The organism is Photorhabdus laumondii subsp. laumondii (assembly GCF_003343245.1).
GTDB classification, from domain to species: domain Bacteria; phylum Pseudomonadota; class Gammaproteobacteria; order Enterobacterales; family Enterobacteriaceae; genus Photorhabdus; species Photorhabdus laumondii.
The window spans coordinates 5,132,066-5,189,736 of the sequence record NZ_CP024901.1; the positions used below are offsets into that span (position 1 = coordinate 5,132,066).

Consider the following 57,671-nt stretch of genomic DNA (forward strand, 5'->3'; position numbering starts at 1 on the left):
CTAAAGCCGCGGGCAAAGGCGCATAAACCATAAAATAGGAACGGGCGAAGCCAAATACAATGCTAGCATCAGCATAATCAGTCAGGCAGGTATCGATAAAAATCCCACCAGATTCGTTATGATGGATCGGCAATAAGAAAGGATAAACCTGACCGCCAATGCGAATCTTACCGACTAACCAAGCGGCTTTGTTGCGATAAAACAGTTCATTAGCTATCTGAAAAGTTGCCTGTAATAATTCTCCGACTGGAAATGTCTGTTGTAGATAGTCAGTAATATAATAAATATCTCTTTCCAGATTTTCCCAAGGTAAACGCAGCGGCAGATCATTAAGAATTGTCCGTAACATTAACGCAAGATTATCATTAGGGAAAAAGTCACGCGATAACGGCCGAGGAATATCCCGAAATCTGCGCGCAGGCTGCGAGGTAAAAATAAATAATTTATCCGGTGTCAAATTACGATGCTCAAACAGACGGCAATAAACAGAATTAAAAAAACTCTCGGCAATTTCAAACCGGGGATAATCCGGTAATAAACCGGTATAAACAACCTTTACCTTGGCAATGTACTCTTCATCATATCCGAAAGCACTATGTATACATTTAAGCTGCTCAACCACCAGCCCAACATGATGATCATAAAGATTAATACGCTTTTTCATCGCTTGCTGAACAGCGTGCCAGTCGGCCTGTTCAAAACGTTGTTGTGCACCCGAAGTCACTTCCAGAAAGCGACCATATTGTGCATCGAATCCTTGTAAAATGGTTTGTGCTATCAAATGTGCTGAATCTATCCCCATCGCAACTCCTCAATATATTCAGCCTGCAATAAGCAGGCTGAATAGAAACAATCAGAACTGCTGCTCTTCTGTGGAACCTGTCAATGCGGTTACTGACGATGTTCCCCCTTGAATAATCGTTGTGACTTTATCGAAATAACCTGTGCCAACTTCCTGCTGATGAGAAGAGAAGGTATAACCACGGTTAATGGATTCAAACTCTCTTTCCTGGACCTTCTCCACATAATGTTTCATGCCTTCACCCTGCGCGTAAGCATGTGCCAAGTCGAACATGTTGAACCACATACTGTGGATACCCGCCAGAGTAATAAATTGGAATTTATAACCCATTGCTGACAGTTCATCCTGGAAACGCGCAATAGTCTTATCATCCAGATTTTTTTTCCAATTGAACGATGGAGAACAGTTGTAAGCTAACAATTTACCGGGATATTTAGCATGAATCGCCTCAGCAAAACGACGGGCCATTTCAATATCAGGTGTTGATGTTTCACACCATATCAAGTCAGCATACGGCGCATAAGCCAAACCACGACTAATTGCTTGATCGATACCCGCTCTGGTACGGAAGAACCCCTCAAAAGTCCGTTCTCCGGTAATAAACTCACTGTCATATGCGTCACTGTCAGAGGTTAACAGATCGGCTGCATCAGCATCTGTACGAGCAATCAACAGCGTCGGTACGCCAGAAACATCCGCCGCCAAACGCGCAGCGACCAATTTTTGAATCGCCTCTTGTGTCGGAACCAGAACTTTACCGCCCATATGACCACATTTTTTCACCGCAGCCAGTTGATCTTCAAAGTGAACAGCCGCAGCACCCGCTTCAATCATAGCTTTCATCAATTCAAAAGCATTCAGAACACCACCAAATCCGGCTTCCGCATCCGCCACAATTGGCAGAAAATAATCGATATATTCCTGATGATCAGTACCAATACCATTTGCCCACTGAATCTGATCTGCACGACGGAAACTGTTATTAATACGTTTTACCACCGCCGGGACGGAATCCACCGGATACAGGGACTGATCAGGATACATACTGGATGCAGTGTTAGCATCAGCCGCAACCTGCCAACCAGAAAGATAAACCGCCTCAATACCCGCTTTTGCCTGCTGTAATGCCTGCCCACCCGTCAATGCACCTAATGAGTTGACATAGCCTTTCTTTGCCATGCCATGCAGTAGTTCCCACAGTTTTTTAGCACCAAGCTGTGCCAATGTATGTTCTGGATTAACCGAACCACGCAATTTAACCACATCTTCCGCACTGTACGGGCGAATAATCCCATTCCAACGGTCACTTTTCCATTCTTGTTCCAGTTGAGCGATTTGTTGAGTTCTGGAGATTGTCATAACTTCTACTTCCTATCTTTGTTAAATTAATCGGATATGGTGTTTTGTTATTATTCGTTGCTCAAACTTCTCTCAGTAGCCCTAATGGGATGAGCTCTAATCAAGCAATTGATATCCCGGCAACGTCAGGAAATCTATCAGCTCGTCCTGAGTTGTAATGCGCTCCATCAACTTGGCCGCATCGCTAAATCGCCCTTGACTGAAACGTGTTTCTCCCACTTCCTGCTTAATAACCTCCATTTCCTCTGCCAACATCTGCTTGAACAAACTTTTTGTCACTTTTTTACCGTTAGATAATGATTTTTCGTGATGAATCCATTGCCAAATAGATGTCCGGGAAATTTCGGCTGTCGCAGCATCTTCCATCAAACCATAAATAGGAACGCACCCATTTCCTGAAATCCACGCTTCAATGTATTGAACCGCTACACGAATATTGGCCCGCATACCTTCTTCAGTACGATCGCCTGGGCAAGGTTCCAGTAATTGAGCTGCGGTAATCGGTGCATCTTCTTCACGGAAAATATCTAACTGGTTTTGCCGCTCTGCCAAGACCCTATCGAAAACGTCCATTACCGTGTCGGCAAGACCTGGGTGGGCAATCCATGTACCATCATGACCATTGCGTGCTTCCAGCTCTTTATCCGCCCGGACTTTATCTAGTACCCAATTGTTGCGCTCAATATCTTTGCTGGGGATAAAAGCTGCCATTCCCCCCATCGCAAATGCTCCGCGCTTATGGCAGGTTTTGATCAGCAAACGGGAATAAGCATTGAGGAAAGGTTGATCCATCGTGACAGACTGACGATCAGGCAGAACCCGATCACTATGATTTTTCAGTGTTTTAATGTAGCTGAAAATATAATCCCAGCGGCCACAATTAAGGCCAACGATATGGTGCCGAAGATGGTAAAGAATCTCATCCATCTGAAATACAGCAGGCAGAGTTTCAATCAATACCGTTGCTTTGATTGTGCCTCTCGGCAGATCAAAACGATCTTCTGCAAAGCTGAATACATCACTCCACCACTGAGCTTCGTGATAAGACTGAATTTTTGGTAAGTAGAAATAGGGGCCGCTCCCCTTTGCCAGCAATTGTTTATGGTTGTGGTAAAAATAGAGCGCAAAATCAAACAATCCACCGGCGATTGGCTCATTCTGATAGAGAACATGTTTTTCCGGTAAATGAATCCCTCTTACCCGTGCGATCAGAACAGCCGGGTCTGGTTGCAATTGGTACTGTTTACCCTGCTCATTAACGTAAGAAATTGTGCCATTAACCGCATCACGCAGGTTGATTTGCCCCTCAATCACCTTATCCCAAGCTGGTGCTAAGGAATCTTCGAAATCCGCCATGAAAACTTTTACGTTAGCATTCAAAGCGTTGATAACCATTTTCCGTTCTACTGGTCCAGTGATTTCTACTCTGCGATCACGGAGATCCGCTGGAATATTTTGAATTTCCCATTCACTTTCACGAATGGAACCGGTTTCCGAAATAAAATCAGGCAATTCACCATCATCAATTTTCTTCTGCCAAATATCCCGCTCGACTAACAATTTTTTCCGTGCATCAGTAAACCGAACAACCAGATCTTTCAGAAAATCTACCGCTTCAGGTATCAAAACCTCCTGCTCTGCTGCTCCAAATCGTTTAATAAACGATAATTCAGTCGCTAAAGTTTGCTGCGTCATTCATCTATCCTCATTTTAAAGCACACCTGAATAAGAGTAATAGATATTTAAAATAAATCAAAAACGATTTCCATTTTTTTATAAATTTATTTTTATTCAATAAAAAACAACAAGTTATACACAATATTACCTATTTTAAATTAGAGAAATTGATTCCATAAATCATAAGATAATTTGGTTAAGTTTTTGTTATATAAGATAAACTACAAAAAGTGCGATATTTTGACAGGTGTTAATAACAGGAGAGTAGAAAAAATCAGAAGGGTTAAATGGCTGAATTTCAGCCATTTATAAAGATATTAATCCAGTGTTGGATTCATGTAGGTGAGATCATATGGTGTGATTTGGTACACATAATAATTCAGCCAGTTGGAAAACAATAAATGCCCGTGACTGCGCCATGATGCCAGTGGTTTTCTTTCTGGATTATTATCTGGAAAATAATTTATTGGGATCTTTGGAGCCAAACCTGCTGCTAAATCGCGTAAATATTCACTAGCCAACGTTCCAGCATCATATTCCGGATGACCAGTGACAAATACCATACGTTTATCTTTACTCGCCAGTAAATACACTCCCGCATCTTCAGAACTGGAAAGAATATCCAGATCAGTATGTTCACGAACAACCTGTTCAGGAAAATCTGCATAACGAGAATGGGGAGCAAAAAAAGATTCATCAAAGCCACGAGTTAATAATGCTAGAGGGTTCAGAGTAGAGTGATAATAAACACCTGATAGTTTTACTTCTCTGGTAAACTTCGGCAAACCATACAAAATATTCAACGCGGCTTGTACAGCCCAACAAATAAATAGAGTAGAAGTGACATGTTCCTTTGCCCAACTAATTATTCTTTCAATCTGTTTCCAATATGCCACATCTTCGAATTCAACTAATCCCAATGGCGCACCAGTGACAATTAAGCCATCAAAGTTTTGGTGTTTTATCTGCTCGAAATCACAATAAAAGTTATTCAAATGTTCAGCAGGCGTATTCCTGCACTTTCGGTTATCTATTCTCAATAGCTGGATATCTACCTGTAAAGGCGTATTGGATAGTAATCTTAAAAATTGATTTTCAGTCTCAATCTTCTTTGGCATCAGGTTAAGCAGCAATACCTTTAGTGGACGTATATTTTGAATATTTGCACGAGTAGATGTCATCACAAACACATTCTCGTTTTGTAAAAAATTCACTGCGGGTAATTCATCCGGTATACAAATTGGCATGCTATAACCTCGATTTTTTTATCCATTTACACGTTTAGACTTCTAGATAGCTAAATCTAACTAAGTATTAACAAAATGTCGAGGATTTACAAGTAAGCTGAAATTATTTCATTTTTGGTCTCACACAATGTTCAACATGATAATAGTTAATAAATTTTCAGTGTTTATAACAGAAAATACTTTAAATTATATTTTTATATAAAAAAATAATAAGTAAAATTACAAATGGAATAAAACATATTAAAAATCAATGATATTTTCAGTAGAAATGAGAAAGACCAAAACAAAAAGGCAACATTATAAGAAGTCAAATTACAAGCTATCGATATTAAAAACAATACACTCTAAGAAAGCAACAAGACTAATTGATAAAATATTCTTATTATTAATATTGAGTTATAAGATTTATCTTCAATACTAGAATATGCACTTTTCTTATAATAATAAGCTAATTTGAATCAAATGCTAATATTAAGTATGGAAAGAGAAAAAATAGGCAATTACACAATTTAAATTACAGTCTAAATTTAACTTACAGACTCAAAACAGATATTCGAACTCATTAAGATCTGTTAATAACTGGCTCGATAATATTTATGAATATATACCCGTTATCTTTCAAGTTGCCTCTTTGTTGGCTGCGCTCGTTTACCCCGGTCATATCGTTATCTATGCTCCCGGGGATTCGCTCCCTTGCCGTCACGATGCAACTTGAAATCCATAGGGTATAGAGAGAAATTTTTGTCATGCTCGGCTAAGCTTAGGATAACATGACTCATTTTCTTTCCCATCAGTTCAAAAAGTTATTTAAATTATTTTTTATGCCTGCTATTACTATAATATATTTTAATTATTCAAGACTGATAAACAAACTATCTATTTCTTAAAGGGAATAAGTAAATAAATAATACCTTAAAACGCAAAAACCCCCAGCTTTCGCTGAGGGTTTCTACGGTATTTAAAGCCTGGCAGTGTCCTACTCTCACATGGGGAGACCCCACACTACCATCGGCGCTACGGCGTTTCACTGCTGAGTTCGGCATGGGGTCAGGTGGGACCACCGCGCTATCGCCGCCAGGCATATTCGGTTTTCTTCCGGCCGTTGTCGCTCTTCCGCCACAACCACCCGAATCAATCTCTGAACAAGCTGAAAATTCTTCTCTCTTCTGTCTTCCGACACCAAAACACCTTCGGTGTTGTAAGGTTAAGCCTCTCGGTTCATTAGTACTGGTCAGCTCAATGCATCGCTGCACTTACACACCCAGCCTATCCACGTCTTCGTCTTAAACGTTCCTTCCGTGACCTCAGTCAGGGGAAGACTCATCTCAAGGCAAGTTTCCCGCTTAGATGCTTTCAGCGGTTATCTCTCCCGCACTTAGCTACCGGGCTATGCCATTGGCATGACAACCCGTACACCAGCGGTGCGTCCACTCCGGTCCTCTCGTACTAGGAGCAGCCCCTTTCAATCTTCCTGCGCCCACGGCAGATAGGGACCGAACTGTCTCACGACGTTCTAAACCCAGCTCGCGTACCACTTTAAATGGCGAACAGCCATACCCTTGGGACCTACTTCAGCCCCAGGATGTGATGAGCCGACATCGAGGTGCCAAACACCGCCGTCGATATGAACTCTTGGGCGGTATCAGCCTGTTATCCCCGGAGTACCTTTTATCCGTTGAGCGATGGCCCTTCCATTCAGAACCACCGGATCACTAAGACCTACTTTCGTACCTGCTCGAACCGTCACTCTCGCAGTTAAGCTGGCTTATGCCTTTGCACTAACCTCACGATGTCCGACCGTGATTAGCCAACCTTCGTGCTCCTCCGTTACCCTTTGGGAGGAGACCGCCCCAGTCAAACTACCCGCCAGACACTGTCCCCGGCCCGGTTTACGGGCCCAGGTGAGAACATCGAACATTCAAGGGTGGTATTTCAAGGATGGCTCCATGCAGACTGGCGTCCGCACTTCTCAGCCTCCCACCTATCCTACACATCAAGGCTCCATGTTCAGTGTCAAGCTATAGTAAAGGTTCACGGGGTCTTTCCGTCTTGCCGCGGGGACACTGCATCTTCACAGCGAGTTCAATTTCACTGAGTCTCGGGTGGAGACAGCCTGGCCATCATTACGCCATTCGTGCAGGTCGGAACTTACCCGACAAGGAATTTCGCTACCTTAGGACCGTTATAGTTACGGCCGCCGTTTACTGGGGCTTCTGTCAAGAGCCTCGCCTTGCGGCTAACCCCATCAATTAACCTTCCAGCACCGGGCAGGCGTCACACCGTATACGTCCACTTACGTGTTTGCACAGTGCTGTGTTTTTAATAAACAGTTGCAGCCAGCTGGTCTCTGCGACTGGCTTCAGCTCCGGAGGCAAACTCCTTCACCTACCGCCAGCGTGCCTTCTCCCGAAGTTACGGCACCATTTTGCCTAGTTCCTTCACCCGAGTTCTCTCAAGCGCCTGAGTATTCTCTACCTGACCACCTGTGTCGGTTTGGGGTACGATTCAATATGACCTGAGGCTTAGAGGCTTTTCCTGGAAGCCGGGCATCAACCACTTCACCGCCGTAACGGCTCGTCATCACGCCTCAGTGTTCACAGAAGAGCGGATTTACCTGCTCCTCCCACCTACACGCTTAAACCGGGACAACCGTCGCCCGGATGGCCTAGCCTTCTCCGTCCCCCCTTCGCAGTCACATTCAGTACAGGAATATTAACCTGTTTCCCATCAGCTACGCCTCTCGGCCTCACCTTAGGGGTCGACTCACCCTGCCCCGATTAACGTTGGACAGGAACCCTTGGTCTTCCGGCGAGCGGGTTTTTCACCCGCTTTATCGTTACTTATGTCAGCATTCGCACTTCTGATACCTCCAGCAGGCCTCACAGCTCCACCTTCTCCGGCTTACAGAACGCTCCCCTACCCAATAACACTTGCGTGTCACTGCCGCAGCTTCGGTGCATGGTTTAGCCCCGTTACATCTTCCGCGCAGGCCGACTCGACCAGTGAGCTATTACGCTTTCTTTCAATGATGGCTGCTTCTAAGCCAACATCCTGGCTGTCTGGGCCTTCCCACATCGTTTCCCACTTAACCATGACTTCGGGACCTTAGCTGGCGGTCTGGGTTGTTTCCCTCTTCACGACGGACGTTAGCACCCGCCGTGTGTCTCCCGTGATACCATTCTTCGGTATTCGCAGTTTGCATCGGGTTGGTAAGCCGGGATGGCCCCCTAGCCGAAACAGTGCTCTACCCCCGAAGATGAATTCACGAGGCGCTACCTAAATAGCTTTCGGGGAGAACCAGCTATCTCCCGGTTTGATTGGCCTTTCACCCCCAGCCACAGGTCATCCGCTAATTTTTCAACATTAGTCGGTTCGGTCCTCCAGTTAGTGTTACCCAACCTTCAACCTGCCCATGGCTAGCTCACCGGGTTTCGGGTCTATACCCTGCAACTCTTTCGCCCAGTTAAGACTCGGTTTCCCTGCGGCTCCCCTATCCGGTTAACCTTGCTACAGAATATAAGTCGCTGACCCATTATACAAAAGGTACGCAGTCACCCCACCCCAAAACGCTCCACTGCTTGATTTGTGTGTTGGGCGTCGCTGCCGCTCCGCCAACCGTCATCAGTGCTGCTGTTACGCATTTTGTGCACCACGCAAAGCGAAACGCTTTGGTGGTGGGGCTCCCACTGCTTGTACGTACACGGTTTCAGGTTCTCTTTCACTCCCCTCGCCGGGGTTCTTTTCGCCTTTCCCTCACGGTACTGGTTCACTATCGGTCAGTCAGGAGTATTTAGCCTTGGAGGATGGTCCCCCCATCTTCAGACAGGATTTCTCGTGTCCCGCCTTACTCTTCGAACTCACAACCACACTACCTTCGAGTACGGGGCTGTCACCCTCTCTCGCCGGCCTTTCCAGACCGTTCCTCTGATGCTGTGGCTGATGTTAGTTCTGGGCTCCTCCCCGTTCGCTCGCCGCTACTGGGGGAATCTCGGTTGATTTCTTTTCCTCGGGGTACTGAGATGTTTCAGTTCCCCCGGTTCGCCTCATTAACCTATGAATTCAGTTAATGATAGTGCAACGCATTGCACTGGGTTTCCCCATTCGGACATCGCCAGCTATATCGCTTCATATCAGCTTACCGACGCTTTTCGCAGATTAGCACGTCCTTCATCGCCTCTGACTGCCTAGGCATCCACCGTGTACGCTTAGTCGCTTAACCTCACAACCCGAAACTGTCTCGGACTGTTCAGCTTGAGAGACACCTCAACAATACCTCGGCGATATTATTGAGTATTTCAATTTTTCAGCTTGTTCCAGATTGTTAAAGAGCAAAATAATTCGCAGCATACTGTCGCCAATATACTCTGAATTAGGTTGAATATGGTGGAGCTAAGCGGGATCGAACCGCTGACCTCCTGCGTGCAAGGCAGGCGCTCTCCCAGCTGAGCTATAGCCCCATACAGAAATAGACCGTCATCGCCTGTTCAGTCAACTCGCTTTGCCGCCGGGGATTTCAACGCGAGTAACGCAGTGTGCGCGAGCACATGAGTCACGCAGCGTCTGGAAGACCCAGGGATAAGTAGAGTTGGTAGGCCTGAGTGGACTTGAACCACCGACCTCACCCTTATCAGGGGTGCGCTCTAACCACCTGAGCTACAAGCCTATCGCGATAACGTTTTCTCTTCTTTCATCAGACAATCTGTGTGAGCACTGCACTCAACCTATCTCAGGTAAGGAGGTGATCCAACCGCAGGTTCCCCTACGGTTACCTTGTTACGACTTCACCCCAGTCATGAGCCACAAAGTGGTCAGCGCCCCCCTTTCGGTTAAGCTACCGACTTCTTTTGCAACCCACTCCCATGGTGTGACGGGCGGTGTGTACAAGGCCCGGGAACGTATTCACCGTAGCATGCTGATCTACGATTACTAGCGATTCCGACTTCATGGAGTCGAGTTGCAGACTCCAATCCGGACTACGACAGACTTTGTGTGTTCCGCTTGCTCTCGCGAGGTCGCTTCACTTTGTATCCGCCATTGTAGCACGTGTGTAGCCCTACTCGTAAGGGCCATGATGACTTGACGTCATCCCCACCTTCCTCCGGTTTATCACCGGCAGTCTCCTTTGAGTTCCCACCTTCACGTGCTGGCAACAAAGGATAAGGGTTGCGCTCGTTGCGGGACTTAACCCAACATTTCACAACACGAGCTGACGACAGCCATGCAGCACCTGTCTCTCAGTTCCCTAAGGCACTTCGCTGTCTCCAGCAAATTCTGAGGATGTCAAGAGTAGGTAAGGTTCTTCGCGTTGCATCGAATTAAACCACATGCTCCACCGCTTGTGCGGGCCCCCGTCAATTCATTTGAGTTTTAACCTTGCGGCCGTACTCCCCAGGCGGTCGATTTAACGCGTTAGCTTCGGAAGCCACAGCTCAAGGCCACAACCTCCAAATCGACATCGTTTACAGCGTGGACTACCAGGGTATCTAATCCTGTTTGCTCCCCACGCTTTCGCACCTGAGCGTCAGTCTTCGTCCAGGGGGCCGCCTTCGCCACCGGTATTCCTCCACATCTCTACGCATTTCACCGCTACACATGGAATTCTACCCCCCTCTACGAGACTCCAGTCAACCAGTCTTAGATGCCATTCCCAGGTTGAGCCCGGGGATTTCACATCTAACTTAATTGACCGCCTGCGTGCGCTTTACGCCCAGTCATTCCGATTAACGCTTGCACCCTCCGTATTACCGCGGCTGCTGGCACGGAGTTAGCCGGTGCTTCTTCTGCGGGTAACGTCAAAATCTAACCCTCTTCAGGCTAAACCCTTCCTCCCCGCTGAAAGTACTTTACAACCCGAAGGCCTTCTTCATACACGCGGCATGGCTGCATCAGGCTTGCGCCCATTGTGCAATATTCCCCACTGCTGCCTCCCGTAGGAGTCTGGGCCGTGTCTCAGTCCCAGTGTGGCTGGTCATCCTCTCAGACCAGCTAGAGATCGTCGCCTAGGTAGGCCATTACCCTACCTACCAGCTAATCCCATCTGGGTTCATCCGACGGCGTGAGGCCCTTTCAGGTCCCCCACTTTGGTCTCGCGACATTATGCGGTATTAGCCACCGTTTCCAGTGGTTATCCCCCGCCCTCGGGCAGATCCCCAGACATTACTCACCCGTCCGCCGCTCGTCAGCAAAAGCGCAAGCGCTTTCCTGTTACCGCTCGACTTGCATGTGTTAGGCCTGCCGCCAGCGTTCAATCTGAGCCATGATCAAACTCTTCAATTTAAATCAAAGTTTGATGCTCAAAGAATTCTGACTAATTATTTCGTAATGAATTAACTGTTGTTCACTCTTCAAGACTTTAAAACGTATTTTTTTGCGATACGGTCTTGTGAGTGCCCACACAGATTGTCTGATTAATTGTTAAAGAGCAGGCTGACATAAAAAATAACATTCTCGTTCAGCCGGGCTGCGTATATTACGCTTTTCACCCGCAGAGTCAAGCACTGATTATCGCTTTCTCCGCCCGACCTCACAATGTTTATCAGCGTTGTGTCGGTCAGTGGTGGCGCATTATAGGGCGTTCTTTGACGCTGGCAAGCATTTATTAAAAAAAAAACTGCCGTTCGCAGTTTTTTTCAACAAAACACTGATAAAAAGAACAAATCAGTTATTTTTCACTCACTATTTTAAGGAAGTCATCGGTAAAATAATCAACTTGCTGCCAATCGGTATATTCAACCTCTTTAGTTGTATCAGTTTCCCCACCGGTCATTTTCATAATCATTTTAACCATTATCCGATCCAACCAATGATAACGAGGATAAAGTAATGCACCAGCAAAAACACCACACAAATCTGGCTTCCACGGGGTATTAAACAGAAAGTTACGAACATACACATTTGTTTCTGGTGTACGTTTCTCTGGCTTCCTTGCTGTCAAATTCACGCCAAAAAATGCGGTTGGCATTTTATTAAGTTGCTGTTGATGACAGATTGCAAACTTTTTCAGTGCCGAATTGAAATGACCATATCTGATCGAAGCTCCAATCATAATCTTGTCATAAGATTCCAAATTGATCGTTTTTACTGTTGCTAAATCTCTGAGCTCACATAACTCCCCTGATCTGCGTAGATTTTCAGCAATGCGGGTGATAATTTTCTTAGTCTGTCCATCCCGACTGGAATAAAGTAATAAACAATGCATAGCTATATCCCTCTCCCAGTAGACTATTCACGCCAGAAGGTTGGTGTAAATAAAACTAATAAAGTGAATACTTCCAAGCGACCAAACAACATTGTTATAACTAATATCCATTTGGCTGCTGGATTCATTGCAGTGAAGTTATCCGCAACAACACCCAATCCTGGCCCTAGATTATTTAGTGTAGCGGCTATTGCCGAAAACGCAGAAAGTTCATCTACACCAGTTGCGATAAGTAATAATAAACTAATGATAAATACCAAAGCATAAGCAGAGAAGAATCCCCAAACAGCTTCAATAATCCTTTCAGGTAATGCCCTTCGCCCTAACTTGAGGGTATAAACCGCATTTGGATGAACCAATCTCTTCAATTCACGGGACCCTTGCAGGAATAGCAGTAAGATACGAATCACCTTCAGTCCTCCTCCCGTCGAGCCTGCACAGCCCCCAATAAAAGCGGAACACAACAGCAGTATTGGCAAAAATGATGGCCAACGAGCAAAACTATCTGTGCTAAACCCTGCCGTTGTCGCCATTGAAACAACCTGGAAAAAAGCTTGGTTTAGTGTCTCTATCCCCGACTTATAAACAGCGTGATGCCATAAGATCAGAGTGCAAATAATAACAAGCACCAATTGAATGGAGATAAACATACGGAATTCAGGGTCCCGCCAATATACTGTCAGGCTACGTCCCGTTAATACCGCGAAGTGCAAACCAAAGTTACAACCAGAAATCAGCAGAAAAATCGCAATAATGGTATTTATCGCGGGGCTATTGAAATAACCAATACTGGCGTCATGTGTAGAAAATCCACCAATTGCGATAGTTGAAAAACTGTGAGAAATGGCATCAAAAACTGACATACCCGCAGCCCATAACGCTAAAGCGCAGGCGATTGTTAGTAACACATAAATCAACCATAAAGTTTTTGCCGTTTCAGCAATTCGCGGGCGCATTTTATTGTCTTTCAAGGGACCAGGCATTTCAGCCCGATAGAGCTGCATTCCCCCAACCCCAAGTAGAGGCAGTATTGCAACAGCCAGCACTATAATCCCCATACCACCTAACCATTGCAGCATCTGCCGGTAGAAAAGAATCGCTTTAGGCAAGGAATCAAGCCCAATTAGTGTCGTAGCACCCGTTGTTGTTAAACCGGAGAAAGATTCAAAAAATGCATCTGTAATAGAAAGATTTGGCTGTTCAGAAAAAATGAAAGGCAAAGCCCCAACACTGCCAAGGACTGTCCAAAACAAAGCAACGATAAGAAACCCTTCCCGAGGCTTTAGCTCGTGTTTTTGCTCCCGATTTGGTATCCAAAGCATTAAACCGATAATTAAGGCAAAAATAAATGTCTGACTAAATGCACGCCCAGCACCATCACGATAGATAAGTGCTACCAATCCTGGAATTATCATGGTGACAGAGAAAAGAATGACAAGCAGCCCGACAATACGGGTTATGGCACGAAAATGCATTTAGCTGGTTCCTTAGAAATCCAGTTACAGAGAATATTTACAGATCAGGTGTTAAATACAGTACACCGCGACTTAGATCACGTAATTTATCACCGACTTCCCCCACTAAGGTAGCTGGAAGTGAAATTCGCAAAGTAACATTCTCTGCATACTCACTGGAAATAATTTGCCCTGATGATTTCTGTAATAACTGTTCAATCATAGAGATATGGGCATATTCACACTGCAAGGAACAGAGTTTCTGTGGAACCTTATATTTTGTCTCCAGCAATTTCAGCGCCTGTTGGGCACCACTTCCATATGCCCTTACCAACCCACCGGTCCCTAATTTTATTCCACCAAAATAGCGGACAACAACCACAGTTATTTCACCGATATTATTTCCCATAAGTTGGGACAGTATCGGCTTACCTGCGGTTCCTGAAGGTTCCCCATCATCTGAAAAACCCAACTGTTGTGAATCATCCGGTGCACCAGCAACAAATGCCCAGCAGTGATGGCGGGCATCAGGGTACTGAGCTTTGATTTGCTGGATAAACGCTTTAGCCTCATCCACCCCGTCAGTATGCTCCAGCAAGGTAATAAAGCGACTTTTTTTAATCTCTTCAGTAAAACTCACTGAAGCTGCGGGTATCAAATAAGGCTTCATTATGGCAATTGAAGATCCCGAGTCATGTTTTCCACTTTATTTTCATGGATCACAATATTGTCTTCAATACGAATACCACCGAAAAGTTTAAGCGTCCCAATTTTATTCCAGTCAAAATGTTTGCTGAACTCACTTTCACGCCAAGGTGCAAGCAGCGATTCGATGAAATAAAGACCTGGCTCGATAGTCAGCACCATGCGAGGTTCTAGAATACGGGTACAACGCAGATAAGGATACATATCCGGAGCGGCTAAATGTGTACCTGTATCATCCTGCATAAACCCTGCCACATCATGGACCTGTAATCCAAGAGGGTGACCAATGCCATGTGGAAAGAATGGCGTTGTCAGCCCTTCTTCAACCATGACTTCTTCACTGACATCTTTCACGATACCATATTTTTTCAACAACTTAGCAATCCGATGATGCATCTGAATATGATATTCGGTATAGCGAGTTCCCACTTTAATTGTACTAATTAACGCTTTTTGTTCAGCATCCATATCTTTAATTAAAGAAGCAAATTCATTATTACTTTTTGCTGAATAAGTGCGGGTGATATCTGCTGCATAGCCATTATATTCAGCACCAGCATCAATCAGGAAACTACGAATATCCGAAGGTGCATTGTGCTGCAATGCAGTGTAATGCAAAACAGCCGCATTCTCATTCATAGCAATAATATTGTTATAAGGCACATCTGTATCACGATGACCTGTTGCCATAAGATAAGAGATATTAATATCAAATTCACTCATCCCAGCCTGAAATGCTTCATAAGCTGCCAAATGTCCGACAATAGCCGTTTTTTGTGCTTCACGCATACAGACTAGTTCATAATCTGTTTTGTATGAACGATGGAAATGCAAATAATCAAGAACAGACTTTGGATTAATATTGCGTTCAGAGAAACCAATCTCTTTTGCTCTTTGCGGTGAACAACCGATGTAAGCAACATTCTGTTTTACATAAGTGCTTAACGCTGAATTAATATCTCCTGCATTTGCCAGATGAATCATTTCAACTTCTTTAGTCCAGTAGCTAGTCGGCAGCGGTTCTACGCTGTGCCAATAATCTACCGGCGAGTAAAACCATAATTTAGGTTTATTAATACCATCTACCCACAACCAGCAATTAGGCACTTTAGTTACTGGTACCCAAGCTTTGAAGCAAGCATTAACTTTGAAAGGGTAATCTCTATCATCAAGAAAAATATGCTGTAACTCACCAGAGTGAATAAGCAAAGCATCAAATTGATTACGGGCCAATGCTTCACAGGTACGTTGCTGCAATGTAGAGATATGTTCGTGGTACAGAGATGCCAACTTTTCCATTTCAATTGACCTTTTTTATTTTATGACTAAACCATTAGCTTATCACAGCCGTTGATATTTGCAGGTATCACGCAAAAACTCACTCAATTTATCCGTTCCCGCTAACACCTTATTTATCAAGATATAAAAACAATCATTGTCAGTGAGATACAAATCTCACTTGTGATCACCCTTGCAAAAAACTAATCACTCATTTGCATTTGCTTAACATAATAACCACAATCAAACCCATCTGGTCATACCAGATGGTATGCGCTCATTTAGGAGAACGACATGCTCTATCAAAGTGAAACAATTCAAGTAAGCTGGCTGAAAGATGGCATTGCTGAACTGGTTTTCAATGCCCCAGCCGCGATTAATAAACTAGATACCAAAACCGTTGCATCTCTCGACAAGGCTATTGCCAGCCTAGAGCAACAAACTGGATTGAAAGGCGTTTTATTACGTTCTGAAAAAACCGCATTTATTGTTGGTGCAGATATTACTGAATTCCTCTCTTTATTCGATTCACCTGTAGAAAAACTGCAAGAATGGCTTAACTTTTCAAATAGCATTTTTAACCGGATAGAAGATTTACCTGTACCAACCATTTCAGCAATAAACGGTTATGCTCTTGGTGGTGGTTGTGAATGCGTTCTATCTACAGATTTCCGTGTGGCCTCCCCGGATATACGCATTGGGTTACCAGAAACCAAACTTGGTATTATGCCTGGTTTCGGTGGCTCAGTTCGCCTTCCACGCCTGATCGGGACTGATAATGCATTGGATATCATTGCCGCAGGTAAAGACATTGGTGCAGAAGAAGCATTGAAAAACGGTTTGATTGATGCTGTTGTTCCCAAAGAAAAACTGGTTGATTCCGCAGTATCAATGCTGGAACAAGCAATTGCAGGGAACCTCGACTGGAAAGCCGCACGCCAGCCAAAATTAGAGCCTTTGAAACTCAATGAAACTGAACGAGGCATGAGTTTTAGTGTGGCAAAAGGTATGGTGATGAAAGTCGCCGGCCCTCATTATCCAGCTCCTATCACCGCAGTTAAATCTATAGAAAAAGCCGCTACATTTGGTCGCGATGAAGCATTGAAACAAGAAACCGCCAGCTTCATTCCTTTAGCACAGACAAATGTTGCCCGTGCCTTAGTGGGTATTTTTCTTAATGACCAGTACGTAAAAGGACTGGCAAAAAAACATCTGAAAGAAGTCACAATACCTGAATATGCCGCAGTTCTAGGTGCTGGAATTATGGGTGGTGGTATAGCCTATCAATCCGCCCGCAAAGGGATTCCTGTCATGATGAAAGACATCAGCCAGCAATCCCTTGAATTAGGTATGAATGAAGCCGCGAAACTTCTAAACAAGCAATTTGAACGTGGCCGTCTAGATGCTATAAAAATGGCGAGAACCCTCTCTTCTATTCAACCTACCTTAAATTATGCCGGTATCGAACAGGCCCAAATCGTGGTTGAAGCTGTAGTAGAGAATCCTAAGATCAAAGCGGCTGTACTATCAGAAACTGAAACTCTGGTTAATGAAGATTGTGTCCTAGCTTCCAACACATCAACAATTCCAATTTCAGAATTAGCTAAGTCCCTAAAACGCCCGGAAAACTTCTGTGGTATGCATTTCTTCAACCCGGTACACCGCATGCCGTTGGTTGAAGTCATTCGCGGTGAAAAAACGTCTGAAAAGACAATTTCAACCGTAGTCGCCTATGCCAGCAAAATGGGTAAAACCCCGATCGTCGTTAACGACTGTCCAGGGTTCTTTGTAAACCGAGTACTGCTTCCTTATCTCCTTGGCTTCGGTCTACTATTGCGTGATGGTGGTGATTTCCGCCAAATAGACAAAATCATGGAGAAAGAATTTGGTTGGCCAATGGGCCCTGCTTACCTTATCGATGTTATTGGTCTTGATACTGCACATCATTCTCAATCCGTCATGGCCCAAGGGTTCCCAGATCGTATGCATCGTGATTATAAAGATGCCATTCATGTTTTATATGACAATCAACGTTATGGGCAGAAAAACGGCCTTGGCTTCTATAAATATACGCAAGATAAGAAAGGTAAACCTAAGAAAGAGCAAGACGAGCAAACAGACCAACTGCTGGCAACTATCTGCCAACAGAAGAGTAATTTCTCCGGTGAAGAGATCATTGCTCGTACTATGATCCCGATGATCAACGAAGTTGTCCGTTGTCTGGAAGAAGGTGTCATTGCCAGCCCAGCAGAAGCAGATATGGCTCTGGTTTATGGCCTTGGCTTCCCTCCATTCCACGGTGGTGTTTTCCGTTATCTGGAAACAATGGGAACTGCGGCTTACGTAAAAATGGCTGAAAATTATGCTCACCTAGGTGCGCTTTATCAGGTACCGCCTGGTCTGAAAGCCAAAGCTGAACGTAATGAAAGTTACTACTCTACAGCAGCAACGATTGCTGTCAGCACCGGAAAAACAGCGTGAGGTCTGGAAACATGGAAAATGTAGTCATTATTGATGGCATCCGCACCCCAATGGGGCGCTCAAAAGGTGGTGCATTCCGTCAGGTCCGGGCTGAAGATCTCTCCGCTCACCTGATGAAAAAGCTATTTAAACGTAATCCGGCAATACAGCAACACGAAATCGATGATATCTATTGGGGCTGTGTCCAACAAACTCTAGAACAAGGTTTCAACATTGCCCGTAATGCAGCTTTACTGGCTGATATTCCTCACTCTGTACCAGCCGTGACGGTTAACCGGCTGTGCGGTTCATCAATGCAAGCGCTGCATGATGGCGCTCGTATGATCATGACCGGAGAAGCCAATGTCACACTGATTGGTGGTGTAGAGCACATGGGTCATGTTCCAATGACACATGGCGTGGATTTCCATCCTAAAATGAGTCTGAGTGTTGCCAAAGCCGCAGGAGTCATGGGCTTAACCGCTGAAATGTTGGCAAAGATTCACCATATCAGCCGTGAAATGCAAGATGAATTTGCGCTTCGTTCGCACCAACGTGCAACACAAGCAACGCAATCAGGTGCATTCGCCAATGAGATATCACCAATTTATGGTCACGATGCCGATGGCATATTGAAACGGTTTGATTACGATGAGGTAATCCGTTCAGATGCTAATCTGAAAGATCTAGCCGCCCTGCGCCCCGTATTCGATCCGGTAACAGGCTCAGTCACAGCAGGCAGCTCTTCTGCTTTATCCGATGGTGCGTCTGCAATGTTGATAACCAGTGAAAGTTATGCCAAGAATCTGGGGCTGAAACCTCGTGCCCGTATCCGTTCTATGGCAGCGGTTGGTTGCGATCCTTCCATTATGGGATATGGCCCGGTCCCTGCTACACAAATGGCGCTCAAAAAAGCAGGTTTAGTACTAGGTGATATTGGCGTGATTGAATTAAACGAAGCATTTGCCGCTCAATCACTTGCCTGCCTGAAGGGCCTAAATTTGTTGGACAGTATGGATGACAAAGTTAACCTGAATGGTGGTGCAATTGCTCTCGGTCACCCACTAGGCTGCTCAGGTGCTCGCATCACAACAACATTGTTGAACCTAATGGAACGCCGCGATGTTCAGTTTGGCCTGGCAACCATGTGTATCGGTTTAGGCCAAGGTATCGCCACCATTATAGAAAGAATGGATTAAGAACTTATCTGTAAGAATTATTATAACTGAGTCGTTGTTGCCGTAATTCCCGCCTGTCAGGGGCGGGTTTTTTTATTATTATTTTAAATGAATTCGAAAGCATCACCATACATGTTGTCAGTAGAAGCATCACGCTCACCACAAAAGCGCTCGCGAGCAATTTTTGCCATTTCAAATCGCCCCGCAATGTAGATATCATAATTGGCCAAACTACCAAAATCCTCTAGTACCGCTTTAAGCACTGTTCCTGTACGTCCACACCAACCATTCTCTGACTGTTCAACAACCGGAACAACCGTCAAATTAGGGTAGCGCTCTGTAAGTAACTGTAATTCAGCAAGATCATATAAATGTTGTGGTTCTCTGCCCCCCCAATACATAGAGATCTGGCGTTCAGGTTGTTCTTCCAACGCTGTCAGTAATATAGAACGGGTATAAGAAAACCCCGTACCGCCTGCAATTAATAACAGCGGATTAATGCTGCTTTGACGAAACCAGGCTTTACCATGAGGGATATCAATATCGATCACTTTCTGATCCAGAATTCTATCCATCACAGCCATTGCATATAAATTCAGTTCAGAAGCACCAATATGTAATTCAATAAACGCCTTTTCTGAAGGCGTTGATGCCATTGAAAATGGACGTTTATCTCTCTCACCCATTACCACCATCAGATACTGACCGGCGCGGAATGAGAACGGAGAATCGGGAAGTAACCGTACCCGATAAACCGTATCAGTAATAGCCTCTACAGAGGTTACTTTACAGCTCAGTGTTGTCATGCGTTCCCTCTTATGGTCCTAAAATATCTAATTCATCCCAGATTTTGTCGACGCGGGTACGCACTTCTTCACTCATCACAATAGGACGTCCCCATTCCCTCTGCGTCTCTCCCAGCCATTTGTTCGTTGCATCCATTCCCATTTTCGAACCCAATCCTGAAACGGGTGATGCAAAATCGAGATAATCTATCGGAGTATTCTCCATTAATACGGTATCTCTTACCGGGTCCATTCGCGTAGTGATTGCCCAAATGACATCGTTCCAGTCTCTGGCATTGATATCATCATCACAAACGATAACAAACTTCGTATACATAAATTGCCGTAGATATGACCAAACCCCCATCATGACCCGCTTGGCATGACCCGGATATTGTTTCTTCATCGTCACGACGGCAAGGCGATAGGAACAACCTTCAGGAGGCAGATAAAAATCGACAATTTCAGGAAACTGTTTTTGTAAAATCGGTACCAGCACCTCATTCAATGCAACCCCCAACACAGCAGGTTCATCCGGCGGGCGGCCAGTATAAGTCGAGTGATAAATAGCATCATGGCGCTGAGTAATATGTGTCACAGTGAACACCGGGAACATATCGATTTCATTATAATAGCCCGTATGGTCACCATATGGCCCTTCTGGAGCTAACTCGCCAGGCTCAATATACCCCTCCAATACGATCTCAGCACTTGCTGGTACCTCCAAGTTATTTGAAAGACATTTCACAACTTCTGTTTTATATCCTCTTAATAACCCGGCAAATGCATATTCCGATAATGTATCAGGAATTGGCGTCACAGCCCCCAATATTGTCGCTGGATCAGCCCCCAAGGCAACAGCCACTGGGAAACGTTCTCCTGGATGTGCCTGACACCATTCCTGAAAATCAAGCGCACCGCCACGATGAGATAGCCAGCGCATAATGAGCTTATTTTTACCTAATACTTGCTGGCGATAAATACCAAGATTCTGCCGCTCTTTATTCGGGCCACGAGTTACTGTCAGTCCCCAAGTAATCAATGGCGCAGCATCCTCTGGCCAACAGTGCATGATAGGAATACGGGTTAAATCTACATCGTCACCAACCGAAACATGTTCCTGACAAGGCGCAGTATTAAGCCGTTTAGTTGGCATATTAAGGACTTGCTTAAATTTCGGTAGCTTATCCAGTAAATCACGAAAACCTTTCGGAGGATCGGGTTCTTTCAAAAAAGCTAGCAGCTTACCTACATCATGCAAAGCTTTAACATCTTTCTGCCCCATCCCCATAGCAACACGTTCAGCAGTACCAAACAAATTACACAATACAGGCATCGAATAACCTTTGGGATTTTCAAACAACAAGGCAGGCCCACCAGCGCGAAGGGTACGATCTGCAATCTCAGTCATCTCCAAATAAGGATCAACTTCAAAACTGATGCGTTTCAACTCACCTTTATGCTCCAATAAGGTTAGAAAATCTCTTAAGTCACGGTATTTCATACTATTCATTTATGCCGGTTTTTAAGGGGGAAAACATTATAAGCCATCCCACTCAGCTTTTTTGTGTTTTTTTCAGAAGACTACAAAGTAAACCAATAAGTTACTAAAAAGCAATGGGGTTAATTCAACCTTGCGACCTTAAAGTCAAATACAACGAAATGGAAGCTAATGAGTTAATATTTGAGCATTAAATTACCCAGCAAGATGTTTAGTTGGAACATATTGCATTGGAACATATTGCATTGGAACATCTCGATACCTTTACTCTTACCACAGAAATAATGCTATCACTATCTCCTCTGGGTTCACTGCACAAGATGCAGCCAATTGATCACCACGGATTTCCCATATGCCTGCTCAATGACTATCAAATTTTGCAATTACTCAACAGAAATACTGATATTTTTCTTTTATTAATATTTTCTGCACAAATAACAGCCAAATTTATATTAATTATCTTATCTGTTACTTACCAAAATATTACCCATCGCTTTTTTACTGAAAAACATAAGACCCACTCATAACAATAAATATGCATCATTAAACAATTATCACTAAGATAATGCCTGTAATGCCCTTTTCTATTTTGCTATGCTTAATAGTCATTGGATTAAGGTTAAATAAAGATGGAAAACTGGTACCTCATTTACTGTAAACGTGGGCAAATTTCACGAGCAATAGAAAATCTTGAACGACAGGATGTTGCTTGCCTGACTCCTACCGCGAGAATTGAAAAAATAACCCGTGGTAAACGTACTGTGAATATAGAACCACTTTTTCCTCATTATCTGTTTGTTCAGTTTGACCCTGAAATTATTCATACTACCACTATCCATTCAACACGCGGTGTTAGCCATTTTGTCCGTTTTGGTGTACACCCTGCCATCGTACCGGAAACGCTGATTAAAGAGATCGTATCAGCCACTGAGCAAGAATATGTATCACCAGATACACCTGTGGCTGGTGATACCGTATTAATCACCGCAGGAATTTTTGAAGGATTGCAAGCTATCTACAATGAGCCAGATGGAGAAACCCGTTCTATTCTGTTACTTAATATTCTGAATAAACAATTACCTAAGGCACTTGATAATAAGCAGTTTGTAAAAATTTAACCAAACAAAAAACGGGCAGAATTTGCATTCGCCCGTTTTTAATCAAATATTAACGTTTCTGTTCATATAACTGTTGAGCAACCTGTTTCGCAAAATAGGTCAGTACACCATCGGCTCCTGCACGCTTGAAGCATAACAGAGACTCCACAATTACCTGTTCCTGTAACCAACCATTCTGAATAGCAGCCATGTGCATGGCATATTCGCCAGAGACTTGATAAGCAAAGGTTGGTACACCAAATGTATCTTTTACCCTGCGAATAACATCCAGGTAGGGCATACCTGGTTTTACCATTACAGTGTCAGCGCCTTCCTGCAAATCCTGTGCAATCTCCTGCAATGCTTCATCACTATTCGCAGGGTCCATCTGATAGGTTTTTTTATTGCCCCCTTTCAGATTACGATTTGAACCGATTGCATCACGGAATGGGCCGTAATACCCAGAAGCATACTTAGCGGAGTAAGCCATAATTTGAGTATTTACATGTCCTTCCGTTTCAAATAGTTCACGGATTGCACCAATACGCCCATCCATCATGTCGCTCGGTGCCACAATCTCAGCACCAGCTTCTGCATGTGACAATGCCTGTTTGACCAAGATCTCTTTGGTTATATCATTCATCACATAACCATCTTGATCGATGATCCCATCCTGACCATGTGTAGTGAATGGATCTAATGCCACATCAGTCAGCAATCCTAGCTCAGGAATGGCATCTTTCAACGCACGAACCGTACGCTGAACCAACCCATCAGGGTTATAAGCTTCTTCCGCATCCAGAGATTTTTTATCTGCTTCAATAACGGGGAACAGAGACAATACAGGAATCCCCAGCCGGGCAATCTCTTCAGCTTCTTTCAGCAACAGATCCATCGTCAGACGATACACTCCTGGCATAGAGGGCACTTCTTGACGACGATTAATGCCCTCCATCACAAATACAGGATAGATTAAATCATTAACAGTTAATTGGTTTTCAGCAACCAGACGGCGGGAAAAATCATGGCAGCGCAACCGGCGCATACGTCGACCAGGGAAAGTTCCTGGAAATGCATAGCTCATATAGCTCTCCTAACGCAAACCCAGCGCACTCGCGCTGGGTTAATTAATATGCTATCGCTTCGTGCTAATTATCTTAGCACTACAGAACAGCATGTTAAGATTACTATTATCACTTTTCCGTATTCACTTCTGGCGCTTCCTGCTCATCTTCCTCTGAACGATCCCCCAATTTCCGCTGCCCGGTATAAAAACGGGAGAGCAAAATCCCCAGTTCAAACAGCAAATACATAGGAATCGCCAGCAAGGTTTGCGAGAAAACATCCGGCGGCGTTAACAACATGCCAACAACAAAGGCCCCGACCAAAATATACGGACGCTTTTTCTTCAAAGATTCGGGTGTAACTACCCCACTCCAACATAATAAAATAATGGCAACGGGTACTTCAAAAGAGACACCAAAGGCCATAAACAGTGCCATGACAAAGCTTAAGTAGTTACTGATATCCGTTGCAATCAGCACTCCTTCAGGTGCCGTTTTAGCAAAGAATCCAAAAGCTATCGGAAATACAACAAAATAAGCAAACGCCATCCCCAAATAAAATAGCAGGCTACTGGAAACAAGCAGAGGGATCATCAAGCGGCGTTCATGCTTATATAACGCAGGTGCAATAAATGCCCACACTTGATAGAGAACCATAGGTGCAGATACGAATATTGACACCATAATGGTCAGTTTTATTGGCGTAAAAAAGGGGGAAGCAACATCTGTCGCTATCATACTGGCACCTTGAGGCAACTGCTTAATCAAAGGTGCAGAAATCATCTGATAGATGTCGTTAGAAAAATAAACCAACGCTAAAAAAACCACTAATACAGTAAGTAAACTGTTTAGAATTCGCTTACGCAGTTCAATAAGGTGACTGATAAGTGGTTGAGTATCATCAACAGCCATGTTTTAGTGTTCACCATTAACTTAATCGGAAGTTTTTTTCTTCGTTGCAGAAGCCGCTTGATCATCCACTAGAGCAGAAGGTCCAGATGAAGCCACAACCTGAGACGCTGCCGGCTTTTGTGCCACCTCATTTATTTCTGATGCTTTCATGCTCCCTGCATCAGGTTCATTTTGGTATGCTTTTTTCAAAGACTCAGCAGCTTCTTTTAGTTCATCCATCGAAGCTTTTAGTTCCGGGGATAAATTCTGCAACCCCGCTTCTTCTTGAACTTTTTTCAGGCTTTCCTGGAGCTCCTGCAATTTCAGCTCTTGGACCAACTCATTTTGGACGTTAGCAGCTAAAGAGCGCAGTGCCCTGATCCAACCAGCAACCGTTTTTACAGCCACCGGTAGCCGCTCTGGCCCCAAAACCACCAAGCCAATGACCATAACCAGCAGCAACTCACCAAAACCAATGTCAAACACGGTTTATACCTGCTCTTTGTTTTTGCTCTCAGATGTTTCAGATTGAGCTACAGATTGTTTTTCAGTAATGTTTTTAGTCTCAAAATCGGCATCACTACTGGTTTTTTGAGCCTGTTGAGGCTGATTATCATCCCCTATCGCCTTTTTAAAACCTTTAATAGATGCCCCAAGATCAGAACCTAAAGTACGGAGTTTATTCGTGCCGAACAACAGCACCACAATGACCGCAATGATGAGTAACTGCCAAATGCTTATACCGCCCATTCTGATTTACCTCTATTTAACAGGAATTATTTTTTTAGGGTATATACCCGTCATCTTTCAAGTTGCTTCTTTGTTGGCTGCACTCACTCACCCCGGTCACATCGTTATCTATGCTCCCGGGGATTCGCTCCCTTGCCGCCGCGATCCATCTTGAAATCCATAGGGTATATATACACGACGAACTATAACCGACCTTCAAAGAAAATGTACCCTAAGACAAATTTTACTAAATTTTACACAGCCGACACCAGCCAAACAACCATGAAACGGTACCCGCGCCTATAAACAACCAGGGAATATTTGCTAAGCCAGATAGCAAAAACAAGCTGCCACAGAGAAACAATGTCGCACCAACACCAAGTAAATACTGTGACTGCCGCTGTTTTATCTGTTGCCCTCTCAAATGACCTGATAACTTCTCAATACTCACCTGCAAATGTTTATGCTGCTGAAGACTGTCATACACTAATTCAGGTAGCTCTGGCAACTTTTCTGCCCAATAAGGCACCTTTTCTTTCAACGCCCGGATAACAGCGGGCAATCCAACCTGGCTATGCAACCACTCCTCCAGAAACGGTTTTGCTGTTTTCCACAAATCAAGCTGTGGATAAAGTTGCCGTCCTAAGCCTTCTACATACAAAAGTGTCTTTTGTAGAAGAACTAACTGAGGCTGCACTGCCATATTAAAACGGCGTGCAGTATTAAATAGATTCAGAAGTACATGACCAAATGAAATTTCAGCAAGTGGTTTCTCAAATATTGGCTCACAAACCGTACGGATTGCAAATTCAAAATCTTCAACATTGGTATCACTAGGCACCCAGCCTGAATCCACATGAAGCTCAGCAACTTTCCGGTAATCACGATTAAAGAAAGCAATAAAATTCTCAGCCAGATAACGTTTATCATCTTTATTAAGAGAACCAACAATACCGTAATCAATACCAATATAAAACGGATCTTCAGGATGTTCATAGCTGACAAAAATATTTCCCGGATGCATATCCGCATGGAAGAAGCTATCGCGAAAAACCTGTGTAAAAAAGACCTGCACGCCCCGTTCAGCCAGCAATCTCATATTGGTATTCTGCGCTTCCAATGCTTCAATATCAGAAACAGGGATACCATAAACCCGCTCCATTACTAGAACATTTTCACGGCAATAATCAGAATAAATTTCCGGTACATAAAGCGTTGAGCTATTTTCGAAATTACGGCGTAGTTGAATTGCATTAGCCGCTTCACGCAGCAAATTCAGTTCATCAATTAATGTCTTTTCGTATTCCCGCACGACTTCACGAGGACGTAAACGGCGTCCATCGGGTAATAACATTGGTACCCAATTAGCCAGACGGTACATTAACCGGATATCCGCTTTGATAATCGGCAAAATATCAGGGCGGATGACTTTGATAACAATTTCCTGTCCATTCTCTTTTAACCGAGCAGTATGGACCTGAGCAATTGAAGCAGAGGCCAGAGCAATAGGTTCAAAATCATCAAACCAAGTTTCCAATGCCCCCCCTAAAGCGGTTTCAATATATTGACGCGCCAGAGCACCATCAAAAGAGGCAACCCGGTCTTGCAACAATGCCAGTTGATCCGCTATTGCTGGAGGAAACAGATCACGCCGCGTTGAAAGCATCTGTCCAAATTTAATCCAAACAGGCCCTAATTCCTGTAAGGCAAGCCGTAGTCTCTCCCCAAGTGATTTATCTTTATGTCTATTTGGGATCCAGAACAATAAATAACGACCAAAACGAAGAGGCCAGGTTAAGCGAATCCGAGGAATTAGCTCATCTAATCCGTAAGAAAGAAAAACCCGTATGATCAAATAAAGGCGCCTTAATTCACCTGGAGTCATATTTTCCCTCTAATACTGCCAATCGTTGTTCTATTTGCTCGATATCTTTGGCCAACATGCTAACTTCTTCACTGAAATAAGCCACTTCAAGCTGATTTGGGGCCAGTTTCCATTCTTCCGTTAACGCTTCCGCCAGATAATTTTTCTGGCATTCCATTGAACTGGAAACACACTGAAATCCTTTTTTAAGGACTTGACTAATACTTTCGGCAGCGATATCCCCGAAATAAGGAGAAAGATAATGGGCCAAATCCCACTCAACCATATCTAACAAAGCAGACCATTGCTGAACAACCTGCATATCCCCTTCAATAACCATTTCACCGCTATTGAGCAATTTGGAAATTTGTTGGCGATCCCGTAATTTAAGCAAAGCAGAAAAGTGAGTTTTAACCGTACAATCGGCAGATCCGCTCCATTGGCTTAATACGTCCACCTGTTTTTCACTGAATACCAACGTGAGTGGTGTATTCATTTCTTTTAATTCGATCGACAAAACTTTGTCCACCAGCCGCATACGGGCTGGCCTTAACACAGGTTCACGGTACAACAGGTAATTCAACGATGTTTCCATCACTGCGGTTAAAACCGGCGTAAGTGTGGAATTAATAACTGTACTCAGTGATGGTCTTTCCATCTCAAAATTTAAAACCTCTGTGTAGTGCAACAATGCCGCCAGTCATATTGGTATAAGTCACCTGTTCAAAGCCAGCCTCTTCCATCATCGTTTTAAGCGTATCCTGATCAGGATGCATACGGATGGATTCCGCCAAATAACGATAACTGCCAGCATCCTGCACAAAAACCTGACCAATTTTTGGCAGCACATGGAAAGAATAAGCATCATACGCTTTGCTTAATGGCGCGAACAAAGGTTTAGAAAATTCAAGTACCAATAAACGCCCACCCGGCTTCAACACCCGAAACATAGAACGCAGGGCTTTTTCTTTTTCAGTAACATTACGCAAACCAAAAGAGATAGTGATGCAATTAAAATAGTTATCAGGGAAAGGCAACGCTTCCGCATTAGCCTGCACATAGCTGACATTACCAACAATACCAACATCACGTAATTTCTCACGCCCAACCTTCAGCATAGATTCATTGATATCAGCAAGAACAACTTCGCCTTTTTCACCAACTATACGAGAAAATTTGGCGGTCAAATCTCCGGTACCACCAGCTAAATCAAGTATCCTCTGACCTCGGCGCACCCCACTAGCATCAATAGCCACACGTTTCCATATACGATGGATACCAAACGACATTAAATCATTCATTAAATCGTATTTCGCTGCAACAGAATGAAACACTTCGGCCACCATGCCTGCTTTTTCATCCTTTGCTACAGTACGGAAACCAAAATGTGTGGTTTGTTTCGTTTGGTCTACCATGTTATTTGCCCATTTTTTATTCAAAGCATTATAAAAGTGTATCAGCCTTTCAGATAAAACCCTATCCTAGTATTAATCATTAGCACAGAATGGTTGGCTGGCCTTATCAACCAATTCGGGATCAATCGGACGTTTCACCTCAACACCTAAATTACGAAAACTCTCTGCCTGACTTATCAGGTTGCCACGCCCCTCAGTCAGCTTTTTCATTGCCAGTCGATAACTAAGTTGAGCTTTATCCAGACTTTGCCCCAAACCTTGCATGTCATCGACAAACAAGCGCATTTTATCGTACATGCGAGCAGCTTTATCGGCGATTAAGCGCGTATTTTGACTTTGATACTCATAGCGCCACAAGTTATTAATAGTACGCACAGCAACCAACAATGTTGATGGACTAACTAGCATAATATTGTGTTTAAGTGCTTCATCAAGCAGCTCAGGTGCCTTGTTCAGCGCAACCAAATAAGCGGGTTCAACCGGAATAAACATCAATACATAGTCCAACGATTTCAGCCCAGGCAACTGTTGGTAATCTTTGCGGCTCAAACCACGAATATGGCCTTTAATTGAATCGATATGTTCTTGAAGGGCTAACTCCTGCTGATGCCGATCGCCACTGTTAAAATAACGCTCATAAGCGACCAGCGACATTTTGGCATCAATGACCACATCCTTCCCTTGTGGCAAATGAACAATAACATCGGGTTGGAAACGGCGGTTACCCTCTACCTTGATACTTACCTGAGTACAAAACTCATGCCCTTCTCGTAAACCAGAGGCTTCCAGAATACGGGATAACACAACTTCTCCCCAATCTCCCTGAATTTTATTATTACCTTTAAGGGCATTTGTCAGATTAATCGCTTCCTGCGCCATCTGGGCATTCAGTTGCTGTAAGTTACGGATTTCATGTGCAAGAGTATGACGTTCACGGGCTTCCTGACCAAAACTCTCCTGTACCTGCCGATGAAGACCATCAAGCTGTTCACGAAATGGCGCTAAAAGCGTATTGAGACTCTGCTGATTTTGTTCACCAGTACGGCGACCCGTTTGTTCAAAAATACGATTAGCCAAATTCTCAAATTGCGTATTCAAACGTAGTTCACTGTTGATCAGCAACCGCTGTTTCTCTTCAGCCGCAAGGCGACTCTCTTCCAAGCGTGTCGTCACTTCACGCAGTTCGGATTCTTGTACGCTATTGACTTCTCTCTGAGCCCGCAACTCTTGGTTTAACTGTTCGCATTCAACCCGCCAATAAGCGGATTGTTCAATTTTCTCATTAGCAACGGCAAGCTGGCTGTCCAATTTCCGTAATTCCAGCTCTTGCTGTTGAATACGTTGATGAACGGAGAACCAAACGAGAATACCACCGCCCAATAGGCCACCAAGAGCACCTATCAACGCATATAACAACTGGATACCCACCGGTATTTCCTCTATCTCATGCTTTGACCAGATAAACTAAATTGCTACTGTATAGATGTCCAGAATGATTTATACAGATGGCTCAGTCTGCGAAGCCGCTCCCAATTAGCTCACCCATTTCACTAACCATTGCAAACCAAACGCGCCTGGAGCTAATACGCCAAAAGACCAGATAAGTGCGGAACAGATATTCGCTATCTGAAAATAACGCAATGGCATAGTACAAATACCCGCGACTAATGGCACAATTGCACGGAATGGCCCAAAGAATCGACCAAAGAAAATACTCCAAATACCCCAACGCTCAAAGAAATGGTGCACTCGTGTCAGTAGTTGTGGTTTACGGGAAATCGGCCAAATTTTACCAACATCACCTTTAAAATAAGCACCTACAATATAAGATACCCAATCGCCCAAAAAAGCCCCTGCTGCGGCCGCCAACCAAATCGGCCAGAAATTAAGACCACTTTCACCTATTAATGCCCCCAATCCAAGCAATATGATTGTTGCCGGTAATAACAAGGAGAAAAAAGCCAGAGATTCACCAAAAGCAAGCAAGAAAACAATCGGCATGATCCAGGTATCATGAGCTTTAACAAAAGCGATTACCAGATCAACTATTTCATGAAGACTCAAATTCATATTCCTATATTGATCAATATCCCCTATGGATTTCAAGATGCATCGCGACGGCAAGGGCGCGAATCCTCGGGAGCATAGTTAACTATGTCACCGGGGGTGAGCGAGTGCAGCCAACAAAGAGGCAACTGAAAGATAACGGGTATACACATTCAATTTAACCACCGCTGTATTAACCAGAATTAAACCAACTTTTTATTCAAGGAAATAATCTTGTAATTTCTTACGAGCAGTAAAATCAAGACCAAGATCTTTCTCCAGCCATATATCTACACTGCCATAATGCTGGTTAATACTGTTTAATGCCGTCATTAAAAACTCTTCTCTCACGGAATAAACATAAGCGAATTTATCAACCACATCGTCACTCATAGTTTTCGCATGCTCATTTAACAAATATTCACGATAAGGAGCCAGAGTGCAATTAGTCACTAAATAATCTTCCATTACCGTATCCAAATCAGCCCCCAATGCAAATAATACCAGCGCAGAACCTACACCGGTTCTGTCTTTACCTACCGCACAATGCTGGACTATCCCACCTTTTTCCGGTTGTTGCAGTAAGTTAACTAATGTCTTATAGGCTGAATTTTTTAGCGGCAATAATTCATAAAGACGAAACATAAATGCCTGAGGATTAAATTGCTCCAACATCTCTGACGCCAATTTTTCCAGATTTGCATTCACTTCATCAGATAAGGGATTGGCCGGAGCATGATGATAATTAGCACCATTCCATACCAAATCGGGTTTATCCTCTATTTCACTGGTATCACGATAATCTATGATTTGAAAGAGATTTTTATTTGCCAGGAAAGATTGGTCTTTTTCTGTTAAGCGATCCAGAGAACCAGAACGGAAAAGTAAACCTGATTTGATTTTTCCACCACTCGCGACTTTTTTACCGCCTAAATCACGAAAATTAATCCCTCCATTGAGAGGAAGCACTGATGGATGTAATAAAGATGTTGTGATCATGATGACTCTTAATCAATTGTGAGGTGTTAAGACATTAACAGATTTCTATTTAAAATAAGAGTGAGCCGGAATACTCCGGCCCAAAAAGTATGATTTACAGCAAACGGCGAGCAGCTTCTACGACAATCCCCAATGCATTACTTTCTGTTTTCTCAAGTAATTTAACATTAGGAATCTCCTGCTGAGTACGGTTAACAATAACACCGGCAACCATACCCGCACGTAGACCTTGGCTTGCACACATCGTTAATAAAGTTGCCGATTCCATTTCATAATTCATGACCCCCATTGCCTGCCATTCAGCCATTGAGCCCTTGAAACGGCTCACAACACGGCCAGAATAGGTATCGTAACGCTCCTGACCGGGATAAAAAGTATCGGAAGAGGCCGTTACCCCCACATGTACTGTTACACCTAAATCTTTTGCTGCTTCGTACAGAGCCGTCGTACACTCAAAATCGGCAACCGCCGGAAATTCCATCGGAGCAAAATGCAGGCTGGCACCATCCAAACGAACAGCTGCGGTAGTCACCAACACATCACCAACATTGATATTTTCCTGAATTGCGCCTGTTGTGCCGATACGTAAAAAAGTACGTACCCCCAATTGCGCTAATTCTTCAACCGCGATAGAGGTTGACGGGCCACCAATACCCGTAGAGCATACAATGACTGCTGTACCATCAATTTCTGCCCGCCATGACGTAAATTCACGTAAAGAAGCGAGATGAACTGGGTTATCCATCAATCTTGCGATTTTTTCCACACGTTTCGGATCACCCGGAACAATAGCTAAAGTTGCGCCTTGCAGATCGTTTTTGGTCAGACCTAAGTGAAATACATCAGACATATCAGACTCCTCAGCAAGAAGAATTTATAATGAAATTAGTTGAGATCTACTGTATTGGGCATTTATACCCGTTATCCTTCAAGTTGCCTCTTTGTTGGCTGCACTCTCTCACCCCGGTCACATCGTTATCTATGCTCCCGGGGATTCGCGCCCTTGCCGTCGCGAAGCATCTTGAAATCCATAGGGTATAGACATCTTTTAGTGATAAATGTCACTTCAAAGTAATATAAAAAAGAAAAACATACATTATTTTGAGATATAAATCACAAAATAACCATGAAACAGGTAAAAAAACAGGGCGTTTTCTTCCGTCCATAAACTAACTTGAATGAGTTCATATTATGGAAAAACAATCCATTGTTTAGCTATATTTATGTTTCATAACGTATCGAGAAAAATATATCACAGATTATCTCATCGAAATATTTTCTCCTTGAGAGTTAATAGAGGTTAATATCCATCCAATCACAAAGAAAAAATTATCATTTCATAACCCGGTCATAAAACAAAATATTTCCAATAAACTATCAACTTAATCAAATATAAATCACCGTCGTTATTAAAATACTCTCCTAACATTTATAAATCAACAACGCAATAAACTGGACTATTTTTAAAATAACTTTTTCTTATGATGAACATATTAAAAAATTAACTGTATTTTACTTCTATAGCTAATAAATAATTTTTCTTGCTTATTTACCAACATATTACAATTATATTTTCAACAAAAATAAAACAATTACCAAATATAAATATCACAGTTGTCTTTTTATAGGATGCATATTGTTTAGATATTAGACTCTTTCCACCATATAAGGGCACTATTACTATGACTACTATGACTACTATGACGACACAAAAAACAGTTTTAATTACAGGTTTCGAACCTTTCGGTAAAGAAACGATTAATCCATCCTGGGAAGCTGCTAAGCAATTACAGGGGCGAGAATTATGCGGAGCCCGCGTTGAAGCGCGTCAGCTTCCATGTGTGTTCGACGTCTCTCTGGCTTGTCTGTATGCTGCTATTGATGATGTACAACCTGATCTGGTCATTGCCGTGGGACAGGCAGGCGGCAGACCAAATATTACTGTGGAACGCGTGGCAATTAATATCAATGATGCTAGCATCCCTGATAATCAAGGTAATCAGCCTATCAATACCCCCATCGTCGCAACAGGCCCTGCCGCCTACTTCGCCACGTTACCGATCAATGCGATAGTCAAGGGTTTGCGTGATGCAGGAGTGCCAGCCTCCATTTCACAAACCGCAGGCACTTTCGTCTGTAACCACGTCATGTATGGCCTGTTGCATCATTTGGCATGCATCTATCCTGAAATACGCGGTGGAGTTCTCCATATCCCTTATCTGCCTGAGCAAGCAGCTCGGTATTCAGGAACGCCAAGTATGGCCCTAGAAACAGTTATAACAGCGCTGGAAATTGCTATCGATGAAGCATTAAAAAACAGTGAAGATATCGCCAATAATGGAGACACAGCTCATTAATTTGACATTCTGCTTGCGGGACTGAAAGCTTTCCTCTGAGAAAATGACAGGCACAGACAGTATGCTCTACTGATAGTATCAATCAAACAGTAAAGATAATTCTCTCTGTGCCTGCACAATATCCGTATATAAATATCAAATGTCTGATACTTTATTAAATTATTAATCAGCACATTATTTACATAGGTTATTTTATAATTTCAACTGTTATTACATTGAAATTTAGTTTATTCAACAAAACTGCTTATACCGTATGGGAATATAAGTCATCTTTAGTTATGAAATTAGATATACTTTCCAAGTCTATTGATAGAACTATTTCACCTAGTATCCCACGGTTAATATCATATTCATCTATTTTTGTTACTTTTATTTCTGAAAGATGACCATTCATATTTTTAAAATATTCATCCTCATTATTTTTAGTTCTGATTACCCTCCGCTTTGAATACAGATCATATTTATAAACCTCTGTATTGATTCCTTCTGGAAAATACATTTGACCAACAAAAGCAAAGTGCTCTTTGTCATCCACATTTGTGCTTAATTTTCTGATTGCAATATGAATATGAGTCGCTCTACCCGCATAAAACCCAGGATAAATAGTCGTAAAATTAACTATCCCATTTTTATCCGATGGTTGAGCTCCTCTTAGAAAATTTTTATCATCAGTTCTATTGATAGAAGCTACTCCAGCAACGTTAGGGACTACATCGGGGCTAATATAACTCCAACCAGAATATTTCCCCCGACTATTACAATGCCAAATATCAACAAATAAATTATCAACGGGTTTACATGTTTTTTCATCTATGACAGTAATCTTCAATAAAAAAGGTATTCCTAATTCTGAATCAGTAATATCCCTTCTTACAATTTTGTCATTTCGGAAATATGGCCCTGATATCTGCTCTGGCGCAAGCGTACATACGCCTATTCCATGTTGTGGGGATAACTTTTCTTCTGCACGAGCTAAATTCATCGGAGCAAGTGCAGCTGTCGCCGTAATAACAGCACTACTTTTTAAAAAATTTCTTCGAGAGCTACTTTTCTTACCTTGCAACTTATTAACATCCATATAATCCTCTCTTTAATTATTAAGTTTCTATTACAATGCTTCCATCTTGTTACTACCCGGGTTATTTTGTTAATAAAATGTATTTTTTCAAATACCAATATGGCATATATAAGTTACTAAAAGTTTGGTAATAGAAAAGATCCCAGCCAAACCGCACCGTTACATGCTATTGCAAAAAGAAAGATTATTTTATGAAAAATGCCCATCACCAGTTAAAGATGACAGGCAAATTGTTGGATGAGTTATTTCACTGATTCACGGAGGCGTTTCGCCGCTTGTACCATGTTTGCCAGTGACTGGCGAGTTTCAGTCCAACCACGGGTTTTCAGACCACAATCCGGGTTAACCCACAAACGTTCGACCGGAATACGATCAGCCGCTTTACGTAACAGTGCTTCAATCCATTCAACACTCGGTACGTTAGGTGAATGAATGTCATAAACACCCGGCCCAATCTCATTCGGATAAGAGAAGTTTTCAAATGAATCCAGCAGCTCCATATCTGAACGGGAAGTTTCAATGGTAATCACGTCCGCATCTAATGCTGCAATGGAAGGCATGATGTCATTGAACTCGCAATAACACATATGAGTGTGAATCTGTGTGTCATCTTTGGCAATTGCAGCATTCAATTTAAATGCTTCTACCGCCCAATCAAGATAGGATTGCCACTCTTCCCGGCGCAGTGGTAAACCTTCCCGCAATGCTGGCTCATCAATCTGGATGATACCAATACCCGCTTCTTGCAAATCGTCCACTTCATCACGCAGTGCCAATGCAATCTGTTTAGCAATCGTCTCACGGCTGACATCTTCCCTTGGGAATGACCAACAGAGAATTGTCACCGGCCCAGTTAACATCCCTTTGACAGGTTTCTCCGTCAACGATTGAGCATATTTAGCCCATTCTACCGTGATAGCTTCAGGACGGCTGACGTCACCAATAATCACTGGTGGCTTAACGCAACGGGAACCATAGCTCTGAACCCAACCATTCTGCGTAAAGACAAAACCGTCGAGGTGTTCACCGAAGTACTCCACCATGTCGTTACGTTCAGCTTCGCCATGAACCAATACATCTAATCCTAAACGTTCTTGTTCGTTAATTGCCTGCTTAATATGTTCACAGATATTGGTACGATAACTGGTGCCATCTACCCGACCTTTTTTGAAATCCAAACGCAAGCCACGAATTTCCGTCGTTTGCGGGAATGATCCAATGGTTGTTGTCGGCCACAATGGCAAGTTATAGCGCTGACGCTGTATTTCCGCACGCTGTAGGTATGGCTGATTACGCTCACTGTCCTGTGGATTAATTGCCGCAAGGCGCTCAGTAACAGCCTGATTATTCACCCGTTTAGATTCACGACGAGCACGGATTGGCGCACTGTAAGCATCCAATTCTGCTTGTTTACTGCCATCTGGCTGATTCAATGCCGCAGTCAGCAAAGCTAACTCCTCACATTTCTGCAATGCGAACGCAAACCAGCTTTTCACCTCTGCATCAAGCGCAGTCTCATCACTCAGATCAATAGGGCTATGCAGAAGAGAACAGGAAGAACCGATCCACAGTGTGCGGCTACCTACCAATGGCTTAATTAGCTGATGCTTAGCGGTTAAATCAGCACGCCATACATTACGACCATTAATCACACCAAGGGAAAGCACCCACTCTTTCGGCAATGATTCATGCAGTTGCGCGATATCATCCTGACCAGCAACCAGATCCACATGTAGCCCTTGTACCGGCAAGGATTTAATCGTTTCTAGATTGTGACCAATGCTATCGAAATAGGTAGTCAGCAATAATTTAACCTGTCCTTGAAGTGCCTGATAAGCAATCGGATAAGCTGTCAACCACTCTGCTGGCAGTTCCAGTACCAGCGCAGGTTCATCAATCTGAACCCATTCGATACCACGTTTAGCTAACTCAGCTAATACTTGCTGATAAACAGGAAGAATATCTTGCAATAAAGAGAGGCGATCAAATACCTGACCTTTCACTTTACCCAACCACAGATAAGTTATCGGCCCCAGTAAAACGGGTTTCACTTGATGGCCCAGAGATAAGGCTTCATCCACTTCTTCTAGTAACTGAGTCCAACTCAGCTTAAATTCCTGCCCTTGCTGAAATTCCGGCACGATATAATGGTAGTTAGTATTAAACCATTTAGTCATTTCGGCGGCGGCAGCAGGTTCACCCGTTGGCGCACGACCGCGAGCAATACGGAACAGTGTATCTAGATCAATCGTGCCATCTGGATTCTGGTGACGCGGTGGCACATTACCGAGTAGTAAACTGGTGGTTAGAACATGATCATACCAAGCGAAATCACCAACCGGCACTAAATCAACACCAGCCTGCTTCTGTTGTTCCCAGTGACGGGCACGTAACTCACGGCCAGTTTCCAATAATTCTTGCTGAGAAATTTTCCCTGCCCAATAATTTTCCTGAGCCTTTTTGAGTTCTCTTTTCAAACCGATACGTGGAAAGCCAAGTGTGTGATTAATAGTCGTCATTTCATTATCCCGTCATTTTTAGCCGTCTAGATGTTTACACATCCATAATCAACAGGTAAGGTATAAACCACAAGCGCAATTTATTCATTATCATCCTGAAGGTTTCTCATGATCGAAATAAAACATCTAAAAACATTACAATCATTGAGTCATTGTGGTTCATTAGCGGCAGCAGCCAATCATCTGCATCAAACACAATCCGCGTTGTCTCATCAGTTCAGCGATCTTGAACATCGCCTTGGCTTCCGGTTGTTCATTCGTAAAAGTCAACCGCTTCGTTTCACGCCACAGGGTGAAGTTTTATTACGACTAGCAGAACAAGTGCTCCCTCTGGTTCAAAATGCACTGCGCGAATGTAAAGAGCCGGGCCAAACAAATCTGCGTATCGCTATTGAATGTCATAGTTGTATTCAATGGCTGACACCTGCACTCAAGCATTTCCGAGAAACCTGGCCACAAGTCAATGTGGATTTCAAATCCGGCGTCACTTTTGATCCACAACCTGCATTACTGCAACGAGAATTGGATGTCGTTTTGACATCAGATATTCTCCCTGAGAGTCATTTACACTACACACCGCTATTTGATTATGAGGTCAAACTGGTTGTTGCTCCGGATCATCCTCTGGCCAATAAACTGCACATACAGCCAAAAGATTTAATTGATGAGACATTGATGATCTATCCCGTTCAACGTCAGAGATTCGATATCTGGCGGCGTTTCTTGCAGCCGGCGGGGGTTGTCCCTACGTTGAAAAATGTGGATAACACCCTGTTACTGATCCAAATGGTCGCTGCCCGCATGGGAATTGCGGCTCTGCCACATTGGGTTGTTGAGACATTTGAAAGGCAAGAGTTAGTGGTCACTAAGACACTGGGAGAAGGTTTATGGAGCAGGCTGTACGCTGCCGTCCGTCAAGGCGAACAGCACCAGCCTGAGACTGACGCATTTATCCATTCCGCACGTCAACACGCGATGGATAATCTGCCATTCGTAAAAGGAATTTCAAAAATAAGCGTCGATGACCTCATAACAACACAGTAACCAAACACCTTTCAATGGTAAATTTATCAGCCATTCCACCGGAACCAACATATTATTCATCATTGCCAAGAGGTTCCGGTATCTACGGCGGGAAAGCCAATACCACCAGCCAGATACGAGTAAACACTATAGAATCAGCTATCAACCTGACAGGTGAAACACCCACCGATCAGGCTGAACAAGGCGACTCACAAGATGATCGTGATAACCAACAAATTACAGGATATCAATGCTCTTTCTGTACCAGTAGCGCTTCCAGTAAATCCAAATCATGCAGCAAGGTTTGAAGTGTCTCATTACTAATTTTTCTAGTTGCACGCAGATGATATAACTCACCACGCTCTGCCCTTAATGCCGTCAGACGAAAACGACGTTCCAAATCTTCCACTAGCAGATTATGTTCTATCTCATCCTGCCCCACAGTACGGCGACGCAAATAGCCAATGACCCTGGAAGCAACCTCAGTAATCACCTCAGCATCCAACTGCTCTTCGGGGCTAGCAGAAAGACGCTCTTCCATCTTATTCATACTGACAATCGCCACTTCCGCCATAGCGGCCCGCGCCATTCGTACCTCACTGATATCTGCCTCCTTATCGGAAGTTTGCATTCCCCGTAACAGGAATGGCAAAGAGAGGACACCAATTAACAACGAGAACAGGATGACCCCTGCGGCAATAAAGATAAGCTGATAACGAGCCGGGAATGGCGTACCATCCGCCAAAAACAGAGGAACAGACAGTGCACCAGCAAGAGTGATTGCACCACGAACTCCGGCAAAAGATGCCAGCCACAATTCACGGGTGGTATAAGTCGCAAAATTCAGTGGATTTTTTCTCATAAAAACTTTGCTGATATTCTTCATCAGCCATAACCAGCAGAAACGCAGTAATAAAAGGGCGCCATAAATCACTGCCACCGCGGCGAACAGCATCCAGGTTTCAACGGTTGGATCAATTTCTGCCTGTATAACGGAAGTTTGCCAGATCCCCGGCAATTGCAGGCCCAACATGATAAACACCAGGCCGTTAAACACGAACGCCAGCATTGACCAGACACTATCAGCACGCAAACGCATTGCCAACGGAGCATTACGGATGACCCCAGATTTACTGATCGTCATACCTGCGGCAACCGAGGCAAGGATACCGGAAACGCCAATATGTTCTGCAATCAGATAAGAAGCAAACGGCAACAGCAACATGAAAACAATTTGGGTTGCCGGATCGCCACCGCTCCAACGATTCATTAAGCGCAGGGATTTACTGTACAACCAGGTTACTGCAATACCGGATAACAAACCGCCAATAGCAACTTTGAAGAATTCTATGGTCATGCCAGTAACAGAAAATGCCATCGTTCCCATTGCTATCGCGACAGCGAACTTTAAGGCTACCAGGCCGGAAGCATCGTTCATTAACGCTTCCCCTTCCATCACATTCATCATGCGCTTAGGCATACGCCTTTTTCCAACAATGGATGATAAAGCCACCGCATCTGTTGGCGATAACACAGCAGCAAGGGCAAAAGCAGCAATTAACGGAATACCTGGCATCAGCCAGTAAATCAGATAACCAATACCGACAACAGTAACCAGCACCAATACCAGCATCAGTATAAAAATTTCCCGTCCATACTGGAAAAACTCTCTGGTTGGCATTTTCCAGCCATCAACGAATAACAAAGGAGGAATTAGCAGAACGAGAAATAACTCAGGATTAAAAGTAACATGTAAGCCAAAGTGTGGCCAAGCTAGCAATGCTCCCATTGCAATCTGCATTAACGGCAGAGGTATGCGGAACGGAATCACTTTAGTCAGAACACCAGAAACTGAAACCACCAAAATCAAGATCAGAATAGTAAAGAATATTTCCATGTTGCCCTTACAATTTGCCTAAGAACCGTTGGTATACAGATTGAAACTCTTTTTCTTCCCGTTAACACAAAAACAGTGAGAACAAATCTTAATACTAAAGTAACTGAATCAATCGAAAAAGGTAGATACACACGGAGCCGTATCCGAAAGAATTGCAGGAATATTGTAAACTAACCAGATAAATAGAGGGGAAATAATTGAGAATTTAAAAGTAATCGCAAGAAATGACAAAATGCGCAAGGGTGAACCGACCTTACGCACTTTTTAATCAATCAAATAGCCCAATCACCAGCATAAAATGCTACTAAAGCGATCGTAATTACCACTGTACCGATATTCAATTTGCGCCATTCACCGGAACAGATACGACCAACAACTAGGGAACTGAAACCCAACATAATACCGGTTACAATATTGCAGGTCAGCACAATAAAGACCGCACACAGCATACCGGACATCGCCCCAACAAAATCATCGAAATCCAGCTTTCTAACATTACTCAGCATCAGCAGACCAACATACATCAGCGCTGGCGCAGTAGCATAGGCTGGTACAAGATAGGAAAGTGGAGAAAAGAACAAAATTAATAGGAACAGAATACCGACAACTGTTGCGGTTAAACCTGTTTTGCCACCTGCGGCGGTACCCGCAGCTGATTCGATATATACCGCAGCCGGAGAAGCACCGATAGCACCGGCAAAAATACTACTGACAGAATCGGCAGTCAGCGCTTTACCGCCGTTAATAATCTGTCCACCTTTATCCAACAGGTTCCCTTGCCCTGCTACCGCACGGATGGTACCGGTCGCATCAAACACCGCAGTCATGACTAACGCCAACACGCTGGGTAACACAATTGGCTGCAAAGCCCCCATAATATCCATACTAAAAATCAAGGACAGGCCATCATCTCCCAGACTTGGTATCTTAAAGAACCCTTGATATTTCACCGCCGGATCAAAAATCAGCCCAATAACTGAAATCACCACGATCACCAACAGCACCCCACCGGGAACTTTCAATTTTTCCAAGCCAAAAATAACAGCCAACCCAAGCAGAGTCATCATAACCGGAAAAGAGGTGAACGAACCCAAAGCAACAGGCAAACCTTCCAGCGGGTTCTTAATGACCAGACCAACACCATTTGACGCAATCAGTAACAAAAACAGCCCAATACCAATCCCTGCACCATGCGCAATGCCCATTGGTATATTGCGTAAAATCCAAGAACGAATACCGGTAACAGAAATCACCGTAAACAAGCATCCCATCAAAAATACCGCACCGAGTGCAACCGGAATAGTAATTTGCTGTCCTAAAACCAAACTAAAAGCGGTAAATGCAGTCAACGAAATTGCACAACCAATTGCCATTGGCAAGTTAACCCACAGCCCCATTAACAAAGAACCAAAACCGGCAACCAAACAAGTCGCAATAAAGACAGCAGTATGGGGAAACCCCGCCTGCCCTAACATTCCCGGTACAACGATGACTGAATAAACCATCGCCAAGAAAGTTGTGATCCCTGCCAGAATTTCACGGCGTACCGTTGTGCCACGTTCAGTCAATTTAAAATACTTGTCCAGTTTGCATTTAACTGGTGCCTGAATGCCAAACATGTCGTTCCCCTGCATTATGTTCATGGTACTTCTTCCACTTCCTCATCAAACGAAAACGATTACCTTGCTTAATAACACAACAATTTAATGAACATTGCACCAATCGGTTCAACAAATCATAAAAGCAATCGTTTGGCTTTTAGAATAGAAAACAGTGAGAGAATTTGAGGCGAAAGATTATCCAGTGATCATAGTGTCTAAATCAATAGCTAACAGTATTATTTCGCCAAGCATTAGCAGAATAATTTCCAGAGATTAAACTTTTCGCAATAATTAATCGCAATGTTTCAATCTTAAGATTCGATTCACCAGCCCTTTGAAAAAACATAAGATTTACTCATTGCTGACTGCCATTCACAGCCAGCGTTTACACCTGTACAACTATCGACTGAACACTTCACTTTTATCACTTTTATTACTTTGTGGATTAAACCGATCCATTGTTGAAATCAGAAATAGCGCTGCAATGACGACAAGTAGAATAGGTAAACCTGATGGCGTCACTGAACTCGCTATACCGGCAAGCAGTGGCCCAAACAAACTCCCAATACCCCACAACATAGCCGCCGCGGCATTAGCCACTATCAGATCATTTCCTGAAAAATACTGACCAATTTGGACTAATGCAATGGTGTAGATAGCCCCGGCAGTTGCCCCTAAAACAATCAACAAAGGCCAGATAAGATACTGATATGTCATAACAAACGGTAATAATGCACTTGCTCCGAGCGTTGCTACACCACAAATCTGGTATAGGCGCATACGATTCATATGATCCGCCAACCAACCAAACGGGAGCTGCATCACTGCATCACCAGCAAGAACGACACTTATCATCAATGCAGCTACCGCTTCGGTATACCCACAACTCATCCCGTAGATGGGAAACATAGAAAGAATAGTCCCGTCGAAAAAGGAAAAAAATAGCACACCACCACAGATCGCCGGTGCAATCTTCACAAATTGAACAATAGAGAAATTGGATTTCTTACCGTATTGCGGTAACTCATCGCCTTTCTTCTGATCTACCATGACAAAGAGCACCAGTGAAAAGATATGAATCAGAGTACAAATCAGTATCGGCGTTTTATCTGCGATACCATAAAAAGCAATAATAGAAGGGCCAAGCAACTGACTAACAGTAAAAACCGTCGTATAAACAGCCAGTACCCTGCCTCGTTTATTCTCTTCAGAGAGTTCATTAATCCAGGTTTCACCTAGACAGATCATTAACCCGCTAGCAGCACCAGTAACTAGCCGCAGAGGAAAAAGCAACTCCATCGGCAACGAGCCCAAAAGTGGGAGCAAACTGCCAGCAGAAACCCCTGTTGCAATCATCATGACGTGTTTCTTACCTACCAGAGCTACAATTTTCTGGACGACCGGAGCACTCAAAAGAACCCCCAATGCCGGAGCCGCAGAAATTAAACCAATGTACAACTCATCAATACCTTGGCTATTCAAGCGTAACGCTATCATTGGGATAGTCAAACCAATGACAATGCCAATAACAGCGACACTTGAGGTAATAGTAAAAATGGCAAAAAAATTATTATTTCTATAATCACGACTGTTCATTTTATTTATATCTATCCAGCAAAAATAGAGAGAATAAATATGAAATGAACTGAAAACAACAAATTAATAATATTATATTGAATGCATTAATTCTTATTGGTTACTATTTCAGAAAGTAAATATATAGCGATATATCAGCATTAACCCTGAAGCCAATACAATAACATTGATAAACTTCAAGAATGTTTCTCTGGAGATTTTCAGAGTCACCTGACGGCCAAAATAGATTCCCAACAACATGGCTGGAATAAATACCAATATCAATAACAAAAATGAGGTATCCAGATAAATACCCATGACAACAAAAATAATCACTCTCGTCAGGGTACTGAAACCAATTAAAGTCGTCTGGGTGATCCTGAAAATTTGCTTATCTGATATCCGCCCGGTTAGATAAATGGCATAAAGAAAACCCCCACTACCAAATAACGCACTGAAAATACCTCCACTCAGACCAAATGGAATAGCGGCTTTAGCGGGGAATTGACGGTAGGTTTTACTGAAAAATAGTGAATAAAGTGAATAGAAAACAACAAATACCCCCAACACCAGAACTAAAACATCAGGTCGGGCCATCAATAGAATGGCAGCACCAATCAAGCTACCGACAACCATTAATGGAATAATTAACTTGATCTCACTAAACTCTGATTTTTTACCCTCTCTAGTAATATTAATCACTGCGGCGGTTAAATCTACCAACGCGAGCACAGGAACAATTTTCGCTACAGGAATATAAAATGCCAGAACTGGACTAGCAATAAGAGCAGAACCAAACCCGGCCATCCCAAAAACCAGATAAGCAAAGAAAACGACAAAAATGCAAATAAACAGATCAGGCCATGCAAGTAGATGTAACATTTATATTTCCCTGAAAATAGTTTTCAAACTAAAGTGATCGTTTTCCCAATACTAATAGCTTTTACTATCATTTGTCAGGTCAGTCTGCAAAAAATGGGACACCAGTTAAAGATGTACTTACGCACACATGACGATGGTATGGCTTTGGTTGAAAGATAAAAGCGATACCACCAACAAACCAAGAGACGACCTTAAAAAGAATGGTATTTCACTGGATTGGATTAATATTGTCATTAATACCATTCATACAACGATGGTGAAAGCGCCAACGGATTAACAGGTATTTAAGCGTTGACCAATCAATAAAATAATTTTAAAAACAATGAGATAAGCTGATTTTAGCCTGTTAAAAACATAAAAAGAGAAAATGGTTTAAATCAAATCATAGCAAAAATATGCTATTCAACGGGTTAAAACAAGGTAAAGCAAGTTTAAACTGACGTATTTACAGGGCTCCTATTTGTATTCTGTTAAATCAGTTATCTGGGGATTTTATCATGCCGTTTTTTTATCATCGATTATTTAACTGATTTATAAAAGCTTTACTCTCCGATTGAAAACGTTATTAAAGCACTTCATTTTGAAAAATAGATTAACGGATTAACGGATTAACGGACTCATATTATCATTTATCTTTCTCCCCGAAAACATAACCAAACCAGTTTTTATTTCTCTGCTTCCATTAATGGCTTTATAATTGGCAGGTTTTAAACCATTATTAAAAGTCATTTTTTTAACCGATGATTTTAATTAGCATAAAACTTTAACCGTTGTTTTTACCACTTATAACACTTGCTTTTTCACTAACTGCCTATCCCAATAGAGCTATTTTATTTGCCATTTTGAACCTGGGCAGTGCTCAAAATCCTCACGTACTACGTGTACGCTCCGGTTTTTCCGCGCTGTCCGTGTTCAAACTGTCTGCAACAATTACGCCTATTGAGATAGGCTCTAAGTTTAATCATTATGAGATATCGTACTTTACGTTTACCTAACGTAGGTTACCCCGGCTTTTTATCTTTATTAACACTATTTTATAGATAATTTTAAGCAGTTTTTATAAAATATCACCATTTGTTTTTTACATAAATTACTGTAGCGGTCTAATAAAACCGGAGACCCATTTAGGTGGAAAGATTACCACGTTAAAAGAGGTATTCAATGACAAGACAACGTCGTACGTTTTCTTCAGCGGACAGCAGAACTTTACTGGGCATGATGCGTACTCTGGGGTACCAAATGGGGCGTTTCAAGGTCAGAAGCCTGATGAAAGAGGCCGGGATAGTCAGCAAGCAGCCAAGCCCACACAGTTATAAAACAGCCCGGATTGAACGATTGGATATCCCGAATCATCTACGTTAGCGCGCCAGATAGTGTCTGGTGCGGGGATATTATCTATATTTAGGCAGAAGGCGGCTGGTATTATCTGGCTGTGGTACTGGATTTATACTGTCGTCATGTTGCTGGCTGGGCATTATCAGCAAAGCCCGATGCGGATTTAGTGGTTAAAGCACGGGACATGGCATACGAACAACGCGACAGACCGTAAAAGGTGATGTTTCATTCAGACCAAGGTAGTCAGTATACCAGCTGTTCATTCCGGCAAAGGCGGTGGTGTTATCGTATGACGCAAAGCAAAGTATGAACCACCGTGGCAATTGCTGGGATAATGCCCCAATGGAAAGGTTGTTCAGAAGCTTGAAATCAGGATGGAGGCCCGTAACCGGTTATATGACCAGAGCAGAAGCCCTGCGGGATATAAGTTTTCCTGATTGATTATTACAACTGGAGCCAGCCACATCAGTTCAACGAGGAAGTGCCACCAGCAAAAGCTGAGACTCTATCTAATATTATTTACTGCCCGGAACTAGTTGGCCACTACAATTTAAGCAAGCGCAAAATTCATCAAAATGAGTGTTGTAAAAACGAGGATGACCATAGAGTTATACTCTCTCTCATCTCTCTCATCTCTCTCAGAAAAGCCCGTCCAGCTCATCTGCATTCACCTTTACCCGTTCTTCCCACTGCTGTTGGTCGTCCATCTTCCACACCGTCCGCACCCACCCTTTACCCGGTGCATTTGGCCATACAAACGAACGCCCATCCGTCGGCGCGTAATTGTGCCGCAGAAAAACCTCGCCCGTGGATGGACTCACCCACAGGCTCCGGTCTGAATCGATGTTCCAGTTCGCCGAACAGTGCAGGTATCGCCCGATGATGTGCAGCTCATCGGTGGTGAAGCTCACTGGCGTCTCTCCTCGCCGCACAGCCCGTCCCTGTGCTATCGCTTTCTCACAGAGAGGGGTCAGCTCTGAAGGCAGTTGCAACTCCTTGTTACTGCTGAGTATTGGGGAAAAAATAACGCCAGCGTCCTGTGCCGCATCCAGCATTACCCGCATGCACACCTTTTCCCAGTCATTCGGGATACTCTTGCGGGTCAGAAACACCGCTGCGCCCACCTTCTTCTCAAAAATATGCTCCCGCGCCTTGTCCCGGTTGACCAGCGGCCATGCTATCATCCGCGTTTTTACCTCTCCGTGCGGCAGCTGGTATTTCAGCGCGGGAAGCTGATACAACGCCTCCCGCATAGCCTCCGTTTTCCGGTAAATCGCCGTGCTGGTTTCTGCCATGTCGTCGCGAACCACCTCAAAATTCGGCATCGTCAGTAGCGTGTCCTCATTCTCCTCCGCGTTGTACCCGCCGCCGATATCCGAGTGCACACCCGGCAGCATCAGCTCCGGCCACATCCCCGCGATGCTATTCAAGCTGAAGTTATGACGGCATTCGTGCATTGCGCTTATCTGAAACACCTTCTGCGCCACGGATGGCCGCAGCTCAAGATTTACGCCGGGGTTGTTGCGCCCGTTGATGTTGTAGAAGTTCAGTAGGTGGCCTATGGCCGCTACCGTGTCAAACAGCCCCAGAAACCGCACCTCCCCGGAAGGTTTGCCGTGGTGGTTGTGCGTATCCAGCCCCCTGTCTATCGCGGAAGCTATCGCCGCGTCCTGGTTCATCACTCTGTTGGCAAAATGACGCGCTGCGGCCGCCCCCCGACTGAATCCGAACACATCAAATTGCACCTTTTCTATCGTCGCTTGATCACGGTTACGCCTGATGAACTCACCCAGTGCAGAAACGATCTCATCAAGAGCCCTGTTCGTTTTCGTCACCACCCCTTCAAACTGCTTTATCAGACTGCTGCCCAACGCTATTCCGAACACTGCATCGCTTTCACCGTCTGCCGTCCCGATGCCGGAGATATAGGCCTTAACCTGCGCCTCTGTCTGCTCATCTTTGAGGACTGTATCAGTTTTATAAAGATGGTCCAGGCGCGCAATATTGGTGAGCCCGCCCTGATAGCTCTGATTGCCCAAACCAGATTTTGAGCGCCGCTCATATTCCACGCATGCTTTTGCCCGTTCCTCACCCGCAAGGGAGCTACAGTTGCTATAGGCTAGCTGAAGGTCATATGAGTTTGTTCGGTTGTTGCCCGTTCCGTCGAAGAACACGCCGACCGTCAACGTGATCCCCTTCATCGGCACGCGCCTCACGGTAATGGTCTTTTATTGCTGCACCGGATGTCTGTGCAGTATGTGGGGTCATCAATAATTTCATACTGGTGACAGCTGGTGCCAATTGAGGTCGAGGCTGATTTATCATCTGTTGCCACAATAAAATCCCTTTAATCTGAAAGGTTAAAATAGCTACATCATAGGGGGTTGTAAGCCGGAACTTTCTAAAATTTTATTGTATTAATTTAACCCCTATTTTTCATTGGGTAGCACCTTATAGAAACGTTTGGCTTCGCTGGGATACTGGAAGGTGAATACCATGTCATCGGCATACCTCACCATCTCTGCCCGCCCGTGAATATGTGAACGGCTGATTTCACCAAACCATTCATCTATTACATGATGCAGGTAGATATTGGCCAGTACCGGCGACAGGATTGAACCTTGCGGACATCCGCGAACATTGCGGGATGTCACTGACCGCAAGCTGGACAAGTTTGTCCTCTGTGCACGAAATAGCCAGTGGTCGCTTACTGTCGTCCTCTTTTGGAATTTCAGTGATCCGGGCTGCTTTCGGGTGGTACGTCCCTCTGCGTATCCGCAGGATGAGATTTTGTATATTCTCATCAAGGTGTTCACCGTAAGCGGCTTTTGTCATGCGATCGATACCCACGGCTTTATTCCCGTCAAGCCGCAGAAATTGCCCTTTCAGCATGTCACTGTTCAACAGGTGCCCCAAGTTATTGAACACAAGTTGTTTGTTACCTGCTGACTTCTCACCTATACGCTCAAGTTTTGTTAACCATAATAACCCGTCGTTGCTGTGTACGGTCATTGTTGCCCTCTTACGTTCGATCTGTCTGCCAGCCCTTCGCTCCACGGTCATTACTCGCTTCATTGCTACTATGGCTGACTCCAACTTCCCGATATTCATTTCTCAGGCTTTGTGTTTGGCACTTGTGCCCGAAATACTCATTCCATTGAGAAATATCAGAATCTCCTGGGTTCCGAACTGTTCTCTACAAACTCGCCGACGCCTGCGGCTCCGGTGTGTACTGCTGAATGGATATTTGCCAGTGTGACCATTCAGACGCTGCTGCCTGCTAGCTGAACGATACTATCGGCACACACGATTAAATGTATTTCGGAGCTATCACGTTCACCTTTTGGTTTCGGCTCGAGTGTTTCGCTGTCTACGCTTCGTCTCCTTTGTTACCGCCGGAAACGCAAGACTCGCTACGTAGTGGTCTGGCTAACTCCCTTTCTACGACGGGACTTTTACCCGCAAGATCAGTACAGCTTTGCCCAGCGCACCGTTCATTACATTCTCCTCAGGTTATTTGCAACAATACCGGAAATCGTGGTGTGCCCATAAACTCCTCCTTGTATCTTAAAAGTGGATTGCTTATGGGCACAAGGTTTCTTCTGGCTCAGTTTTTTATGAAACCGTATTACTCAACTAATTGGTGATAAGAAACGGCAATATTAGCTGCTTGACCAGCCAGTCCAGAACGATCATTTGCGATGAACACCCCGCAAATATAATGACCATCAAGAGAGAACTTACGGTAATTAGAGGAATTACGTTGACCTATTGTCAACACATCTCCATTCGTTAATGTAAATTTTGCTTCATCAATGGCCCCATTCCCCCATACTTCCAACGTCTTAATCAAATTACCTTTGAGATTGACGATTTCATGCTCATTCGTTGCTTGGCCCTGTTGATACTTGCTGCCATTCTCAAATGTTATCTCCAGCCCCCCAACACGTTTAGCGCCACCAATTCGTACTATGTACCCTTTGACCGATGCAATTTTATTAAACCGTTCATTTAAAAATTTGGGTTTGAACGGTTCTGGCATATCCTTCTCTGGCCTTAATGCCAAAATACGCGCATCACTTGTTGGCGAACCAAAGAATGTAGAGTAGCTGATAGTTCTCGGATAAAACCCAGTAATATTATTACCTCTGGATTGGATATTTTTAATGATGTCCATATATTCCAGACCATGTATTTGACAATATCCATGGACATACATGATATTATCAGCCACGCGATTAACATCAGAGTCTGACACTACACTATCAAGTTCTAACTTATAAACTCTATTCACGTGATGCTCTGCATCACTAACTAACTTTTTGATATATGACCTTAGATTCTCGACTTCAATATCACTCAATCCGATTTCCTTGCGACGCTCAATGCCAACAGTCCAATACATAATCTGCATCAGGGCAAGTGTGGAATACATCGGCAATATGTGAAAATTTGTCTTATTTTCATGAAAAATCAAGCTAGCTTCTTTTCCAACCATACTCCTGGCAAGATGCATGTAGTCATCCCTTGCTTCTTGGGTACCTAAATTCTTCTCCAGAGAACGGATTACCTCATTCATTTTTTCTTTTAATTCATTGATGTTACCTGAGAGTATACCTTTAACTGCTTTTAATATACTATCTTCAACCAGTTGTTGAACTTTTCCTACAACCTCCTGCCAAATGTCTTTCTCTTTATCTTTCCAAAAAAAACCAACAATGTAAGAAAGATATTTCCCTACATGTGGTACATACGACAATCCCTTGACGACGGCTTGCTTTAGAATAGCAGATGAATCCCACTCAAATGCATATACGGCATTTGAATAAACAGCATAAGGGATCGGTGCACTTACATCGTTATACTTAACAATATCGCTCATTGTTTATTCCTTATATTTCCACGAAGAAATGGATAGTGTTATTTTTCTCTTACTGTTACAAATGCCACGGATTTAGTGTTGTTGAAAATGACTACTTTGCTGTAATACAACGGGTTTGAAGGGGCAACCAACACTTTGCTCTCTCCAACCTTGACATCAACTGAGTTATCCTCAAAATATTCTGACGTAAAAGAATGTGACCAGTAATATTTCGCCGTGATAACATCGGCGAGACCTTCATTGGTTACAACGATATTCTTTCGGGATTCAGGAATAATCGGTGTTGCAATGTAGAACTTTTCCTGACTTGAATTAGGGTCGACCTTTACTCCAAACTGTTGGCGAATTTTCTCCGCAGTTGATGAAACAACCGAGTTGATTTCAGTATCATGTCCTACCACATCATTATCAACTGTTATTTTTCTCATATTTTTCACCTTTTCATTATGTAAGCCAATCTGATTGACTGGCATAAAATAATCTACGCCATTCTTTTAATTAACCCCAATAAAAATAGATCAAAATACGAATTAAACTGCCTTAATGAATAGTCATCTTGTGTAGATCGAAAATAATAAAAATTTAATATCTTTTTATATTATTATATCGTCACCTCACTTAAAATAATGCAGTACAATCACCCAGTGCATGTCATACTTGCCGATATATCGCATACGGATTTTCATCACTTTTAATTTGATAACTGCCGCAATTGATGGATGACACATTTGTATCGGTCTGGGAAAAACAATTTTATCTGTATTTCATTTTCCAGTGTCTGATATAACCGTAAAATATATATACCCAAGAAACTTCAAGATGCAGTTTTTAGCACCTGAAAATGGTCGTTAATTCTAGACATCAGCGAGTCCGCTATATCCGGTAGCGTTGTGGTGAAAAATTTGAAGACGTTGTCTCGAAATTCATGTTTATCCGCGAAATAACGGTTATTTCGAACCTGTTCATTCATGACCTTCCATAATCGTTCTATCGGGTTTAAATTTGGACTATAGGGAGGAAGGTAATGTAACTCAATATTGCTAACATAAGCCCACTCCTTCACAAGATGAGCTTTGTTGTAACCCGCTCCATCCACAATAAGGTGAATTTTTTGATGATAGTCAGGATAAGACTTTCTTATTTCATTGAAAAAACAGCAAATGTTGTAGTCGTTGATGGTCTGATATTCCTGGAACACCGTACGACCAATGGCATTCAGGTTGAGGGCGCCCAATATATTCAGGCGAGTCCGGCTTCCTGTTGTTTTGACGGTTTTTTTCTCGCCTTTTCGCATCCAGCCATAACTGAGTTTGGTGCCTTGAGTCGGGTGAACAGCATCAAGAAAAAGGATGGGTTCGTCTTTCGCTGTGACTTTAAGATTCTCATAATATTCAATAAATTGTCGCTGTTTTTCTGCGTCGAATTTATGAGGGACGCCACAAGGTTTTTTATAAGAAAAACCCTGACGGTGTAGCCATTTATTCATGCCGGGAATGCTAAAGGTAATATTCCAGAGCTGAGCAACATAGGCCACGATTTCATGGGTGTGATGGAAAAGATGTTGAGATAAGTGATTGATTAAAAAATCAGTTTGTTCTCGGGAAAGCAAACTATCAGACCCTCCATTATCAGATTTAAGTTTACCTTGATTAAGGTAATCACTGATATGGCGGTCAACAGTGGTCTGATGGAGTCGCAATGCCTGGGCTATCATCACAGAACTCCACCCTTCAGAAGCCAGAAGGATAGCTTTTATTCTGTCTCGTACCTGACCATCACGAGTGGTGTCGTGAAGACGTTCAAGTTTGATTTTTTGTTCTGATGTAATAAATATTTTCATAGCGAGGATAATGATCTCCATTTCGGATAAAATCAAGCATCTTCAATGAGTACGGGTATATACCCTATGGATTTCAAGATGGACCGCGGCGGCAAGGGAGCGAATCCCCGGGAGAATAGATAACTATGTGACCGGAGTGAGTGCAGCCAACAAAGAGGCAACTTGAAAGATGACGGGTATACTAAGGAATACGCGGTCACGGTGTAGATGGACGAAACGGTGACTAACGTGCTAACGCATTTTGACTCCCTAGAGCATCTGGTGAAGCTGCACTCGACGAATACGTTGAAGCGCCTGAACAAGGTGGGCAAACAGAGGACAGACGTGGTGAGCTAGAGAGTAGAAGGGCCTGACGTATGAGCCTGAGCAAATCAGGATAAGCGCATAGCAGATTTTTTTTCGCTGATAAAACTGAAGTAATAATTAACCTGTCATTCCGCAGCTATATCTGTAATATACTGATTTTAAATTGTTTGTATAAAATTCACTCACTTGTTAATTCTTAATTAAAACAGCAAATTACGAATGCGGTGCGGAATGTCGGATTAACCATCTTTTTCTCCTGTTGTAATGAAAAAACGTTGCCACAGATTTTCCAATACACGACTGCCCATAGCACCAAAAAGTCCGGCAATTATGAGTGTCATATAATGACTGGCACCACTATCTAAACTCAACAAGCCGCCTAATAGCCCAGTAAAACTTGAAATGACAATTTGGTTGATAACACTAACCCAATTCCATTTTCTGTCAGCTTTTTGCCTGTCCATCAGATACTTCACCACTCCCCCCCATGCAGCAAAAAATCCAATAACTATCCAGCTTATTGATTCTTCTTCATAGAGGTAATTTAGTATCATCAAAAACTCCATCTATAATCTTAAGAATTCGTATAATTCACGGCCATATTTGTATATGTAAAACCCGACAAGTCAGTGATTAAGTATTCCGCATTAAACTATAGTACTGAATTTAAATCCAGGCATGCAGTACACATGCATTCCTCATTGCTATTTTTCACCAAAAACAATGGGAGCATTAGAGATGCCAACCTATTAGTGTTGATTCACTCAACTTACTACACATTAATAGTTAAATTATTTCACTTTATTGCTTTTATTGACTTTTTTATATTTACAGGGATAAATAACTTGAAACATAAGGTAAAAGTGACTCCTCAATCACATAACAAAATAATTTCATGTTACTGATGAAATAGAAACTAGTTCCGTTGCTCTTTATGAATATTAATCCAGCGGCAGTTTACATCGTCATAGAATTCAGAATTTATGCGGATTGCAGCCAGAGCTACCGCATGAGTTAATGATTTATTAAATTAATCTTTCAAAATAGATTTAACGCACAATATTTAATCTGACATGACGTGATTATAGTTTAATAAATTGCTCGATAATTAATCATAAAAAGTAATCTAATCAAAACTTTTTTGTTAATTAATTTCTCATATTAACACTTTTGCAACTCATTCGATTGCCCCGGGCTTACCGCTATATAAACTCCGATCTAAATACCACACTAGTTAATAAAATCCCTAGTATATAAGAATAAATAGTTGTGTATTCAATCCGTTGATTGGTATCAGCATAGTATTTACTCTCAATAAAAATACCAATGACCTTATCATATCATACATTGAGCCGCTTAATTCGAGTACGCATTAAATTCTCTCGCTCAATATGTTGAGTAAAAATCTTTCCGGCGCGATGCTGGCTTTTTGGTAATAGATTGTAAGTCTTGAAATTATCAGTACACCAGAACACAACATTGAACGAGGCGAGCTTCTTGAGAAGTTTCCTGAACGTTTTCTCGTTCCAAATATATGAGCAATGGCACGCTCGATAGGCATATTCAAGTTGAAAGATTTGGTTGCAGGAGAAACAGCGATAACGTTGGTGATCCGCATCCCCTTTACTATGCTTTTTAACGAATTCAGTTTGCTGGCAAAATCGACATTTTACTTCAAGCGTCTCCATTTAATTTCTCCAAAAAACGGTGATTATATACAACCATCAACGGATTGGATACATGACCAGAATAAATTGTTATATTCTCGACATTCCGCAGATATGTCTATAATATTTTAATATCGAAATATTTGTATGAATTTTACATGTATGTTAATTCTTAATTAAAAAAATAAATTGTGAATTCTGTACGGAATATCAGATATTTTACTCACCTCATCACCATTAATAAAAACTTAACAAAAAAATGGTTTATTTTGTTTTTTTTCTTATAAACTGGAATAGTGCTTCTGTTTAATCTGCACTTCCCTCCATTGTTTATTGAAATTGAAATATTGATATCACAGTCGAAGCTAGACAGTTTTTTCCTTAAACTATATAAAAGTTGTGCAACATTATTTTTACCTATAGCATTCGCTCTTCCTTTCCAAACATGTTCTATTATGTGTTTGGTCGGTATGTTACTTTCATCTCTTCTTTCTAATAAATACGTCAACATAAGAAATTCCTTTTCAGTAAAGGAAACGGTTTTCTCTCCATATGTTAATGTTCTGTTTTCAGCGTTTACATACAAGAATATCATTAAAATTCTATCTCCAATTATTAATTGTGAAATGAACAACACTTTACTTTATTTTTTTGACTTTTTAAATAAGTAATCATCGATAGATGTTTTTTTTTGAACCAGCTTAAACAAAAAATTACTTTTATGTTATTTTATTATTATGTATTGTAATGCTGGGATGCTTATTATTTCATAATTTTAATTATTAAATTCTATTTTTGGTTACGGATAAATTACAAAATATATACAATTAAGAAGCTTATTCACCACAAGGGGCCTGAAGGTCTAAATAACTTTTCATAATTATAATACACTCACTCTTTTTATTCTCTGCTATTCCTGTAGGGACATGAATTTAAAAACGTTTTCACTTTCTCAAGCAATTGCCACATATACTGACAGCCATGATTTCGTGTCACCGTTTCATGTAAGGATTGCCACAGACGCTCAATTTTATTCAGCCAGGGTGAATAAACAGGTAAAAACAACAGATTAAATTTAGGATGACAAGCCAGCCAATCTCTGACCCGTCGGCTTTTATGGATACTGTAATTATCCAAAATCAAAGTGAGGGTTTCAGCATGACAATACTGGCGTTCAAGTTCTTCCAATACATTGATAAATAACTGAGAATTCTTATTTAACCCGTCAGCATAAGTCACTTTTCCCGTTTGAACATTCAGGCAACCTGCAAAATAATGTTTTTGGTTTTTTCCTGGTGTCACTATACGTTTCTGTTGCCCTTTTAAATACCAGTCAGCCCCGATTTTTGGATTCAGCTCGATGTCGACTTCATCTTCATAAAAAACGGGATGTTTTTCTGAACACGTTGACAATGCCTCGGTAATTTTCGCCATTTTTTCATGGTACTCGGGATCGGGTAATTTAAGCGTCGGGGCTGCCCTTCGCCACACGATACCCATTTTATGTAAGTAACGATAGAAGGTACTGATGGATAATTTTATGTTTAATAATTCATTGATTTTAATTATAAAAAACTCAAGACTCCAGCGAGAACGCAGGCAGCCCAATTGCTGGGGAGAATATTGCAATAAAAAAGACAGTAAAGGATAAAGCGGGATTAAATTCCAGACAGCGGGTCTGCCCACAGGCAGGCTTTTGAGTCCTTCCAGACCATATAAAGTCAACCAGTTTATCCAGCGATAGACAGAAGAACGACTGGCGCAAAGGGTTTTGGCGACCAGAGAGACAGACTCGCCTCGATGCAGCATCAATATGGCCATGAGCCTGCGAGCATAATCTTTATCTCGGGTGTTCTGGATAATTTTTTTCATCTGGCGTCGTTCATTGCGGGGTATAGGTGCTATGATAGGCATAACTCAGTCCGTTTAGTGGTTTGGGATTATCTACAATTGATCAGATTGCAAAAATTGGACTGAGTTCCCTCCAAGTGTTCTACTATTTTGAAAAGTTATTTAGGCTTTGCCCCGCAATCAACCATGTTATATAGGGGTAGTCTCAGAAAGCGGAATTTAAAGCATATTAAGAGCCTATCTCAATAGGCGTAATTGTTGCAGGCAGTTTGAACACGGACAGCGCGGAAAAACCGGAGCGTACACGTAGTACGTGAGGATTTTGAGCACTGCCTAGGTTCGCTCTTTATGGCAAAGAAGGGCAAATAAAATAGCCCCATTGGGATAGGCAGTAAGCCGATTTCATACACTGAACGGCGGATTCAACTAATAAGCGTAATTTTTCAGAAAGGAGGTCAGTTGCTATAGTAGGCATCTTTCCCGCCACAGGAGAATGCACTATGGCCTATACATAACTGACCGAAACAGAAAGATACCCGATTTCCAGTTTAAGAGAAGCGCTTTTCCTGTGCAAACCAACGCCGGATGACCCGATTCAAGCAACTGAGTCATGGCGAGCATCACCAGTGTCTTCATAAAATCGACGAAGGCGCTTTTCCGCAACTGATTAAAGCCACAGCTGCGGGCAATTTTTTCAAGAAAATGTCACTGAAGAATTGTATTAACTGAGGTTTTGTGGAGATAACTGTCATCGGCTTTATTCTCTGATCTCGATATTTTGTTTGGCGACAATTATCAGATCATAAATAAAGCCTTTTTTCTATCTAAAATAACAGGTTGCTGCTAAAATTCCTGTTTAATAATTTTTAAAAACAATGAGATAAGCTGATTTTAGCTTGTTAAAAACATAAAAAGAGAAAATGATTTAAATCAAATCATAGCAAAAATATGCTATTCAACGGGTTAAAACAAGTTTAAACTGACGTATTTACAGGGCTCCTATTTGTATTCTGTTAAATCAGTTATCTGGGGATTTTATCATGCCGTTTTTTTATCATCGATTATTTAACTGATTTATAAAAGCTTTACTCTCCGATTGAAAACGTTAT

42 protein-coding genes, 2 tRNA genes, 3 rRNA genes and 2 pseudogenes (1 of these 49 cut by a window edge) are annotated in these 57,671 nt (G+C 42.8%); 8 read left to right on the forward strand and 41 right to left on the reverse strand.

All coding sequences use genetic code 11. The annotated features are described in order from the left end of the window. The 13 genes from aceK to pepQ form a co-directional block, all read right to left on the reverse strand. A protein-coding gene (aceK, locus tag PluTT01m_RS22525) for a bifunctional isocitrate dehydrogenase kinase/phosphatase (protein ID WP_011148484.1) crosses the window boundary here: on the reverse strand, positions 1 to 802 show its beginning. The gene continues 956 nt to the left of window position 1, outside the view; the window shows 802 of its 1,758 coding nt (coding positions 1-802); it begins with the start codon at positions 800 to 802; the stop codon falls past the left edge of the window. Between the two features lie 51 nt (positions 803 to 853). Further along, on the reverse strand, positions 854 to 2,161 hold the full coding sequence (aceA, locus tag PluTT01m_RS22530) for an isocitrate lyase (RefSeq protein WP_011148485.1): 1,308 nt from the start codon (positions 2,159 to 2,161) through the stop codon (positions 854 to 856). Positions 2,162 to 2,257: 96 nt separating this feature from the next. Then, positions 2,258 to 3,856, reverse strand: coding sequence for a malate synthase A (gene aceB, locus PluTT01m_RS22535; RefSeq protein WP_011148486.1), 1,599 nt, complete (start codon positions 3,854 to 3,856; stop codon positions 2,258 to 2,260). 299 nt (positions 3,857 to 4,155) lie between these two features. Further along, the gene (gene metA, locus PluTT01m_RS22540; protein ID WP_011148487.1) at positions 4,156 to 5,085 is read right to left on the reverse strand and encodes a homoserine O-acetyltransferase MetA; all 930 of its coding nucleotides are present in this window, start codon (positions 5,083 to 5,085) and stop codon (positions 4,156 to 4,158) included. Between the two features lie 963 nt (positions 5,086 to 6,048). Then, positions 6,049 to 6,164: ribosomal RNA gene (rrf, locus tag PluTT01m_RS22545) — 5S ribosomal RNA — on the reverse strand. A gap of 121 nt (positions 6,165 to 6,285) precedes the next feature. Then, positions 6,286 to 9,304: ribosomal RNA gene (locus PluTT01m_RS22550) — 23S ribosomal RNA — on the reverse strand. 162 nt (positions 9,305 to 9,466) lie between these two features. After that, positions 9,467 to 9,542, reverse strand: a tRNA-Ala gene (locus PluTT01m_RS22555). Positions 9,543 to 9,671: 129 nt separating this feature from the next. Beyond that, positions 9,672 to 9,748: transfer RNA gene (locus PluTT01m_RS22560), tRNA-Ile, on the reverse strand. 68 nt (positions 9,749 to 9,816) lie between these two features. Then, positions 9,817 to 11,361: ribosomal RNA gene (locus tag PluTT01m_RS22565) — 16S ribosomal RNA — on the reverse strand. The 16S, 23S and 5S rRNA genes sit together here with 2 tRNA genes alongside, the layout of an rRNA operon. A 385-nt stretch (positions 11,362 to 11,746) precedes the next feature. Then, a complete protein-coding gene (gene hemG / locus PluTT01m_RS22570; RefSeq protein WP_011148488.1) occupies positions 11,747 to 12,283 on the reverse strand; it encodes a menaquinone-dependent protoporphyrinogen IX dehydrogenase in 537 nt (178 codons plus the stop codon). 23 nt (positions 12,284 to 12,306) lie between these two features. Further along, complete coding sequence (gene trkH / locus PluTT01m_RS22575) at positions 12,307 to 13,758, reverse strand: Trk system potassium transporter TrkH (protein ID WP_011148489.1); 1,452 nt, start codon at positions 13,756 to 13,758, stop codon at positions 12,307 to 12,309. A 37-nt stretch (positions 13,759 to 13,795) separates the two neighbouring features. Further along, positions 13,796 to 14,407, reverse strand: a complete 612-nt coding sequence (locus tag PluTT01m_RS22580) for an IMPACT family protein (protein ID WP_011148490.1) — start codon at positions 14,405 to 14,407, stop codon at positions 13,796 to 13,798. Then, complete coding sequence (gene pepQ / locus PluTT01m_RS22585) at positions 14,407 to 15,741, reverse strand: Xaa-Pro dipeptidase (protein WP_011148491.1); 1,335 nt, start codon at positions 15,739 to 15,741, stop codon at positions 14,407 to 14,409. The genes PluTT01m_RS22580 and pepQ overlap by 1 nt, the downstream gene beginning before the upstream one ends. Positions 15,742 to 16,014: 273 nt before the next feature. Here pepQ and fadB point away from each other — a divergent pair, with 273 nt between their 5' ends. Together fadB and fadA are read left to right on the forward strand one after the other, a co-directional pair. Continuing rightward, entirely contained in the window at positions 16,015 to 18,201 is a 2,187-nt protein-coding gene (fadB, locus tag PluTT01m_RS22590) for a fatty acid oxidation complex subunit alpha FadB (protein ID WP_011148492.1), read from the forward strand. A gap of 11 nt (positions 18,202 to 18,212) precedes the next feature. Beyond that, positions 18,213 to 19,379, forward strand: a complete 1,167-nt coding sequence (gene fadA / locus PluTT01m_RS22595) for an acetyl-CoA C-acyltransferase FadA (protein ID WP_011148493.1) — start codon at positions 18,213 to 18,215, stop codon at positions 19,377 to 19,379. 83 nt (positions 19,380 to 19,462) lie between these two features. Here fadA and fre read toward each other — a convergent pair whose 3' ends face one another. Further along, positions 19,463 to 20,164, reverse strand: a complete 702-nt coding sequence (fre, locus tag PluTT01m_RS22600; RefSeq protein ID WP_011148494.1) for an NAD(P)H-flavin reductase — start codon at positions 20,162 to 20,164, stop codon at positions 19,463 to 19,465. Between the two features lie 10 nt (positions 20,165 to 20,174). Beyond that, the gene (gene ubiD / locus PluTT01m_RS22605; RefSeq protein WP_041380405.1) at positions 20,175 to 21,647 is read right to left on the reverse strand and encodes a 4-hydroxy-3-polyprenylbenzoate decarboxylase; all 1,473 of its coding nucleotides are present in this window, start codon (positions 21,645 to 21,647) and stop codon (positions 20,175 to 20,177) included. 626 nt (positions 21,648 to 22,273) lie between these two features. On the opposite strand from ubiD, the gene rfaH reads away from it, so the two are divergent. Further along, positions 22,274 to 22,762: a transcription/translation regulatory transformer protein RfaH gene (gene rfaH, locus PluTT01m_RS22615; RefSeq protein ID WP_011148496.1), complete on the forward strand. Its 489-nt coding sequence runs from the start codon at positions 22,274 to 22,276 to the stop codon at positions 22,760 to 22,762. 49 nt (positions 22,763 to 22,811) lie between these two features. Here rfaH and hemB read toward each other — a convergent pair whose 3' ends face one another. From hemB to udp, 11 genes are all read right to left on the reverse strand, one after another. Next, positions 22,812 to 23,825 (reverse strand): porphobilinogen synthase, encoded by a 1,014-nt coding sequence (gene hemB / locus PluTT01m_RS22620; RefSeq protein WP_011148497.1) that lies wholly within the window; start codon positions 23,823 to 23,825, stop codon positions 22,812 to 22,814. A 109-nt stretch (positions 23,826 to 23,934) separates the two neighbouring features. Then, a complete protein-coding gene (tatC, locus tag PluTT01m_RS22625) occupies positions 23,935 to 24,717 on the reverse strand; it encodes a Sec-independent protein translocase subunit TatC (RefSeq protein ID WP_011148498.1) in 783 nt (260 codons plus the stop codon). 21 nt (positions 24,718 to 24,738) lie between these two features. Beyond that, on the reverse strand, positions 24,739 to 25,182 hold the full coding sequence (gene tatB / locus PluTT01m_RS22630) for a Sec-independent protein translocase protein TatB (RefSeq protein WP_011148499.1): 444 nt from the start codon (positions 25,180 to 25,182) through the stop codon (positions 24,739 to 24,741). A gap of 3 nt (positions 25,183 to 25,185) precedes the next feature. Continuing rightward, the gene (tatA, locus tag PluTT01m_RS22635) at positions 25,186 to 25,446 is read right to left on the reverse strand and encodes a Sec-independent protein translocase subunit TatA (RefSeq protein WP_011148500.1); all 261 of its coding nucleotides are present in this window, start codon (positions 25,444 to 25,446) and stop codon (positions 25,186 to 25,188) included. Between the two features lie 226 nt (positions 25,447 to 25,672). Beyond that, positions 25,673 to 27,310 (reverse strand): ubiquinone biosynthesis regulatory protein kinase UbiB, encoded by a 1,638-nt coding sequence (gene ubiB / locus PluTT01m_RS22640; protein ID WP_011148501.1) that lies wholly within the window; start codon positions 27,308 to 27,310, stop codon positions 25,673 to 25,675. Further along, the gene (gene ubiJ, locus PluTT01m_RS22645; RefSeq protein ID WP_041380407.1) at positions 27,297 to 27,947 is read right to left on the reverse strand and encodes a ubiquinone biosynthesis protein UbiJ; all 651 of its coding nucleotides are present in this window, start codon (positions 27,945 to 27,947) and stop codon (positions 27,297 to 27,299) included. Before ubiJ ends, ubiB begins: the two co-directional genes overlap by 14 nt. A gap of 1 nt (position 27,948) precedes the next feature. Further along, the gene (gene ubiE, locus PluTT01m_RS22650; protein ID WP_011148503.1) at positions 27,949 to 28,704 is read right to left on the reverse strand and encodes a bifunctional demethylmenaquinone methyltransferase/2-methoxy-6-polyprenyl-1,4-benzoquinol methylase UbiE; all 756 of its coding nucleotides are present in this window, start codon (positions 28,702 to 28,704) and stop codon (positions 27,949 to 27,951) included. A gap of 72 nt (positions 28,705 to 28,776) precedes the next feature. Next, positions 28,777 to 30,108 carry a DNA recombination protein RmuC gene (gene rmuC / locus PluTT01m_RS22655; protein ID WP_049789848.1) on the reverse strand — a complete coding sequence of 444 codons (1,332 nt, stop codon included), beginning with the start codon at positions 30,106 to 30,108 and terminating at the stop codon, positions 28,777 to 28,779. Positions 30,109 to 30,237: 129 nt separating this feature from the next. Next, on the reverse strand, positions 30,238 to 30,774 hold the full coding sequence (locus PluTT01m_RS22660) for a DedA family protein (protein WP_109791876.1): 537 nt from the start codon (positions 30,772 to 30,774) through the stop codon (positions 30,238 to 30,240). A 192-nt stretch (positions 30,775 to 30,966) separates the two neighbouring features. Next, on the reverse strand, positions 30,967 to 31,749 hold the full coding sequence (locus tag PluTT01m_RS22665) for a tyrosine-protein phosphatase (protein WP_011148506.1): 783 nt from the start codon (positions 31,747 to 31,749) through the stop codon (positions 30,967 to 30,969). 94 nt (positions 31,750 to 31,843) lie between these two features. Further along, on the reverse strand, positions 31,844 to 32,599 hold the full coding sequence (gene udp / locus PluTT01m_RS22670) for a uridine phosphorylase (RefSeq protein WP_011148507.1): 756 nt from the start codon (positions 32,597 to 32,599) through the stop codon (positions 31,844 to 31,846). An 850-nt stretch (positions 32,600 to 33,449) separates the two neighbouring features. Between udp and pcp the strand changes: the two genes are divergently transcribed. Then, positions 33,450 to 34,106, forward strand: coding sequence for a pyroglutamyl-peptidase I (gene pcp / locus PluTT01m_RS22675; RefSeq protein ID WP_011148508.1), 657 nt, complete (start codon positions 33,450 to 33,452; stop codon positions 34,104 to 34,106). Positions 34,107 to 34,350: 244 nt separating this feature from the next. Here pcp and PluTT01m_RS22680 read toward each other — a convergent pair whose 3' ends face one another. After that, positions 34,351 to 35,184: a dioxygenase family protein gene (locus PluTT01m_RS22680; protein WP_011148509.1), complete on the reverse strand. Its 834-nt coding sequence runs from the start codon at positions 35,182 to 35,184 to the stop codon at positions 34,351 to 34,353. 242 nt (positions 35,185 to 35,426) lie between these two features. Then, entirely contained in the window at positions 35,427 to 37,703 is a 2,277-nt protein-coding gene (gene metE / locus PluTT01m_RS22685; RefSeq protein WP_011148510.1) for a 5-methyltetrahydropteroyltriglutamate--homocysteine S-methyltransferase, read from the reverse strand. A gap of 108 nt (positions 37,704 to 37,811) precedes the next feature. On the opposite strand from metE, the gene metR reads away from it, so the two are divergent. After that, positions 37,812 to 38,747 (forward strand): HTH-type transcriptional regulator MetR, encoded by a 936-nt coding sequence (gene metR, locus PluTT01m_RS22690; RefSeq protein WP_011148511.1) that lies wholly within the window; start codon positions 37,812 to 37,814, stop codon positions 38,745 to 38,747. A 14-nt stretch (positions 38,748 to 38,761) separates the two neighbouring features. Then, a complete protein-coding gene (locus PluTT01m_RS26420; RefSeq protein WP_125026259.1) occupies positions 38,762 to 39,034 on the forward strand; it encodes a hypothetical protein in 273 nt (90 codons plus the stop codon). Here PluTT01m_RS26420 and PluTT01m_RS22695 read toward each other — a convergent pair. The 4 genes from PluTT01m_RS22695 to PluTT01m_RS22710 form a co-directional block, all read right to left on the reverse strand. Further along, positions 38,974 to 40,623, reverse strand: a complete 1,650-nt coding sequence (locus PluTT01m_RS22695) for a Na+/H+ antiporter (protein ID WP_011148512.1) — start codon at positions 40,621 to 40,623, stop codon at positions 38,974 to 38,976. The genes PluTT01m_RS26420 and PluTT01m_RS22695 overlap by 61 nt on opposite strands. Positions 40,624 to 40,895: 272 nt before the next feature. Further along, positions 40,896 to 42,242 (reverse strand): NCS2 family permease, encoded by a 1,347-nt coding sequence (locus tag PluTT01m_RS22700; protein ID WP_041380408.1) that lies wholly within the window; start codon positions 42,240 to 42,242, stop codon positions 40,896 to 40,898. Positions 42,243 to 42,623: 381 nt separating this feature from the next. After that, positions 42,624 to 43,820: an MFS transporter gene (locus PluTT01m_RS22705; protein WP_011148514.1), complete on the reverse strand. Its 1,197-nt coding sequence runs from the start codon at positions 43,818 to 43,820 to the stop codon at positions 42,624 to 42,626. A 108-nt stretch (positions 43,821 to 43,928) separates the two neighbouring features. Continuing rightward, positions 43,929 to 44,681 carry a sulfite exporter TauE/SafE family protein gene (locus PluTT01m_RS22710; RefSeq protein ID WP_011148515.1) on the reverse strand — a complete coding sequence of 251 codons (753 nt, stop codon included), beginning with the start codon at positions 44,679 to 44,681 and terminating at the stop codon, positions 43,929 to 43,931. Positions 44,682 to 44,808: 127 nt separating this feature from the next. Here PluTT01m_RS22710 and PluTT01m_RS27055 point away from each other — a divergent pair, with 127 nt between their 5' ends. Then, positions 44,809 to 44,958 (forward strand): hypothetical protein, encoded by a 150-nt coding sequence (locus tag PluTT01m_RS27055; protein WP_011148516.1) that lies wholly within the window; start codon positions 44,809 to 44,811, stop codon positions 44,956 to 44,958. Positions 44,959 to 45,869: 911 nt separating this feature from the next. Continuing rightward, a pseudogene (locus PluTT01m_RS27775) lies at positions 45,870 to 46,530 on the forward strand (IS3 family transposase); the annotation flags it as partial. A gap of 124 nt (positions 46,531 to 46,654) precedes the next feature. Here the strand turns inward: PluTT01m_RS27775 and PluTT01m_RS22720 are convergent. The 9 genes and pseudogenes from PluTT01m_RS22720 to PluTT01m_RS22765 all read right to left on the reverse strand — a co-directional run bounded on the left by PluTT01m_RS22720 (position 46,655) and on the right by PluTT01m_RS22765 (position 56,625). Beyond that, entirely contained in the window at positions 46,655 to 48,217 is a 1,563-nt protein-coding gene (locus PluTT01m_RS22720) for a T6SS phospholipase effector Tle1-like catalytic domain-containing protein (protein WP_011148518.1), read from the reverse strand. A 240-nt stretch (positions 48,218 to 48,457) separates the two neighbouring features. After that, a pseudogene (locus tag PluTT01m_RS22725) lies at positions 48,458 to 49,028 on the reverse strand (reverse transcriptase domain-containing protein); the annotation flags it as partial. Positions 49,029 to 49,644: 616 nt separating this feature from the next. Next, positions 49,645 to 50,898 carry an insecticidal delta-endotoxin Cry8Ea1 family protein gene (locus PluTT01m_RS22735; RefSeq protein WP_011148522.1) on the reverse strand — a complete coding sequence of 418 codons (1,254 nt, stop codon included), beginning with the start codon at positions 50,896 to 50,898 and terminating at the stop codon, positions 49,645 to 49,647. A gap of 38 nt (positions 50,899 to 50,936) precedes the next feature. Beyond that, on the reverse strand, positions 50,937 to 51,371 hold the full coding sequence (locus PluTT01m_RS22740; RefSeq protein ID WP_011148523.1) for a hypothetical protein: 435 nt from the start codon (positions 51,369 to 51,371) through the stop codon (positions 50,937 to 50,939). Positions 51,372 to 51,712: 341 nt separating this feature from the next. Next, a complete protein-coding gene (locus PluTT01m_RS22745; RefSeq protein ID WP_011146066.1) occupies positions 51,713 to 52,738 on the reverse strand; it encodes an IS630-like element ISPlu3 family transposase in 1,026 nt (341 codons plus the stop codon). Between the two features lie 545 nt (positions 52,739 to 53,283). Beyond that, positions 53,284 to 53,598, reverse strand: a complete 315-nt coding sequence (locus PluTT01m_RS22750; protein WP_228957349.1) for a phage holin family protein — start codon at positions 53,596 to 53,598, stop codon at positions 53,284 to 53,286. Between the two features lie 786 nt (positions 53,599 to 54,384). After that, positions 54,385 to 54,732: an IS1 family transposase gene (locus PluTT01m_RS22755; protein ID WP_011148525.1), complete on the reverse strand. Its 348-nt coding sequence runs from the start codon at positions 54,730 to 54,732 to the stop codon at positions 54,385 to 54,387. Positions 54,733 to 54,934: 202 nt separating this feature from the next. Beyond that, complete coding sequence (locus tag PluTT01m_RS28350; RefSeq protein WP_011148526.1) at positions 54,935 to 55,306, reverse strand: winged helix-turn-helix domain-containing protein; 372 nt, start codon at positions 55,304 to 55,306, stop codon at positions 54,935 to 54,937. A gap of 305 nt (positions 55,307 to 55,611) precedes the next feature. Continuing rightward, positions 55,612 to 56,625, reverse strand: coding sequence for an IS630-like element ISPlu10 family transposase (locus PluTT01m_RS22765; protein WP_011144854.1), 1,014 nt, complete (start codon positions 56,623 to 56,625; stop codon positions 55,612 to 55,614). Positions 56,626 to 57,671 lie beyond the last annotated feature (1,046 nt).

What these genes read in the sequence shown, in the direction of transcription:
- aceA (WP_011148485.1), bottom strand. Translation starts at nt 2,161, where the DNA reads ATGACAATCTCCAGAACTCAACAAATCGCTCAACTGGAACAAGAATGG.
- aceB (WP_011148486.1), bottom strand. Translation starts at nt 3,856, where the DNA reads ATGACGCAGCAAACTTTAGCGACTGAATTATCGTTTATTAAACGATTT.
- metA (WP_011148487.1), bottom strand. Translation starts at nt 5,085, where the DNA reads ATGCCAATTTGTATACCGGATGAATTACCCGCAGTGAATTTTTTACAA.
- hemG (WP_011148488.1), bottom strand. Translation starts at nt 12,283, where the DNA reads ATGCATTGTTTATTACTTTATTCCAGTCGGGATGGACAGACTAAGAAA.
- trkH (WP_011148489.1), bottom strand. Translation starts at nt 13,758, where the DNA reads ATGCATTTTCGTGCCATAACCCGTATTGTCGGGCTGCTTGTCATTCTT.
- PluTT01m_RS22580 (WP_011148490.1), bottom strand. Translation starts at nt 14,407, where the DNA reads ATGAAGCCTTATTTGATACCCGCAGCTTCAGTGAGTTTTACTGAAGAG.
- pepQ (WP_011148491.1), bottom strand. Translation starts at nt 15,741, where the DNA reads ATGGAAAAGTTGGCATCTCTGTACCACGAACATATCTCTACATTGCAG.
- fadB (WP_011148492.1), top strand. Translation starts at nt 16,015, where the DNA reads ATGCTCTATCAAAGTGAAACAATTCAAGTAAGCTGGCTGAAAGATGGC.
- fadA (WP_011148493.1), top strand. Translation starts at nt 18,213, where the DNA reads ATGGAAAATGTAGTCATTATTGATGGCATCCGCACCCCAATGGGGCGC.
- fre (WP_011148494.1), bottom strand. Translation starts at nt 20,164, where the DNA reads ATGACAACACTGAGCTGTAAAGTAACCTCTGTAGAGGCTATTACTGAT.
- ubiD (WP_041380405.1), bottom strand. Translation starts at nt 21,647, where the DNA reads ATGAAATACCGTGACTTAAGAGATTTTCTAACCTTATTGGAGCATAAA.
- rfaH (WP_011148496.1), top strand. Translation starts at nt 22,274, where the DNA reads ATGGAAAACTGGTACCTCATTTACTGTAAACGTGGGCAAATTTCACGA.
- hemB (WP_011148497.1), bottom strand. Translation starts at nt 23,825, where the DNA reads ATGAGCTATGCATTTCCAGGAACTTTCCCTGGTCGACGTATGCGCCGG.
- tatC (WP_011148498.1), bottom strand. Translation starts at nt 24,717, where the DNA reads ATGGCTGTTGATGATACTCAACCACTTATCAGTCACCTTATTGAACTG.
- tatA (WP_011148500.1), bottom strand. Translation starts at nt 25,446, where the DNA reads ATGGGCGGTATAAGCATTTGGCAGTTACTCATCATTGCGGTCATTGTG.
- ubiB (WP_011148501.1), bottom strand. Translation starts at nt 27,310, where the DNA reads ATGACTCCAGGTGAATTAAGGCGCCTTTATTTGATCATACGGGTTTTT.
- ubiJ (WP_041380407.1), bottom strand. Translation starts at nt 27,947, where the DNA reads ATGGAAAGACCATCACTGAGTACAGTTATTAATTCCACACTTACGCCG.
- ubiE (WP_011148503.1), bottom strand. Translation starts at nt 28,704, where the DNA reads ATGGTAGACCAAACGAAACAAACCACACATTTTGGTTTCCGTACTGTA.
- PluTT01m_RS22660 (WP_109791876.1), bottom strand. Translation starts at nt 30,774, where the DNA reads ATGAATTTGAGTCTTCATGAAATAGTTGATCTGGTAATCGCTTTTGTT.
- PluTT01m_RS22665 (WP_011148506.1), bottom strand. Translation starts at nt 31,749, where the DNA reads ATGATCACAACATCTTTATTACATCCATCAGTGCTTCCTCTCAATGGA.
- udp (WP_011148507.1), bottom strand. Translation starts at nt 32,599, where the DNA reads ATGTCTGATGTATTTCACTTAGGTCTGACCAAAAACGATCTGCAAGGC.
- pcp (WP_011148508.1), top strand. Translation starts at nt 33,450, where the DNA reads ATGACGACACAAAAAACAGTTTTAATTACAGGTTTCGAACCTTTCGGT.
- PluTT01m_RS22680 (WP_011148509.1), bottom strand. Translation starts at nt 35,184, where the DNA reads ATGGATGTTAATAAGTTGCAAGGTAAGAAAAGTAGCTCTCGAAGAAAT.
- metE (WP_011148510.1), bottom strand. Translation starts at nt 37,703, where the DNA reads ATGACGACTATTAATCACACACTTGGCTTTCCACGTATCGGTTTGAAA.
- metR (WP_011148511.1), top strand. Translation starts at nt 37,812, where the DNA reads ATGATCGAAATAAAACATCTAAAAACATTACAATCATTGAGTCATTGT.
- PluTT01m_RS26420 (WP_125026259.1), top strand. Translation starts at nt 38,762, where the DNA reads ATGGTAAATTTATCAGCCATTCCACCGGAACCAACATATTATTCATCA.
- PluTT01m_RS22695 (WP_011148512.1), bottom strand. Translation starts at nt 40,623, where the DNA reads ATGGAAATATTCTTTACTATTCTGATCTTGATTTTGGTGGTTTCAGTT.
- PluTT01m_RS22700 (WP_041380408.1), bottom strand. Translation starts at nt 42,242, where the DNA reads ATGTTTGGCATTCAGGCACCAGTTAAATGCAAACTGGACAAGTATTTT.
- PluTT01m_RS22705 (WP_011148514.1), bottom strand. Translation starts at nt 43,820, where the DNA reads ATGAACAGTCGTGATTATAGAAATAATAATTTTTTTGCCATTTTTACT.
- PluTT01m_RS22710 (WP_011148515.1), bottom strand. Translation starts at nt 44,681, where the DNA reads ATGTTACATCTACTTGCATGGCCTGATCTGTTTATTTGCATTTTTGTC.
- PluTT01m_RS27055 (WP_011148516.1), top strand. Translation starts at nt 44,809, where the DNA reads ATGACGATGGTATGGCTTTGGTTGAAAGATAAAAGCGATACCACCAAC.
- PluTT01m_RS22720 (WP_011148518.1), bottom strand. Translation starts at nt 48,217, where the DNA reads ATGAAGGGGATCACGTTGACGGTCGGCGTGTTCTTCGACGGAACGGGC.
- PluTT01m_RS22735 (WP_011148522.1), bottom strand. Translation starts at nt 50,898, where the DNA reads ATGAGCGATATTGTTAAGTATAACGATGTAAGTGCACCGATCCCTTAT.
- PluTT01m_RS22740 (WP_011148523.1), bottom strand. Translation starts at nt 51,371, where the DNA reads ATGCCAGTCAATCAGATTGGCTTACATAATGAAAAGGTGAAAAATATG.
- PluTT01m_RS22745 (WP_011146066.1), bottom strand. Translation starts at nt 52,738, where the DNA reads ATGAAAATATTTATTACATCAGAACAAAAAATCAAACTTGAACGTCTT.
- PluTT01m_RS22750 (WP_228957349.1), bottom strand. Translation starts at nt 53,598, where the DNA reads ATGATACTAAATTACCTCTATGAAGAAGAATCAATAAGCTGGATAGTT.
- PluTT01m_RS22755 (WP_011148525.1), bottom strand. Translation starts at nt 54,732, where the DNA reads ATGGAGACGCTTGAAGTAAAATGTCGATTTTGCCAGCAAACTGAATTC.
- PluTT01m_RS28350 (WP_011148526.1), bottom strand. Translation starts at nt 55,306, where the DNA reads ATGATATTCTTGTATGTAAACGCTGAAAACAGAACATTAACATATGGA.
- PluTT01m_RS22765 (WP_011144854.1), bottom strand. Translation starts at nt 56,625, where the DNA reads ATGCCTATCATAGCACCTATACCCCGCAATGAACGACGCCAGATGAAA.